54 protein-coding genes, 3 tRNA genes and 1 pseudogene (2 of these 58 cut by a window edge) are annotated in these 57,671 nt (G+C 33.3%); 35 read left to right on the plus strand and 23 right to left on the minus strand.

The window, feature by feature from the left end; translation table 11 throughout:
• Together ACFEL1_RS07015 and ligA are read left to right on the plus strand one after the other, a co-directional pair.
• A protein-coding gene (locus tag ACFEL1_RS07015; protein WP_375330901.1) for a polyprenyl synthetase family protein crosses the window boundary here: on the plus strand, positions 1-31 show its 3' end. Its footprint begins 953 nt before the window's first position; 31 of the gene's 984 nt are visible here — the last part of the coding sequence; its start codon lies off the left edge, out of view; the stop codon is at positions 29-31.
• A gap of 375 nt (positions 32-406) precedes the next feature.
• On the plus strand, positions 407-2,506 hold the full coding sequence (ligA, locus tag ACFEL1_RS07020) for an NAD-dependent DNA ligase LigA (protein WP_375330902.1): 2,100 nt from the start codon (positions 407-409) through the stop codon (positions 2,504-2,506).
• On the opposite strand, the gene fmt is transcribed toward ligA, so the two are convergent.
• Positions 2,495-3,415 (minus strand): methionyl-tRNA formyltransferase, encoded by a 921-nt coding sequence (gene fmt / locus ACFEL1_RS07025; protein ID WP_375330903.1) that lies wholly within the window; start codon positions 3,413-3,415, stop codon positions 2,495-2,497. The genes ligA and fmt overlap by 12 nt on opposite strands.
• Positions 3,412-3,939, minus strand: a complete 528-nt coding sequence (gene def / locus ACFEL1_RS07030; RefSeq protein ID WP_375330904.1) for a peptide deformylase — start codon at positions 3,937-3,939, stop codon at positions 3,412-3,414. Before def ends, fmt begins: the two co-directional genes overlap by 4 nt.
• 966 nt (positions 3,940-4,905) lie before the next feature.
• Between def and ACFEL1_RS07035 the strand changes: the two genes are divergently transcribed.
• Positions 4,906-5,265, plus strand: coding sequence for a hypothetical protein (locus ACFEL1_RS07035; RefSeq protein WP_375330905.1), 360 nt, complete (start codon positions 4,906-4,908; stop codon positions 5,263-5,265).
• A gap of 486 nt (positions 5,266-5,751) precedes the next feature.
• Positions 5,752-6,336 (plus strand): ribosome hibernation-promoting factor, HPF/YfiA family, encoded by a 585-nt coding sequence (hpf, locus tag ACFEL1_RS07040; RefSeq protein WP_342278817.1) that lies wholly within the window; start codon positions 5,752-5,754, stop codon positions 6,334-6,336.
• Between the two features lie 360 nt (positions 6,337-6,696).
• Here the strand turns inward: hpf and ACFEL1_RS07045 are convergent, their stop codons facing one another.
• Together ACFEL1_RS07045 and ACFEL1_RS07050 are read right to left on the minus strand one after the other, a co-directional pair.
• Positions 6,697-9,513, minus strand: a complete 2,817-nt coding sequence (locus tag ACFEL1_RS07045) for a glycoside hydrolase TIM-barrel-like domain-containing protein (RefSeq protein WP_375330906.1) — start codon at positions 9,511-9,513, stop codon at positions 6,697-6,699.
• A 132-nt stretch (positions 9,514-9,645) separates the two neighbouring features.
• The gene (locus ACFEL1_RS07050) at positions 9,646-9,867 is read right to left on the minus strand and encodes a hypothetical protein (RefSeq protein ID WP_375330907.1); all 222 of its coding nucleotides are present in this window, start codon (positions 9,865-9,867) and stop codon (positions 9,646-9,648) included.
• 319 nt (positions 9,868-10,186) lie between these two features.
• Here ACFEL1_RS07050 and ACFEL1_RS07055 point away from each other — a divergent pair, with 319 nt between their 5' ends.
• The 12 genes from ACFEL1_RS07055 (at position 10,187) to ACFEL1_RS07110 (ending at position 21,764) form a co-directional block, all read left to right on the plus strand.
• Positions 10,187-10,864: a hypothetical protein gene (locus ACFEL1_RS07055; RefSeq protein ID WP_375330908.1), complete on the plus strand. Its 678-nt coding sequence runs from the start codon at positions 10,187-10,189 to the stop codon at positions 10,862-10,864.
• 130 nt (positions 10,865-10,994) lie between these two features.
• A complete protein-coding gene (murC, locus tag ACFEL1_RS07060) occupies positions 10,995-12,461 on the plus strand; it encodes a UDP-N-acetylmuramate--L-alanine ligase (protein WP_342278813.1) in 1,467 nt (488 codons plus the stop codon).
• 297 nt (positions 12,462-12,758) lie between these two features.
• On the plus strand, positions 12,759-13,646 hold the full coding sequence (gene murB, locus ACFEL1_RS07065) for a UDP-N-acetylmuramate dehydrogenase (protein ID WP_375330909.1): 888 nt from the start codon (positions 12,759-12,761) through the stop codon (positions 13,644-13,646).
• Complete coding sequence (locus tag ACFEL1_RS07070; RefSeq protein WP_375330910.1) at positions 13,639-14,601, plus strand: D-alanine--D-alanine ligase; 963 nt, start codon at positions 13,639-13,641, stop codon at positions 14,599-14,601. The genes murB and ACFEL1_RS07070 overlap by 8 nt, the downstream gene beginning before the upstream one ends.
• Complete coding sequence (locus ACFEL1_RS07075) at positions 14,598-15,392, plus strand: cell division protein FtsQ/DivIB (RefSeq protein WP_342278811.1); 795 nt, start codon at positions 14,598-14,600, stop codon at positions 15,390-15,392. The genes ACFEL1_RS07070 and ACFEL1_RS07075 overlap by 4 nt, the downstream gene beginning before the upstream one ends.
• Before the next feature lie 5 nt (positions 15,393-15,397).
• Positions 15,398-16,636 carry a cell division protein FtsA gene (gene ftsA, locus ACFEL1_RS07080; RefSeq protein ID WP_375330911.1) on the plus strand — a complete coding sequence of 413 codons (1,239 nt, stop codon included), beginning with the start codon at positions 15,398-15,400 and terminating at the stop codon, positions 16,634-16,636.
• A gap of 251 nt (positions 16,637-16,887) precedes the next feature.
• A complete protein-coding gene (locus ACFEL1_RS07085) occupies positions 16,888-17,535 on the plus strand; it encodes a dienelactone hydrolase family protein (RefSeq protein ID WP_341762099.1) in 648 nt (215 codons plus the stop codon).
• A gap of 101 nt (positions 17,536-17,636) precedes the next feature.
• Positions 17,637-19,025: a 2-polyprenylphenol 6-hydroxylase gene (gene ubiB / locus ACFEL1_RS07090; RefSeq protein WP_375330912.1), complete on the plus strand. Its 1,389-nt coding sequence runs from the start codon at positions 17,637-17,639 to the stop codon at positions 19,023-19,025.
• Complete coding sequence (gene xth / locus ACFEL1_RS07095; protein ID WP_342278808.1) at positions 19,022-19,813, plus strand: exodeoxyribonuclease III; 792 nt, start codon at positions 19,022-19,024, stop codon at positions 19,811-19,813. The genes ubiB and xth overlap by 4 nt, the downstream gene beginning before the upstream one ends.
• Positions 19,814-19,988: 175 nt before the next feature.
• Entirely contained in the window at positions 19,989-20,705 is a 717-nt protein-coding gene (locus ACFEL1_RS07100) for a hypothetical protein (protein WP_375330913.1), read from the plus strand.
• Between the two features lie 371 nt (positions 20,706-21,076).
• On the plus strand, positions 21,077-21,370 hold the full coding sequence (locus ACFEL1_RS07105) for a nucleotidyltransferase domain-containing protein (protein ID WP_341747307.1): 294 nt from the start codon (positions 21,077-21,079) through the stop codon (positions 21,368-21,370).
• Complete coding sequence (locus ACFEL1_RS07110; RefSeq protein WP_342278805.1) at positions 21,357-21,764, plus strand: HI0074 family nucleotidyltransferase substrate-binding subunit; 408 nt, start codon at positions 21,357-21,359, stop codon at positions 21,762-21,764. Before ACFEL1_RS07105 ends, ACFEL1_RS07110 begins: the two co-directional genes overlap by 14 nt.
• A gap of 469 nt (positions 21,765-22,233) precedes the next feature.
• On the opposite strand, the gene ACFEL1_RS07115 is transcribed toward ACFEL1_RS07110, so the two are convergent.
• Positions 22,234-23,736, minus strand: a complete 1,503-nt coding sequence (locus ACFEL1_RS07115) for a peptide MFS transporter (protein WP_375330914.1) — start codon at positions 23,734-23,736, stop codon at positions 22,234-22,236.
• 544 nt (positions 23,737-24,280) lie between these two features.
• Here ACFEL1_RS07115 and ACFEL1_RS07120 point away from each other — a divergent pair.
• The 6 genes and pseudogenes from ACFEL1_RS07120 (at position 24,281) to mgtE (ending at position 31,000) form a co-directional block, all read left to right on the plus strand.
• Entirely contained in the window at positions 24,281-24,970 is a 690-nt protein-coding gene (locus ACFEL1_RS07120) for a DUF2278 family protein (protein WP_375330915.1), read from the plus strand.
• 39 nt (positions 24,971-25,009) lie between these two features.
• Positions 25,010-26,392, plus strand: a complete 1,383-nt coding sequence (gene fumC / locus ACFEL1_RS07125) for a class II fumarate hydratase (protein WP_375330916.1) — start codon at positions 25,010-25,012, stop codon at positions 26,390-26,392.
• A 93-nt stretch (positions 26,393-26,485) separates the two neighbouring features.
• A pseudogene (ftsZ, locus tag ACFEL1_RS07130) lies at positions 26,486-27,458 on the plus strand (cell division protein FtsZ); the annotation flags it as partial.
• Between the two features lie 536 nt (positions 27,459-27,994).
• On the plus strand, positions 27,995-28,864 hold the full coding sequence (locus ACFEL1_RS07135; RefSeq protein ID WP_375330917.1) for a TIGR01459 family HAD-type hydrolase: 870 nt from the start codon (positions 27,995-27,997) through the stop codon (positions 28,862-28,864).
• 389 nt (positions 28,865-29,253) lie between these two features.
• A tRNA-Leu gene (locus ACFEL1_RS07140) sits at positions 29,254-29,338 on the plus strand.
• A gap of 291 nt (positions 29,339-29,629) precedes the next feature.
• Positions 29,630-31,000: a magnesium transporter gene (gene mgtE, locus ACFEL1_RS07145; protein ID WP_375330918.1), complete on the plus strand. Its 1,371-nt coding sequence runs from the start codon at positions 29,630-29,632 to the stop codon at positions 30,998-31,000.
• Between the two features lie 93 nt (positions 31,001-31,093).
• Here mgtE and ACFEL1_RS07150 read toward each other — a convergent pair whose 3' ends face one another.
• Positions 31,094-31,309 carry a palindromic element RPE1 domain-containing protein gene (locus tag ACFEL1_RS07150; protein WP_342278801.1) on the minus strand — a complete coding sequence of 72 codons (216 nt, stop codon included), beginning with the start codon at positions 31,307-31,309 and terminating at the stop codon, positions 31,094-31,096.
• A gap of 277 nt (positions 31,310-31,586) precedes the next feature.
• Here ACFEL1_RS07150 and ACFEL1_RS07155 point away from each other — a divergent pair, with 277 nt between their 5' ends.
• Positions 31,587-31,892: an HU family DNA-binding protein gene (locus ACFEL1_RS07155; RefSeq protein ID WP_342278800.1), complete on the plus strand. Its 306-nt coding sequence runs from the start codon at positions 31,587-31,589 to the stop codon at positions 31,890-31,892.
• 129 nt (positions 31,893-32,021) lie between these two features.
• Entirely contained in the window at positions 32,022-32,261 is a 240-nt protein-coding gene (yidD, locus tag ACFEL1_RS07160; RefSeq protein ID WP_341762207.1) for a membrane protein insertion efficiency factor YidD, read from the plus strand.
• 69 nt (positions 32,262-32,330) lie between these two features.
• Here yidD and blaOXA read toward each other — a convergent pair whose 3' ends face one another.
• From blaOXA to ACFEL1_RS07205, 9 genes are all read right to left on the minus strand, one after another.
• Positions 32,331-33,119, minus strand: a complete 789-nt coding sequence (blaOXA, locus tag ACFEL1_RS07165) for a class D beta-lactamase (RefSeq protein WP_375330919.1) — start codon at positions 33,117-33,119, stop codon at positions 32,331-32,333.
• 7 nt (positions 33,120-33,126) lie between these two features.
• Positions 33,127-33,831: a cyclase family protein gene (locus ACFEL1_RS07170; protein WP_375330920.1), complete on the minus strand. Its 705-nt coding sequence runs from the start codon at positions 33,829-33,831 to the stop codon at positions 33,127-33,129.
• Positions 33,832-33,850: 19 nt separating this feature from the next.
• A complete protein-coding gene (nuoL, locus tag ACFEL1_RS07175) occupies positions 33,851-35,776 on the minus strand; it encodes an NADH-quinone oxidoreductase subunit L (protein WP_375330921.1) in 1,926 nt (641 codons plus the stop codon).
• A gap of 5 nt (positions 35,777-35,781) precedes the next feature.
• Positions 35,782-36,096, minus strand: a complete 315-nt coding sequence (gene nuoK, locus ACFEL1_RS07180; RefSeq protein ID WP_341757565.1) for an NADH-quinone oxidoreductase subunit NuoK — start codon at positions 36,094-36,096, stop codon at positions 35,782-35,784.
• Positions 36,089-36,703, minus strand: a complete 615-nt coding sequence (locus tag ACFEL1_RS07185) for an NADH-quinone oxidoreductase subunit J (protein WP_375330922.1) — start codon at positions 36,701-36,703, stop codon at positions 36,089-36,091. The genes nuoK and ACFEL1_RS07185 overlap by 8 nt, the downstream gene beginning before the upstream one ends.
• A 2-nt stretch (positions 36,704-36,705) precedes the next feature.
• Positions 36,706-37,185 carry an NADH-quinone oxidoreductase subunit NuoI gene (gene nuoI, locus ACFEL1_RS07190; protein WP_341754835.1) on the minus strand — a complete coding sequence of 160 codons (480 nt, stop codon included), beginning with the start codon at positions 37,183-37,185 and terminating at the stop codon, positions 36,706-36,708.
• A gap of 89 nt (positions 37,186-37,274) precedes the next feature.
• Positions 37,275-37,997 (minus strand): phosphoribosylaminoimidazolesuccinocarboxamide synthase, encoded by a 723-nt coding sequence (locus ACFEL1_RS07195; protein ID WP_341763145.1) that lies wholly within the window; start codon positions 37,995-37,997, stop codon positions 37,275-37,277.
• 59 nt (positions 37,998-38,056) lie between these two features.
• A complete protein-coding gene (locus tag ACFEL1_RS07200) occupies positions 38,057-38,698 on the minus strand; it encodes an exopolysaccharide biosynthesis protein (RefSeq protein WP_341762117.1) in 642 nt (213 codons plus the stop codon).
• A gap of 433 nt (positions 38,699-39,131) precedes the next feature.
• Positions 39,132-39,380 carry a palindromic element RPE1 domain-containing protein gene (locus ACFEL1_RS07205; RefSeq protein WP_375330923.1) on the minus strand — a complete coding sequence of 83 codons (249 nt, stop codon included), beginning with the start codon at positions 39,378-39,380 and terminating at the stop codon, positions 39,132-39,134.
• 78 nt (positions 39,381-39,458) lie between these two features.
• Here ACFEL1_RS07205 and ACFEL1_RS07210 point away from each other — a divergent pair, with 78 nt between their 5' ends.
• The gene (locus ACFEL1_RS07210) at positions 39,459-40,766 is read left to right on the plus strand and encodes a nitrate/sulfonate/bicarbonate ABC transporter ATP-binding protein (RefSeq protein WP_341763147.1); all 1,308 of its coding nucleotides are present in this window, start codon (positions 39,459-39,461) and stop codon (positions 40,764-40,766) included.
• 605 nt (positions 40,767-41,371) lie between these two features.
• Here ACFEL1_RS07210 and tolB read toward each other — a convergent pair.
• Together tolB and ACFEL1_RS07225 are read right to left on the minus strand one after the other, a co-directional pair.
• Positions 41,372-42,700, minus strand: coding sequence for a Tol-Pal system beta propeller repeat protein TolB (tolB, locus tag ACFEL1_RS07220; RefSeq protein ID WP_410521687.1), 1,329 nt, complete (start codon positions 42,698-42,700; stop codon positions 41,372-41,374).
• Between the two features lie 108 nt (positions 42,701-42,808).
• Positions 42,809-42,885, minus strand: a tRNA-Val gene (locus ACFEL1_RS07225).
• Positions 42,886-43,163: 278 nt separating this feature from the next.
• On the opposite strand from ACFEL1_RS07225, the gene cmk reads away from it, so the two are divergent.
• The 4 genes from cmk to murA all read left to right on the plus strand — a co-directional run bounded on the left by cmk (position 43,164) and on the right by murA (position 47,674).
• On the plus strand, positions 43,164-43,826 hold the full coding sequence (cmk, locus tag ACFEL1_RS07230) for a (d)CMP kinase (RefSeq protein ID WP_341763148.1): 663 nt from the start codon (positions 43,164-43,166) through the stop codon (positions 43,824-43,826).
• Between the two features lie 423 nt (positions 43,827-44,249).
• On the plus strand, positions 44,250-45,995 hold the full coding sequence (locus ACFEL1_RS07235) for a 30S ribosomal protein S1 (protein ID WP_375330924.1): 1,746 nt from the start codon (positions 44,250-44,252) through the stop codon (positions 45,993-45,995).
• A gap of 244 nt (positions 45,996-46,239) precedes the next feature.
• Positions 46,240-46,419 (plus strand): hypothetical protein, encoded by a 180-nt coding sequence (locus tag ACFEL1_RS07240; RefSeq protein WP_341762122.1) that lies wholly within the window; start codon positions 46,240-46,242, stop codon positions 46,417-46,419.
• The gene (gene murA, locus ACFEL1_RS07245; protein WP_375330925.1) at positions 46,400-47,674 is read left to right on the plus strand and encodes a UDP-N-acetylglucosamine 1-carboxyvinyltransferase; all 1,275 of its coding nucleotides are present in this window, start codon (positions 46,400-46,402) and stop codon (positions 47,672-47,674) included. Before ACFEL1_RS07240 ends, murA begins: the two co-directional genes overlap by 20 nt.
• A 192-nt stretch (positions 47,675-47,866) precedes the next feature.
• Here murA and ACFEL1_RS07250 read toward each other — a convergent pair whose 3' ends face one another.
• Positions 47,867-48,370: a CarD family transcriptional regulator gene (locus ACFEL1_RS07250; protein ID WP_341762124.1), complete on the minus strand. Its 504-nt coding sequence runs from the start codon at positions 48,368-48,370 to the stop codon at positions 47,867-47,869.
• A gap of 657 nt (positions 48,371-49,027) precedes the next feature.
• Between ACFEL1_RS07250 and ACFEL1_RS07255 the strand changes: the two genes are divergently transcribed.
• Together ACFEL1_RS07255 and ACFEL1_RS07260 are read left to right on the plus strand one after the other, a co-directional pair.
• Positions 49,028-49,102 (plus strand) — tRNA-Cys (locus tag ACFEL1_RS07255).
• Between the two features lie 21 nt (positions 49,103-49,123).
• Positions 49,124-50,053, plus strand: coding sequence for a site-specific tyrosine recombinase XerD (locus tag ACFEL1_RS07260; protein WP_375330926.1), 930 nt, complete (start codon positions 49,124-49,126; stop codon positions 50,051-50,053).
• A 449-nt stretch (positions 50,054-50,502) separates the two neighbouring features.
• On the opposite strand, the gene ACFEL1_RS07265 is transcribed toward ACFEL1_RS07260, so the two are convergent.
• A complete protein-coding gene (locus ACFEL1_RS07265) occupies positions 50,503-50,685 on the minus strand; it encodes a hypothetical protein (protein WP_375330927.1) in 183 nt (60 codons plus the stop codon).
• A 47-nt stretch (positions 50,686-50,732) separates the two neighbouring features.
• The gene (locus tag ACFEL1_RS07270; protein ID WP_375330928.1) at positions 50,733-51,713 is read right to left on the minus strand and encodes an ankyrin repeat domain-containing protein; all 981 of its coding nucleotides are present in this window, start codon (positions 51,711-51,713) and stop codon (positions 50,733-50,735) included.
• Positions 51,714-51,908: 195 nt separating this feature from the next.
• Here ACFEL1_RS07270 and ACFEL1_RS07275 point away from each other — a divergent pair, with 195 nt between their 5' ends.
• On the plus strand, positions 51,909-52,643 hold the full coding sequence (locus ACFEL1_RS07275; protein ID WP_375330929.1) for an HD domain-containing protein: 735 nt from the start codon (positions 51,909-51,911) through the stop codon (positions 52,641-52,643).
• Here ACFEL1_RS07275 and ACFEL1_RS07280 read toward each other — a convergent pair.
• Positions 52,564-53,889 (minus strand): MFS transporter, encoded by a 1,326-nt coding sequence (locus tag ACFEL1_RS07280; RefSeq protein ID WP_375330930.1) that lies wholly within the window; start codon positions 53,887-53,889, stop codon positions 52,564-52,566. The two genes, ACFEL1_RS07275 and ACFEL1_RS07280, sit on opposite strands and share 80 nt — an antisense overlap.
• Before the next feature lie 644 nt (positions 53,890-54,533).
• Between ACFEL1_RS07280 and ACFEL1_RS07285 the strand changes: the two genes are divergently transcribed.
• From ACFEL1_RS07285 to ACFEL1_RS07295, 3 genes are all read left to right on the plus strand, one after another.
• The gene (locus ACFEL1_RS07285) at positions 54,534-54,821 is read left to right on the plus strand and encodes a hypothetical protein (RefSeq protein ID WP_341763156.1); all 288 of its coding nucleotides are present in this window, start codon (positions 54,534-54,536) and stop codon (positions 54,819-54,821) included.
• A gap of 242 nt (positions 54,822-55,063) precedes the next feature.
• Positions 55,064-55,363, plus strand: coding sequence for an MFS transporter (locus tag ACFEL1_RS07290; protein WP_375330931.1), 300 nt, complete (start codon positions 55,064-55,066; stop codon positions 55,361-55,363).
• On the plus strand, positions 55,306-56,259 hold the full coding sequence (locus ACFEL1_RS07295) for an MFS transporter (RefSeq protein ID WP_375330932.1): 954 nt from the start codon (positions 55,306-55,308) through the stop codon (positions 56,257-56,259). Before ACFEL1_RS07290 ends, ACFEL1_RS07295 begins: the two co-directional genes overlap by 58 nt.
• Here ACFEL1_RS07295 and ACFEL1_RS07300 read toward each other — a convergent pair.
• Positions 56,186-56,905: an HD domain-containing protein gene (locus tag ACFEL1_RS07300; protein WP_375330933.1), complete on the minus strand. Its 720-nt coding sequence runs from the start codon at positions 56,903-56,905 to the stop codon at positions 56,186-56,188. The genes ACFEL1_RS07295 and ACFEL1_RS07300 overlap by 74 nt on opposite strands.
• 142 nt (positions 56,906-57,047) lie before the next feature.
• A protein-coding gene (locus ACFEL1_RS07305; protein WP_375330934.1) for an ABC transporter ATP-binding protein crosses the window boundary here: on the minus strand, positions 57,048-57,671 show its 3' portion. It continues 1,149 nt past the right edge of the window; 624 of the gene's 1,773 nt are visible here — the last part of the coding sequence; its start codon lies off the right edge, out of view; it ends in the stop codon at positions 57,048-57,050.

Genomic DNA, 57,671 nt, shown 5'->3' on the forward strand with positions numbered 1-57,671 from the left:
ACTTGAGTTTACGTTAAATAGGTCTTATTAACATCAGTTTTGGATTAAAATTAAAAATTTTAATCCAAAACTGGTTATAATATCAGAAAAATGCATTCTTGAAGCGGTTCTACGAATGCATTTTAATCTATTATCGCTAATAATCTTATTTTTATTGGTATAAAAATAAGATTATTAGCAAATGAAATATTTAACAATCAGGCGTCAAACCGCTTTAAGCCTGATTGTTTACATTCTCATTCCAATTTCGGATTAATGAAATTAATCCGAAATTGAGGTTATTAGGTTATGTTGCCAAGATTTATGCGATAATAATAATTTAACCTGAGTTCGATACAACATTACCGTACCTCATACGTCATACCTAGTTACAATTAAATCTGATCTTCAAACTTTTACGATTAATATGCAAAATATTCCAACCAATATTGAACATCTTTCTGAATCAGAGGTAGAAAACTTACTAAAACAACTGGCAAGTGAGATAGAAAAATATAATAAAGCATATCACCAAGAAGATACTCCTCTGATTTCTGATGCTGAATATGATCAATTATTTAATTTAAATCTTGAACTTGAAAAAAAATTTCCTCATCTTGTGCTGGCAAATAGTCCAACTAAACAAATCGGTAGCCTAGCTGCAGAGAAATTTTCTAAAGTAAAACATATAAATCCAATGTTTTCTCTTAGTAATGCATTTGATAATGAGGATGTATCAGAATTTATAAATAGAATAAAGAATTTCTTACGTCTTGATAGTTTTCAACCTATCTTTTGTGAACCTAAAATAGATGGTCTATCTTTTTCTGCTACCTATAAGAATGGCATACTCACCACTGCTGCGACAAGAGGTGATGGTTTTATTGGAGAAGATATAACTGAAAATATTAAGACTATCAAGCATTTCCCTCATTCAATAGTATCAAGACCCGAAATTTTGGAAGTACGAGGTGAGGTCTATATTAATAAAAATGATTTCCTATTATTAAACCAAGCACAGGAATTATCTGGGAAAGATAAGTTTGCAAATCCACGTAATGCTGCTGCCGGATCATTAAGGCAGTTAGATCCAAACATTACAGCAAGTAGACCACTACAATATTTTGTTTATGCTGTAGGAAGTAGTAGTAGCAAAATAGCTGATTCTCAAGATGCTTTATTACATAAACTGAAAGAGCTAGGATTTATTGTTAATAATATAGGAAAATTAGCGTATTCTGAAGATGATCTGAAATTTTTCTACGAATATTTGAGTTCATCTAGAGAACAATTGCCTTATGAAATTGATGGCGTTGTGTATAAGTTAAATGATTTTGCTCTGCAGCAAAGAATGGGGTTTATTGCAAGAAGTCCAAGATTTGCTATTGCTCATAAATTCCCTGCAATAGTTGGTCAAACTAAACTAATTAATATTACTCTACAAGTGGGTAGGACAGGTGTGTTAACGCCTGTTGCTGAGTTAGAGCCGCTTTCTATTGGGGGAGTTAGGGTATCAAGAGCTACATTACATAATTATCAGGAAATCATAAGGAAAGATATAAGGATTAATGATTATGTGTTTTTGCAGAGGGCAGGTGATGTCATACCTCAAATTACTGCCGTAGATTTTACTCGACGTTCTAGTGAATCACAAAAAATCGATATACCAAAACTTTGTCCATCTTGTGGTTCTAATTTACATTATAATCAAGAGACAATAATAATTCGTTGTGATAATGGGTTAAATTGCCCTGCTCAGAATTATGAACGAATTTGTCATTTTAGCTCTAAAAATGCTTTAGATATAGACGGTTTAGGAAAAAAGCAAATAGAATTTCTGCTGAAAGAGTCTTTAATAAAAAATCCAGTGGATATTTTTTATTTGCAAAATAATAATGAAAAAAGCTTAGTCAAACTTGAAAATATGATAGGATGGGGGCGAAGATCTGTAGAAAACTTATTCGCAAACATCGACAAAGCTAAAAATGTTTCCTTAAACAGATTCATTTATTCCTTAGGAATTAGGCATATTGGCGAACAAAATGCCAAATTACTTGCTCGAGAATTTCAGAATTATGGTAATTTTATAGAAGCTATGGAATCTTTATTAAAGGGTGATCAGCCTATGTACCAAAGGTTAAATGATCTAGAAGGAATAGGAGATAAAATTTTGGAGGATATTATCGACTTCTTTGATATTAAAGAAAATCTACAAATTATTCATCAGCTAAGTAAAATTTTAGAAATTCAAGACTATAGTGGTCAAACCCTTAAAACCGCATTAACTGGCAAAGTTGTGGTATTTACCGGTTCTCTACTCACTCTTTCAAGAGCAGAAGCAAAATCTCAGGCAGAGAAGTTAGGAGCTAAAGTAAGTAGTAGTGTTTCGTCTGCTACTGCTTTAGTGGTAGCGGGTAGCGATGCCGGTAGTAAACTCAGAAAAGCTAAGGAGCTTGGAATTAAAATTATTGATGAAGACGAGTGGTTGGAGTTAGTATATACTAATTCTCCCACATCAATCCAATAAAGTACCTAGGGGGATTTGTACTCCACGTATAAATTCTTCAACGTTTAAAGCTTTTCTTCCTTCTTGCTGTAATTTTTTGATAATCAAAGTACCCTTACCACAAGCTATCTCTAAGACACTATTATTAACCACAGTACCAAGCGGCAATTTAACATCCAAATCATTATAATACGCTTCTAGGATCTTTATAACTTTACCTCTATATTCAAAATATATTCCAGGCCATGGATTCATACCGCGAATTCTACAATCTATTTTGTAAGCAGTCTCATACCAATCGATCTTTCCTTCTTCTTTCTTGAGTTTATGAGCATAAGTTACTCCATCTTTATCTTGGACAATCCTTGGTAAGTTATCAATATTATCTAAAGTTTTAACCAATAAATCAGCCCCTATTTCTGCACATTGGTCATGCAAAATTGGTAAAGTTATTCTAGGAGAGAGTGAAAACGAATGCTGCAATATAATATCACCAGTATCTAGGTCCTCATCCATCTGCATTATGCATACAGAAGTTTCAGGGTCTCCCTCTATAATAGTACGCTGCAATGGGGCCGCTCCCCTATGACGTGGTAAACTTGAGGGATGGATATTAAGACATCCATATTTTTTGGCTTGTAGGATAGCTTGTGGTATCAAAAACCCATAAGCAACTACTACTATTATATCTGCATCAATTGAATTAATTAAATTGGTTATTTCTTCGGTTCTCAAGGTTTTAGGGGTATAAGTTGGAATATCATATTTTGATGCCAAACTATGGATAGGTGATGCTACCTCATTTAGTCCCCTTCCTTTAGATTTTGCAGCTTGAGTGAATACGGCAACCACTTGGTGATCTTTGCTGTTAATTAAACTTTTAAGAGTAGGTACAGCAAATTCTGGCGTACCCATAAAAATTACTTTCACAAAATATTATTTTTTAGCTTTTTTAATTTACGTAATGCTACGTCCTTTTTCATATCACTTAAATAATCAATTAGTAGCCTACCATCTAAATGATCCATTTCATGTTGAATAACCCTAGCAAGCCAACCATCAGCTTTTAATTCTTGCTGGATATTATTATAATCTAAGAATCTTATAGTTATAGACTCAGACCTTGCTACCTCGACCTGTTGCTCCGGTAAAGATAAACACCCTTCTACTGCCACAACTAATTCTTTAGATTTGTCTATTATCTTCGGGTCAGCGATAAATAATGGATAGAAACCAACGGGTCTTTCTGTATCATCATTATTCTGCAAATCAACTACCAATATACGTTTAGCTATTCCAATCTGAATGGCAGCTAACCCCACACCATGATCATGATACATAGTTTCAACCATGTCATCCATCAACTTTCTTATAGTATCATCGATTATACTTACTGGCAAAGATTTTTGTTTTAATCTTGAATCTGGAGCAGTAACAATAGGTAACACAGACATAGTACTTTAAAACCATAAATTATTTATAATTTTCTGCTTTGAAGAATTGTTTTTTGAAAATATCAGGAACTCGCGTGATAAATGTATACCTAGTTCCATAGTACCCTACATTTTTTATATAACCACTATTAAAATGGCTGCTGTTCGTCTATTAGCGAGGAGTCGCTGAAAGCGGCGACGCGGCAATCCAGGATACGCGAAGCGTACTAGAAAAAACAGCTTCGCTGTTTACCTAGATCGCCACGGCATCTAAAGATGCCTCGCGATGACGATTATAGAAAAATGTAGGGTACTATGACCTAGTTCGCTTGTCCCTCATTTTCAAATCCAATTCGTAGGATCATTCGAATATACCAAAACATTTATATTGTACCACAAAATAACCAATGAGTCTAGTGTGAGCTATTTGCTAGCGAACGAAAAAAAGATGTGGGTAATAGTAATAGCATTTCCCAAAACTAAATTGCTACTCGGAGTACGAGTGTCGGCTACCTTCGCGTACATACTAGTATGTGAGGAGCGGAGATCATGAAGTACGACGACGTGATGATTAGTTTTCGGAAATGGTATAAGCTATGCAGGGCTGATATCCACAACTGTTGAAAGTTAGTAAATACAGCTTCCTATACGTCATGAGCTACGGAGGCTGTAAGGCCGACGAAGCAATCCAGTAACATCATTTATCTATAGATTGTTTCCTAGATTGCTTCGCTTATGCTCACTAATAGACGCTGTGGTATAGGTATTTGTAAACTTTCAACAGTTGTGGGCTGATATCCGCCTAATGGGGATGATTACTTGAGCCTAGTATTAACTTGTTGCATCGAATACAGGTTAAATTATTAAGAAAGTTTAAAATATTTACACTTTTTTACCCTGAAACTATTAGTACACGCATAAAAATCATTATACTTCTTAGGTTCTGCACGCAGAACTTAATTAAAATCAATATATGGTAATAAATTTATGGTTAACAAAGTAAATATATATAATGTTATTAAATTCCAATCCCCATTTGAACGTCTTAAATCATACACTAATTCACCTGATGTTATCTTACGTAAAGCTATTATTACTCAGGCAATTATTGATGCAACCAATATATCAAAATTCCGCACAGCAAAAAAGCTAGAACAAGAAGCAAAATTATGGATTTTTGGTGGTAGTGAATCTTTTAAAGAAACTTGTCTAGAAGGTGGGATTGAGCCATCTTTTGTAGTAAGAGTAACCAAAGCAATTATAAAGCTACATAATAATAAATCTAGGCTTAGAAAGTCATCACAACAAAACTCAGTAGATAGTAAAAACAAAAAAAACATTATTTAGAACAAAATTATAACCTTATTTAAGTTAGCTATAAAATGTTACAATTTAGGTAAAATTACGGTCAAAGAATCGCTTTTTAACTGAAAAATACTTTAAAAGAACAATTTGAAGTAAGCGTTATAAGCTTATATTTTATCTAAAGCAATTATCAAGTCATTATAAAAATTTCAAAATAATGGCTTGAAATTCACATGATTATACATTAGTTGTATAGATAGGTAGTTATGCGAATTAGGGATAAGAATTTGTTAATTCTTATATACTCTTCTGCTCCTACGAATTGTTTTTTGAAAATATCATGGATTCGCATGCGTAACTATACTATATGTACGCTACGCCTGCTCACTATTCATTTTCAAATCCAATTCGTAGGATCATTTGAGTATCCCAAATTCGGTGAAATTATCGAAACAATCAGATTTGAGATGACTCTGCATCTGATTATTACATATAATATTTGACTTAACTAAATATAAAGGGGATTTTATGCAAATATCAGTATCAGGTCAACATATTTCTATCGGGAATTCTTTGCAAGACTACGTAAGAAACCGTACTATGCAGGTGTCAGAAAAGTATTTTTGTGATGTAATAATTAGTGCAAATGTGCATTTTTCTAAACAAGGATTCCAATTGGTTTGTGATATTGTCGTGAATGATGGTACAGGCAGACATATGATATTGAAAGGTAACGCTGCTTCAGATGACATATATTCAGCGTTTGATATTGCTCTTGCTAGACTTGAAAAGCAGCTTAGAAAGTATAAATCTAAGCTCAAGGATCGTCATGATAGAGTTAAAATATCCGAAGTAACATCTAAAGCAGTTAAATATACTATAACACCTCATCAATATGAACATGAAGACGAAGATAATGTGGCAGCATATGATAATCCTGTAATTATAGCAGAAAAATCTGTAGAAATATTAACTCTATCAGTAAGTGGAGCAGTGATGAAAATGGATATGGAGAACCTTCCTGCTTTAATGTTTCAAAATAGTCATACTAATCGCATGAATGTAGTTTATTATCGTCGGGATGGGAATATATCTTGGATAGATTCCAAATAAATTTTTGCTGTTTATATACTCGATGAAAATCAAAAATTGCCTTGTCGTCTTGGCACATATGTGTCAACTTAAGAGCGTAATGATTGAGCATGTATAAGTAAATCAAACCTAAACGTCATTGCAAGAAGCCGCTGCAAGCGGCGACGCGGCAATCTAAGATACGCGAAGCGTTACTCTAAAAAACAGCTTTGCTGTTTATCTAGATCGCCACGGCATCTAACGATGCCTCGCGATGACGGCTGAGTTTAATTTGTTTATACATGCTCAATCATTACGCTCTTAAGTTGACGCCTATGCACAATAACGAACAGCAGCCATTTTAATAGTGGTTATATAAAAAAGGGTACTATAAGCAGCTATTCACTTGAATATATAACTCTCAACTTCATCAATAATTCCATGAATTTCAGCTGTTAGGCGAAATAATCTCATGGAGATAATTCTAATCTGATATTGATAATTCCGATAATATAATATGATAAAATCCCCCGGTTGATATTTGATAAAATTTGCTGGCATGATAAATCTTAAAATTTTAGTTTCAGTAGCGGCATTTTTTAGGATTAACTGTCCTAATCTTTCGGCTTCAAGATAAGATAGTATAATAGGTAGTTTTAAGTTAGGAATAGCTCTATGTGAAAGATTCTCACTATTTATTTGGCAGAAGCTATTATTATAATCATCATACCGGTCGATAAAGTTTAGTGCTAGTTTACTAATAATGCTAGTTTTAGAAATTTCTATTTGTTCTAAATAACTATTGCTTGATAGTTTAACCAATATTTTGGGACTAATATTACTAGGGGTAGAATATCCACGTTTGGTGAACTTAATTTGTTCCTGATAAGCTATGATATCAAAGAAATATATAATCCGCAAAAGGTTAATAACATCAATACAAGACAAAGCTTTATTTAATACCAACCCTTCTACAGCTTCATCGAGAGTTGATATATCGATGTTCTTTAATGGAATACCGCATTTATAAGACAATTCGAGAATTATTGCCGCTAAACTACAAGCCCCAAACTTATTATTAACCCAATGCCCTTTTGCCCATAAGTTACCATCTCGCCAAATATTACTATGTGGCCAAGCTGGGTAAGGCCTGGCATCCCAAGTCCATAAAAACATTTGTTCGATATATTCTTGCGTTTGCCAATATTCAATAAAACTTCGGATAGCTTTACGCTGAATAGAAAAATCAACTTCGCCAGTAGAATATCTCGGTACTCCACCATCACTACATAAAGGATCAAAGAATATATTAGGTTGATTAGTTGCTTTATCAATGGAAGGAAAGCCAAATTCCGTAAACCAAATTTTTTTCATTCTTGGTTGCCATTCTGTTGTAACACCATCAGGATTACGATGATAATTCTCCCACCAATGTCTTAAATTCTTCCAAGCATAATCGGCAGCTAACTGATGCCTGCCACCATTTTCATCTATAAAGTAATCATATCCTTCACCTGATTGCCAGCCTTTCATGATTTCTTCTGGTAAAATTCCTGAATTTATGCTTCTCGTTACAGGAAAGTAAGCATCAATACCTACAAAATCTATATATTCTGAGGCAAATAATTTGTCTAAATTATACCATCCATCTTGTGTGTGATGATACTCTGACCAATCTGCTGCATAAGTAACAAGTACATTATTACCCACGATTTCTTTGACTAATTTTGCTAATTTTATCAATTGGGTAACAGCGGGAAAATTATTATGTTGATCCTTGACACTAGTTAAACCTATTAGTTCAGAACCGATTACGAAACCATCAATATGATCTTTAACCAATTTAGCATAATGTAGGATAAAATTATTATAACCCTCATCTTTATTGAAAAAATCTACTATTGAATTTACGCAGCCTGTTAAATGACCACGCCATGGCTTTTGCCAAACATCCAAAAAAAACATTGGATAAAACATAACTTTAAAGTTTCTACGTTTTAATTCCTGTAAGTAACGGATTAAGCTAGCATCATTGACGCTGCCGCCATATTTAGGGAAATCATCTGCATCTCGTGATACTAGCCTTGCCGTATCACGTAAATATTTCCCAACTTGCCATTGTTCTGAATATTCTGTATTTGGATCATTAAATTCCACAGCAGGTTTAATAGTACAACTTGCAATATCCAAACTATCGCCAAACCAACATACAACTGGTGCAACCCATTTGATGTTAGGGCATATAATTTTCATTTGATTTAGACTATAAAGACTATTAGCAATATTACGGTAATTATTTGAATTTATTGGTTTTTTACTAATGATACCGCCTAAAGAGTTTAGTATAGTTTTGTATTGTACTATAGTGTCGTAAACAAATTCTCCAGATCCTGGGATTATGTCAACAGCCTCAACTAAATCTTCTACACTCCGAAACTGTATCTGAGAGGTAATTTTGTTGTCAAAATCAAGCTCAAAATCCTCACATACGCTAAAGTATGCTCCGGTTTTTTGCTTGATTTTTCCTAAAAATTCCTCTCTCATATACAGTTTCGCAATAGAGCTATTATCGTCTTCAACGTCACCGGGAATATTAGCCTTCCTAGTTACTTCAAAGGAGAAATTAGGCACTGAATTATTAAAATCAGCTAAGGGTAGGTCTTCAAATACAGCATAACTTAATCCACGAAATGCTGGTGCTTGACCTTGAGCTTCAGTTGCAGCAATTAAAGGATCGGGTAATTGCTCTTCTGACCCTAAATAAAGCCTGAATTTATATTGTTCAAGATTGAGTAACTGATCATTAACCCATACTCTAGCAATCTCAGCTATTTCGCCTTCACATAAGCTAATTGCAAAGGATAAATAATATTCACATTCCGTTACATTATGGATAGAAGCAGTTTCGGCAGTAGCTGATAAACCTCGTTGTGTAACACTGGTAACTTGTACTTCCTTAATTTGACTTGCCCAAATTATTTTACCATTGACCCTTGCCGTACCAAAAACTAAGGTTATTGGATGTCCATATACAGCTTTTGATAAGGAAAAACTTTCTCTAATATTTTTAAAATGGTAATACTCCTCAGGTTCATAATTTAAATGTTCTAAGTAATCACCGAGTGTCCTACCGGCAAATCGCCCAATAGTGGATAATATACCGCCACCAAAAACACCACCAATGCTACCTCCTATGTTACCTAAAATCTGACCAAACATATTAATACCTTATATTTATAGTTAATATAAGATATTATATCATGTAATATAGTTGCACTAAGTGTGGGTGGATATTTTTTTTAGCAATAGTCATATTTGTTTTCATAATGGGTTTCTATAATTTTATATTCCCTAATTGTGGTCGTTATTGTGGTCGTTCGTGTGTCCCTGTAAATCGACAAGGGAAGTGTAAAACGTTGAGTTAGCAACACTATAAGGCAAGGAGAAGGGCGGGGGAGAAACTGAATCATCAGAAACTGTATCAAGATTAACAGCAGGATTAACAGCAAGATTATCATCCTCTACTTTTGATGATTTACTAAAGTAGCTATTAGATGGAAGACTATCAGTCATAAATTTATGCTCATTATTATTAATTAAAGATATAATCTAATAAATGTTAATTAATACAAACTAAATATTACAAAATTATTAAATTATAGTAATTAACTCTTACTAGACGAACATATATACGCATACTTGACCTTTTTGTAAAGCACCGGGTAATTGAATCATCATGTAGAGTTGTCAACTTTTATTGACTTCCATTACGGATGCTCAGGTTAATTAGAAAGATTATTACTTTATTAATTGTAAAAATTTATCTAAGGTACTTAGTGTTTAATTATTTTATGTTATTATAATAAAATAATATAAATAGGGAGGTATAACTATGAGTAAATACGTAATGTTTTGTGGTATGAGTTTTGCTGGAAAAAACGAATATAGACAAATGTCTGTAGATTATCTTATGCAAAAAAGAAACGTTAAAGAAGAACTTATCTCGATTGTAGATGATCCAAAAAGTACTGAGTTTGGAAAGAAAATTGTTCAATTTGATAGAGTAGAAGATAAAATTAACAATACAGTAAGTGGAGCATTATATATAACTGCAAGCTGTAATATCTATGATAATCTAATTAGTAGTGCTTTAGAAAATCATCAGTACATATTTTGTAAAGGAGGGTTTCCAGAAGTAATTGGATACCAAGGTGCTGTTTGTGGAGATCAAGGATTTAGTTGGGAGATGCTAAAAAGACATTATACAGATCAGGTACAAACTACTCATAAGACCGTACAATTTCCTGATATAATATTTATTTGTGTTAATTCTTTTACTAGATCACAAATAATAGCTAAATGTAGTAATAGTAAAAGTTGGGAGGCAAAAATGACTGTAGAGGAGTACGATCATTATTCTAATAAAATGAGAGCGACTTATGAAATTATGGCAGCAGATCACGAATTTACAGCAAAAACAAAAGTATTGTTTATTGATCCTACGGATTGCACACTTGCTAAAACTTGGGAATCACAAATAAAACCTGAAATAGATCAGCTAATGGGTTAGGTCACAGAGGTCTGTGATTATTGTTAGTGAGTATACTCAAATCAATCGAAATATTTTTTCTTAAAAGCTTGACCTTTGGTTAAAAACTGATTATGCAAGAGATAAACAACTATAACTATTATTATATAAAATGTTTTTATTAGAATTAAAAAAAATAAACGGAACTCTTGATACGATGCATTTTATAGGTATCGGAGGAATCGGTATGAGTGGCATTGCCGAAATACTCCATAATCTTGGATATAAAGTACAAGGTTCTGATATAGTAGAAAATTATAATACCAAAAGACTAGAAACTAATGGTATTAAGGTTTTCCTTGGTCATCAAGGACAAAATGTCACTAATGTTTCATATGTAGTAGTATCATCAGCTATAAATAAAGATAACCCTGAAATTCAGGAAGCCTTACATAGAAAGATACCAATAATTAGGCGGGCTGAAATGCTGGCTGAATTAATGAGGCTAAAATGCTCTGTAGCAATTTCTGGCTCACATGGCAAGACTACTACAACATCACTTGTTGCTTGTTTATTTGAAGCTGCCGGGCTTTGTCCGACTTTAATTAATGGTGGTATTGTTAATAGTAAATCTACTAATGCCTATCTTGGGTCTGGGAATTATCTGATAGCTGAAGCCGATGAGTCTGATGCAACTTTTATTCGTGTGCCATCAACGATTGCGGCAATAACTAATATTGATCCTGAGCATCTAGATTTTTACCATGATTTTGATAGTTTAATTCAAGCTTTTAGGAGCTTTATAACTAATTTACCATTTTATGGCTTTGCAGTTGCTTGTATTGATCATAAAGTTGTTAGAAATTTAGTAAGTAGCATCTTTGAGCGTAAAATTATAACTTATGGCATAGACTCAAATGATGCTCACATACAAGCCTTTAATTTGAATTTCGATATTACATCATCGACTTTTGATGTGCGAATTAACCTACCTAACGTAAATGGTGTAACAATTATAGAGCAAATTACCTTACCTACCCCAGGGAGACATAATATCCTTAATGCTCTTGCTGCTATAGCGATAGCTGTGGAACTTGATTTTGGTATTAAAATCATTAAAAATGGATTTAATAGTTTCAAAGGGATCAAACGCAGATTTACTAAGGTAGCCGAATATAACAGTGCTACCATAATTGATGATTATGCTCACCATCCAGAGGAAGTAAAAGCTACACTTGCTACAGCAAGAAACATTGCTAACAAGCAAAATAGTAAGATTATAGCAATCTTCCAACCACATAGGTACACAAGGGTTAAATATTTGTTTGATGATTTTTTGACTTGTTTTGTTGATGCTGACCAGGTGTATATCACGGATATATATGCTGGTGGTGAACAGCCAATAGATGGTATAACAGGAAAAAGTATAGTGGATGAAATCAACAATACTAAATCTCATCCAATGGCAGCCTTTATCGAGGATCACAAAGATATAGCTAAAATTATTATTAGTGAAGCTATGCCAAATGATATAATAGTAATGATGGGTGCTGGGAGCATTTCTGCTTGGGCCAATGATTTGCATCAGCAATTTACGCGAGAACGTCATTGCGAGGAGCCGCGAAGCTCGAACGCATAGGCGTCAACTTAAGAGCGTAATGATTGAACATGTATAAACAAATTAAACACAGCCGTCATCGCGAGGCATCGTTAGATGCCGTGGCGATCCAGATAAACAGCGAAGCTGTTTTTTAGAGTAACGCTTCGCGTATCTTAGATTGCCGCGTCGCCGCTTGCAGCGGCTTCTCGCAATGACGCTTAGGTTTGATTTACTTATACATGTTCAATCATTACGCTCTTAAGTTGACACCTATGTGCTATGATGATTATAGAAAAATGTAGAGTACTATGGTATTAAGGGAGATATTTTATAATTATGGAATTACCTAAGACTGTTGGTGAATATAGAAATAATTACAATTTAAGTCATCTAACTTGGTTTAAAGTTGGTGGACCAGCTGAAGTCTTGTTTAAACCATTAGATGTACAAGATTTAGCAAATTTTGTATCACAAAACCAACAACAGAGGCCAATAACTGTTTTAGGGGCTGGATCAAATATTATCATTAGAGATGTTGGTATAGATGGAGTTGTAGTAAAACTTGGTCAAAATTTTACTAATATAGGATTTCAAGGCGATAACAAATTGTCAGTGGGAGCTGGTTGCCTGAACTATAATTTGGCAAAATTCTGTCAAAGTCAAGCAATTACCGGGTTTGAGTTTTTGGTTGGTATACCGGGTACTATAGGTGGTGGAGTGGTTATGAACGCTGGGGCGTATGGTTCAGAGTTTAAAGATATCATCATAGCAATTGAAGCAATAGATTCTAGAGGAAATTTTATCCTAATCCCTAACGAAAAGATAGGTTTTAAGTATCGTGGTAATAATTTACCAAAAGATTTGATTATAACTAGGGCTATCTTTAAGGCAACTATTGGGGAGCGAGAGATGATCCTAGCAAAAATGGATGAAATAAATAAAAATAGGCTAGCAACCCAGCCGATTAAAGAACGGACGAGCGGCAGTACATTTGCTAATCTAGAAAATCATAAAGCATGGCAACTAATTGACAAGGCTGGTATGAGAGGATACAGAATTGGTGGGGCTTCTATGTCGCAACTACATTGTAATTTTATGATAAATCATGGTAATAGCTCTGCTCGTGATTTAGAAGATCTAGGTGATCTCGTTAAAAAGAATGTATTTGAAGATAGTGGAATTAGTCTAGAATGGGAGATTAAACGAATAGGAAAATATGCATAAATATCATACTAGCTTTATTGCGAATTCTAAGGTTACCATATTGAGTAATAAAGGGAAAAAGCACGTGGCACTAATAGGTGGCGGTATGTCGGCTGAACGAGAAATTTCTTTAGTATCATCTTCTGCAGTTAATAAAGCTTTGGTAGATAGTGGATATAAAGTTACTTTTATCGATATGGGAGTAGATATTGCATCAGTACTTTTGCAGGCAAAACCTGATGTAGTTTTTAATTGTTTACATGGCACTTATGGTGAAGATGGTTGTCTTCCTGGCTTACTAAATATCCTACGGATTCCTTATACTCACAGTGGCGTTCTTGCTTCTTCTTTAGCATTTAGTAAAACACATGCAAAAGTATGGTTTGTTACCAATGATATTAAGATAGCCAAGAATATTGTAGTTAATAAATCTGATAATATTACCAACGACCCTATGCCAAGACCGTATGTTATAAAACCTATTACACAGGGATCAAGTATTGGTGTTGAGGTGATATTTGTTGAGGATGATTTTAACTTTGCTGATTATGCTTTTCCTTATGGTGAGGTAATGATTGAGGAATATATTAAGGGGAGAGAAATGCAGGTTGCCGTTTTAGACGGCAAGGCCTTAGGGGTATTGGAAATAAAACTCCTAAAACGGCGGTTTTATGATTATGATACTAAGTACACAGAAGGGTTAGCACAGCATTTATGCCCAGCTCCATTACCACAGAATATGTATAATAAGTTACTAGAAGAGTCTGAAAGAATATATAAAATCATGCATTGCCGAGGTGCAATTAGAGCAGAGTTTATTTTGGATGAAAGCACAAATGAATTTTTTGCTCTAGAAATTAACACTCATCCTGGTATGACCCCTTTATCGATTATACCAGAAATAGCTGCCTTACAGGGGATGGATTTCCGCTCGCTAGTTGAAAGAATTTTAGAAACAGCAAGCATTGACCCATGAAAAAGAATAAGATGTTTAATAAGAAAAAAAAAGCTAATATACCGCTGCGACGAAAGATTGGAGTGGTGTATGTTAGGGTGGTATTGTTTATTAAAATTATCCTAGTAGTTTTTCTTTCTTTATTTTTCTTCACCAACTATTTTAGTTCTGTAAAACAAGAAATTGCCCAATATGTTTACGAATTCACTTCTGATATTGGTTTTAGACTTGAAAATGTTTTAATAGAAGGGCAATATAATACTCAGGAAGAAGATATATTGGCTACTTTAAATGCCGATAAGGGTACAGCTATTTTTTCTTTAGATTTGGATTCAATAAAAAGTAATTTAAGACGCAATCCTTGGATTAAAAATGTCTCAATTATTGAGAGAAGATTACCTAATACTCTTTACATAAGACTAATTGAGAGAATACCCATTGCTATTTGGCAGATTAACGGGCAAGTTTTTCTTATTGATCAAGAAGGATATAAAATTACCAATAATATAGGTAGTTTCTCTAATCTTTTGCATGTTGTGGGATCGGATGCTAATATTTATACTAGCAAATTAATTCAGGATTTAGCTAAACACCCTGAATTAGCTAAAAAAATTATCTCTTCTGTACGTTATGGAGGAAGACGTTGGGATTTAAATCTAGAACAAGGTATTACTGTTAAAATGCCGGACTTAAGGTTTGAACATGCTTTAGATTATCTTGCAGGATTGGATATGAAAAATATATTATTTAATCAGAACTATAAAATTATAGATTTACGAGATTCGACTAAAGTTTATATAGAAAAATATTAAAAATTATGAAAGCCAAATTGTCTAACTTTGTTACTCTTGACCTTGGCAGTAGTAAAATAGCTTGCATTGCGGCATATATTGACAAAAGAGAGGAAGCAAAAATAATAAGCCAAAATCTGTATTACTCAAAAGGCATTAAATCAGGAGTTATATTAGATTTAAAAGAGGCAGAAAATAGCATAGTCGGGGCGATTTATGCATTAGAAAAAGATTGCGGTAAAAACATAAAAAAAATAACTATATCACTAACAGGCTATGGCACTAAGTCTTATTACATAAATAATAAAATAAAACTTTCTAATCAGCCAATCTCACAGCAAGATATCAAAAAACTTATCAAAAAAGCCCTATTGGAGTTCAAGCTTAAAGACCAAGAAATTATTCATTATTTTCCTATAGAATTTATTCTTGACGATAATAATGCTATTGAAGATCCAGTTGGGATGTTTGGCAAAGAATTAGGGTGTGAATTACATATTATTACAGCAAATTCTAATATGCTAATGAATATTACCAATTGTTTTGCAAAATGTCATGTTGAAATAAATAATATTATATTAGCAATTTACGCTTCGGGAATTGCTTGTCTTTCAAAAGATGAAAAAACTCTTGGCTCTATTATAATTGATATGGGTGCTAGAACTACCTCATTTGGTGTATTCGTCTCAGGTAAATTACTATATACAAGCTACATAGATATAGGTAGCTTTCATATTACATCTGACATAGCAAAAGTCTTTTCAGTAAGCCTTGATATTGCAGAAAAACTTAAAATTCTTCATGGTAATGCTATGCCATCTTCTTTTGATAAAGATAGTGTTATTAGTTTAGAAGATTCTGAAATGGAGATTCCTGATAGCGGCAGACCAACAATTACTTCAAAATATCTTGCATCTGTCATTAATCCAAGAGTAGAAGAAATATTATTGATGGTTCAAGCAGAATATGACAAAGTTGTTGCAGGCAATATGATCGCTTATCGCATTGTTATTACCGGCGGTGGGGCAATGCTCCGAGGAGTAAAAGAACTGGCAAGCAAAATTTTTGAAAAACAAGTACGAATTGGTAAACCAGAGGTCTTACCAGGTTTTGCTGAAGATTATAATCCCCATATATACTCCACTTCTATAGGTATGGTAAAAAATCAATCTTTAAAAGTACAAAAAAATAATTTTAATATTAATGATAATAACGATACTAGTTGGTTTAAAAAATTTCTAATTTGGTTGAAGGAGAATATTTGAAAAGAAAATGCCTAATACTCGATAATCAAGCTTTTTAGAATTATTAAAAGATACGTCTATTAGCGAGGAGGCATGAGCCGACGAAGCAATCCACAAAAAATATAATAAGTAATTTGGATTGCAGTGTCGCCACTAAAGTGGCTTTTCGCAATGACGTTTAACTAAAAGTTGTATACATCTTACTAATTTTGTGTGCATCGTCTAGGTTAACGGGGTGTTACCCCTGTGGAAACTTTTTAAGAGCTTAAAAAATGATTAAAAATGAAATATTATCTTACCCAGAAGTAAAAAGTTTGAATGGTCAATGTAAAAAGCTTGTTGTATTGTTACATGGGCTTGGTTCAGATGGGCATGACTTAATAAGCTTAGTTCCCTTTATATCTAAGGAATTGCTAGATTGTCATTTTATTTCGCCGCATGGAGTTGAAAAATTTGATAATGCACCGTATGGTAGACAATGGTTTAGTCTAAATGATCGTACTCCTTATGTAATAGGGGAATTAGTTGCTAAAAATAGTAGTTTAGTTACAAAGATAATTCAAAAAAAACAAGCTGAACTAAATTTAACTAATAAAGATACTATCATAATTGGTTTTTCACAAGGCACTATGATGGGACTGTATTTAAATTTGGTACAAAAAGAGCCTTTTGCTTGTGTGGTAGGATTTTCTGGTAAATTAATCGCCCCATTAGAATGTATCAATAAAACTACGCCAGTTTGCGTAATACATGGCGAATTAGACGATGTGGTTGATGTAAGTAGCATGGACGAGATAATAGAATATTTACAGAAATATAATATTGATCATAGTAATTACAAGATACCAAATCTTATGCATTCTATTGATGATAGGGGACTACAATTTGCCGTCAAGTTTATAAATACTAAAGCACAGTAAATTGTAATACGACGTTTTTTTAAGTACTTAATCCCAAGGAATTTAGCAGATGTTTTACTGCTTAGGCAAGTAGCTTAAAACTTCAAATCATTTGAGTATATATGATTAGCTTATTATTGAATTTTTTATATATATTAAGAGTGGTAAGCAAGCAGCAAATACTGACTTATCCTGGTATAATAAGATTACCATCTAGGTTAAAAATTCTTGGCTGGGTGATAACCATAGTAGTTTATCCAATTGGTCTATTTAAAACACCAAAAGATGATTTTGCTATAAGGTTAACTGATTGTTTTAAAAAATTAGGTCCTGTTTATATAAAATTTGGCCAAACTCTTTCCACAAGACCGGATCTTATAGGAGTTAAGATTGCCAGTTATTTGCAGTCTCTTCAAGATAAGTTGCCACCTTTTAGTAGTAGTATAGCACGAAAGATTATTGATGAGTCTTTTGGTCAAAGTACCGATGAGTTATTCTCCGTCTTTGAGGATATACCAATTGCAGCAGCTTCTATTTCTCAAGTACACAGAGCTAAGTTGAAGTCTGGTGAATTCGTTGCAGTAAAAATATTACGTCCGAGAATTCATCATACATATAATAAGGATATTAAACTTTTATATATTCTTGCTAAACTAGTAGCAAGAATATTTATAAAATTTAAAAGACTGCAACCAGTAGCGGTAATAGATGTATTTAATACTACTATGAAATTTGAGCTTGACTTACGTTTAGAAGCGGCGGCAGCTTCAGAACTCTCTGATAATCTGCAAAATGATGTTGATATATATATTCCTAAAGTTTATTGGCAACTGACTCATGAATATATAATAACCACAGAATGGGTAGATGGAATATCAATTTATGCTCGAGATAAGCTTATAGAGCAGGGCTTAGATCTAACTAAAGTAGCCCAAAGATTTGCTACAATATTTTTTAACCAAGTATATAGAGATGGCTTCTTTCATGCAGATTTACACCCCGGCAATATTTTAGTTAGGTCGGATGGTAGCATAGTGTTACTAGATTTTGGTATTATGGGTAGGTTATCTGATAAAGATAGAATGGCAATTGCTGAAAGCCTATTTGGTTTTTTAAGTAGAAACTATAAGTTAGTAGCACTTGTCCATCTTAGGGCTGGTTATATTCCTCAGAATACCGATCTTGATCTTTTTGCTCAAGCGTGTAGAGCGGTGAGTGAACCGATTATGGGATATGTCGTCAAAGATATTTCTATAGGTAGGTTACTTGCACAATTATTTAAAATCACCGAAGATTTTGGCATGGAGGTACAACCACAATTGCTATTATTACAGAAAACTATAGTAGTAGTAGAAGGGGTAGGGCAGCAGCTTGATCCAGAAATTAACGTATGGCAGCTTATAGAACCATGGATCAAGAAATGGGCGGCTAAGAATCTTAGCCCAGAGGCAAAAATTCTTAGAATTTTAAAGCATGTTGTAGTGGAAATATTGGAGAGATTTAATAAATGAAAATAGTAACCTGGAATATTAATTCGGTACGTTTGCGACTTAGTTTGCTCAAAAAGCTAATTGATGAACATCAGCCTGATATTATATCACTGCAGGAGATTAAAACAATTAATGAACTATTCCCTTACCAAGCTATTAATTATATGGGCTACCAGCATATATATTGTTCAGGAGAGAAGTCTTATAATGGAGTAGCAATTTTATCAAAATTTCCTTTTACCAATAAATTCATTCTTGAATTGTATAATAGCAATAAAAGGCACGTAGCAGTAGAAGTTTTAGGTATTGAGATACATAATTTTTATGTACCGGCTGGTGGTGATATAGCTGATGTAAATGTTAATGAAAAATTTAAACATAAATTGGCATACGTAAAATTAATACAAGAATGGTTAACCAATAATCGGAGTAAAGATAGTAAGATTATTATAACGGGAGACCTAAATATTGCTCCTCATGAGCATGATGTATGGTCTAGCCGTCAATTACGTAATGTTGTTAGCCATACAGACATAGAGCGTTCAACTCTGTTGGAATTACAGGCTTCCTTAGGTTTTATCGATAGTAGCCGCTATTTCATACCGTATAATGAAAAATGTTATACTTGGTGGAGTTATAGAAATATAGACTGGCAAAAATCTAATAGGGGACGTAGATTAGATCATATTTGGACTAGTTCTAACTTACAAGATAAGATGCTATCTGTCAGCTCCTTATCAGAAGCTAGGAATTGGCTTATGCCCTCTGATCATGTACCTTATTTTTTAACATTGGGGAGTGTTGGGTAAAAGGTAAAACTGTTATGTTAAATTCGTGTTATTAATGATTAATAATTTAAAAATTGTTGACATGAGTCCATCTCTAATTATATTAGATATGTACAATTATTTTTGTTTAATATAAAAATTGCTTTTTACGTTTAAATTATAAAAAATATCTTAATTATGTAAATAAGAGGAAAATGTGCGTTTAAGTACACTAATAATGATATTATCTGTTTTTCTATTTTTAACAGGGTGTGTTGGAGATGGGGTTTTGATGCCGAAGGCTAATTTAGCCCAAGATATTACAGGTATCCAAGTAACATATATTTTACCACATGGGGTTGAACAAAATGCTGGGACAGTTAATGGACTAAGGTTCAAGCAATATAATTGTGGACCTGAGAGTAAAAGAGAAAGGTTACATATTAATTCTAAACATAATGGTTTGTTAATAGAAAGAAGGACTGACAATGGGGTGGCAGGTTCTGGTGTGATTTACAATGTTGACGTAAATACTATATCTAAGCCTGATAGCACATGGGTTATACTAACGCCTAAGACTCAAGAAACATACCAACAGGGTGTAGTTTTGCCATTTCCTGTGCCTGATTTTGATATAGAATCTTATTTATCAAGTGCTGTATTCGATTATGTATTTGAACTCAATTCAGAATATAATGGTGATTCAATAAAAGCAAACTTTGATCGCCTGTTAGGTAAAGATAGCACTAATTACAGATTAAACCTTAATGATGAGCAATTTGACATTTCTATAAAAATATATCCTTACAGAAATGGAACAAAAGTTGTTGCCGATATTACGATATATAATCAAAAAACAAAAAATGGAGTGATTAATATGATTCAAAAAATAGAAAGAGTCAAAGAAGAAATACGCAGAATAGTTAATTCTTAAGCAAGGTTAAGTAAATAATCTTAGGTATAGCTAACACGTTTAAGGCAGGTGATAGCCTTGGTGTCATTCCCGCGTAGGTAGCGGAATCTAAATATGATCTTACGATGTCATCCCTGCGTAGGTAGATATCTAAAATAACTTAACACACCTATCTTGGTCATTTTTTAGATTCCTGCATACGTAGGAGTGATATAAACCCTCGCAGGGATGACATCGCTTTCTAGCTAAGCAAGATTAACATATACCTAAAACCTTTTCGGGTTAGCTATAATATAATTTTAAAATTGTGAAGATAACTTTATTGCAATCTGATCTTACCTCTTTATTATTTTAAAAAGTTATTAAAATAATAGAAGGTATGGAATTAATAAATGAAAGTTCAGGATTATAAATTTTATAATGATTTAATATCACAGATTGTGGTTGAGGAAGTTTGGTTATTTGGTTCTAGGGCAAGGAACGATAATCAGGATAGAGCAGATATTGATTTAGCTATAGTATGTCATAATGCTACTACTAAGGATTGGTTGAAATTACAAGAAATTGTTGATAATGCTGATACACTCTTAAAAATAGATTGTATAAGGCTTGACGAATTAGAGGATTCATCAGACTTAAAATTATCTATAATACGAGAAGGGGTAAAATTATATGAAAGATCCTAAAATAGAGTTAGGTTTTTCAAAGCTAAGTAGAGCTTTAATATCTTTAGAAGATATTGTATTTAAGCCCGTGCTAGAAGATCGAAGTAATATAGATGCTACCATTCAAAGATTTGAGTTTACAATAGAACTATTTTGGAAATTATTAAGGGTAATTCTTGAAAGCAAAGGAGTAGAAGTGCAATATCCTAAAGATGTTTTAAGAGAAGCATTTAAAGGACATCTGATTGATCATGAACAAGAGTGGTTAAAAATGCTGCTAGATAGAAATATTACCTCTCATACTTATGATGAGCAGCTAGCGGATAAAATTTATAATAATATTAGAACTTACATTCCCACATTAAGAAGTACATTTGATAAGTTGAACTTTCTTAATCACTCACCTTACGCATAATCCCCATGGCAATTTAAAAGTTATAGGAAAAACAGCCTAGCGTCATTGCGAGGAGGCATAAGCCGATGAAACAATCCATTTTTGGTTACTTTTATGGATTATTTCGTCGACCTACGGTCTTTTCGCTAATAGACATTGACCGCATACAACTTTTAAACTGCCCTGCCTAAAACCGCTTCCTCTTCGAACTTTCGACAGTTGTGGATCGTAGGTAGCCACGTACTAAATGTACGCCTAGCACCTCGACCCTTCGACTCCTGCTATACTGCTCGTAAATGAAGAGTTGGTAGACGATAGTATAACTTCAAGAAGAGCTAGGAGTGTCAAAGTCGAGCTGCTAGGCGTACATTAGTACGTGAGCAGCGGATATCTTTGGTCGCGGGAACGCCAATTCTTGAAGTTCACCGAGTATACTATCATGATTTTGATTCTATCGTCTATCAACTCTTCATTTACAAGCAGTATACCATTACTTACGTTGGCGTTTTTGGTCTACTTTTTCTGTACTCGTCTGTGCTATAACTTTATTTACAAACAGATAGCAAGGTAAAAACAAGAGTGCTAACCCTAAGTTAAACGTTGCTATCTTTAAGAATCCTTCTTTATATATCTCTAAGGACTCTAGACAATCTACTTCCCCATTTATGGAAGGGATTGACATGAACTTCGATATTAGAATTCCTGCTAAATTAGCAAATGCTGCAAATAACATTATTATACCCATTACCAAACCTTTTAAGTGTTTAGGTGCAAGTAAAGTTGCTTGTTCTTGTATTAATGGTCCTATACATAGTTCTCCAAGCCCTATAAATGCTATACCACCTACTAAGTATAGGAATCCTATCTTTCCTTCTATATTTGCATTTAAACATCCTATATATAATATAAAAAAGCATATAGCCATGGTAGAAATACCAAAAGCAAATATAGGAGTGGCATATTTTTTATCAAATTTCATATATGCCCCTAATAGAGAACCAAATATTATAATTGAAAAAGGGTTTACTGCCTGAAAAGCAGCAGGTGGAATTGTTAAACCCAATATTTCATTTACAACATTTCTTTGAGTAAATAAGTTGACTAGCGAGCCAAGTTGCATTTCTAATGCAAAAAAACACATGAAAAATGTAATTAGTATTAATAATACTGTTAATCTTTTTCTTTGTAGTGGCGATGATTTTACTATTATGTAAATAAATATACCTAAAATTAGAATACCACACAAAGCAAGTATATTAGCAAAGAATTCACTTGATATAAGCATTCTAGCAACTACAAGAGCAAAAAGAAGGCTAGCTATCATTAATATAGTAAAAATATTTAACCCTAGTATTTTCTTATTCATCAGTTTTGGTCGTGGGGAAATACCATTATCTCCTAACAAATGTTGAAATTTGATAAAAATAGTAAGTCCTAAGATCATACCACCCCCAGCTATACCAAAACCATAGTGCCAACCATATAAATAAGCTATATAACTACATAATATGGATGCCATGAATGATCCTAGATTTATACCTACATAAAATAAAGTAAATCCTCTACTTCGTTCGGGGTCATCTTCCTTGTAACATGAACCTAACAAATTAGTTATATTTCCTTTAAACATACCAGTACCTACAGCAATTAACGCAAGACCTATATATATCAGCTCAGACTCCAATTCAACTAAAGTTAAGGACAGGTGACCAATACTGATAATAATACCGCCAAGTAGTACCATATTACGAAATCCTGTTAATTTGTCAGCGAGGAAGCCGCCAAGCACAGGACCTGCATAACCAATCGCTGCAAATAATGAATAGATGGCATAAGCTTTTGCATCTTCATATCCCAAACGGGAAGTCAAAAAAAGCACTAAAAGAGATCTCATTCCATAGTAGCTAAATCTCTCCCACATTTCAACAAAAAATAGCATTGTTAAAAATTTGGGAAACCTCGTTGAATTTGGTACATTTGAAATTGCACTCATAAAACACCTAAATATAATGTTAAAATTTGAATGTTATATGGAAGTAGGTCATTCTAAGGCTAAGCCAAAGAACTTACTAAAACTTAATAAGATTCTTTAGCAGGCACGTCAAAAGACAGCACTTTTCAATAACATTTTTTAAAATTTCACATAAATTAAGCGAAAAAACAAAAAATCGCGGTTAAATTATGTGTTGTTCAATTAAGAATTAAAGATTTTTGGAAAAACATAAATAAGGTGATTAGCACCAAAACATGTAAAAATGATGGGGATATGCGGAAAAAGGAGAGAAGATGGAATTTGCGTTAGTATTTTTAACGCTTATTGATAATCGTGGATTTTTCAAATCATCTGATTCTTTTAACATAAAAATAACCTATAATTAGATAAAAAATGTTATGCCATATATTAGACATGTTATAAGTATAATATGGTAGGAAAAAGAGTCAAGTAATTTAAATATAAAGAATTTAAAATACGGTAGCACTTCACAAGCTTCTATAGTAGAATGAGCAAATCTACTCTGTATAAAAAGGTTATTAGTATGTTAAAAAATTATTCGTGTTTAAAGGGAATCGTATCACAGGATTTAGAAGATCATATAAAACACACAATGACTCACCATAATCTTATAGTACAAGCTAATGGATTAGACTATCAAGTAAATATAGACACTCAGTCCGATTCGATACCTAATGTTAAGGTGTACTATACTGATCAGTTTAGTAATGAACTATTAACTAATTTAAATAAACTAGGAAATGAAGGATTGTTTAGTTTGGATAAGTTACCTCGCGCTTCTAGGCTTGATTATCTTCGTAGTGGAATTTTAAAAGTAGCTGATTTAAAGAATATGCTACCGAAATCATGGCAAGAAATATCAGTTTTGTTAGACCAATATCTTATATGTGGTGCAAAAGTGTGTATTTTAGGTGAATCGTATTATAATAGTGAAACAATGCAAGAGATTCCTTATGGCTTACATCTAAGACAAACATATAATCATCTACCTCCTAGGGGTATACATGATATACATATGAACCAAGGTACTTCTTTAATGATGCCGCAAAGTGAAAGTAATGGTATTTATCAAGATGGGGCTATATTTGTAGAAACGCCTGATAACACAACTATGGCTTTTTTCTTTAAGTTTGCTGAGCAATCTTTAGTTACTGATGATGCAGGCAATCCTTTGAATGAAGAAGGTAAGTCAAAAACTTGGACAGATGAATAGGCTCTTAATACAGATAGGTAGGAAAAGGAAAAGATTGTTATGAAAAATTATAGAATTGAAACTGATTCATTTGGAGAAATTAAAGTAGATGATCAATTTTACTGGGGTGCGGGAACTCAAAGGTCTCTTGAAAATTTTAAGATAGGTAATCAAAAAATGCCTATCCAATTGATTAAGGCATTGGCAATTTTAAAAAAATGTGCAGCAAAGGTCAATAGGGAATTAGGTGATCTTAAGCCTGAAATAGCAGAATCAATAGATCAAGCTACCACTAGAATATTAGATGGGGAATTTGATGTTCAATTTCCTTTAGTAGTATGGCAGACCGGGTCTGGTACACAGACTAATATGAATATGAATGAAGTAATCGCCTCTATTGGTAATGAACAGCTAGTAGGTAAAAAGGGTGGTAAATCACCAATTCACCCCAATGATCACGTGAATATGGCACAATCATCCAACGACTCCTTCCCAACTGCTATGCATATAGCAACCGTACTTGCTAGTAAGCAACAATTGATTCCAGCCTTAACAAGTCTGCATTCGGCGTTAAATACCAAAGCTCAAGCTTGGAATAAAATAGTTAAGATAGGGCGTACTCATCTGCAGGATGCTACACCTATAACTCTTGGACAAGAATTTTCTGGATATGTAGCACAAGTGGCATATGCTATAGAACGGGTTGAAGAATCACTAAAAAGAGTATATTTCTTGGCACAAGGTGGCACTGCAGTAGGTACTGGTATTAATTGCCGTAAAGAATTTGCGATAAAATTTTCTGATAAAGTTGCCTCATATACTAACTATCCGTTCAAAAGTGCTGCTAATAAATTTGAAGCACTAGCTACTCATGACACATTAGTAGAATTCTCTAGTACCCTAAATACTATAGCGGTAAGTTTAATGAAAATTGCTAATGATATTAGACTGCTCGGATCAGGGCCAAGATGTGGTTTTGGTGAATTACATCTACCAGAAAATGAACCTGGTTCGTCAATTATGCCAGGTAAGGTCAACCCAACACAAATTGAAGCATTAACTATGGTTTGTGTTCAGGTCATGGGAAATAATCTTGCAGTAACTGTAGCCGGGTCAAACGGTTGTCTCGAGCTAAATACTTTTAAGCCTGTTATAATATATAATATTTTGCAGTCAATAGACTTAATGTCTTCTAGCATCAATAGTTTTGTTACGCACTGTATTGATGGGCTAGTACCCAACATAGAACGTATTAATAAGCTCAGAGAACAATCGCTAATGTTAATAACAGCATTAAATCCACATATAGGCTATGATAATGCAGCAAAGATTGCAAAAAAAGCCTATCAAGAAGGCATAACTTTAAGAGAAGCGGCTATAAAATTAAATTTTTTATCAGGTGAAGATTTTGATAGCTTAGTGCTAGCAGAAAATATGGTATAATTAGGGTGATACCTATAAGTATATTTTTTGGTGGAAATTTTTGTATTCTTTACTATACTAACAACAATTTAATTTAACAGGTAGAGTATTATTATGGCTTTACATTTCAAAGCACCAGAGAATATAGTTCTTAAACCAGTTATTACAGTATTTGGTGTTGGGGGAGCTGGTGGTAATGCGGTAAATAATATGGTACTTGCAAAATTACAAGGAGCAAATTTTGTCGTTGCTAATACTGATGCACAATCACTAGAACATTCTTTATGTGATAATAAAATACAGTTAGGAGTTGCTATTACTAAGGGTCTTGGAGCTGGTGCATCTCCAGAGATTGGTGCTTTAGCCGCTGAAGAATCAGCTGACGAGATTAAAGGATACTTAGAGGGTAGCAATATGGTGTTTATCACTGCCGGGATGGGTGGAGGCACTGGTACAGGTGCTTCTCCGGTCGTTGCAAAGATAGCCAAGGAACTAGGAATTCTTACTGTCGGAGTGGTAACTAAGCCTTTTCATTTTGAAGGAAAGCATAGGATTAGAACTGCCGAGCAAGGTTTACTAGATTTACAGAAATTTGTTGATACTTTGATAGTAATACCGAATCAAAATTTATTTCGTATAGCAAATGAGAGTACTACATTTGCAGATGCCTTTAAAATGGCAGATGATGTATTACATGCTGGAGTTAGAGGGGTTACTGATTTGATGATCATGCCAGGGCTTATCAATCTAGATTTTGCCGACATTAGAACGGTGATGAGCGAAATGGGTAAAGCTATGATGGGTACTGGGGAATCCTCTGGCGAGGATAGGGCAGTTAAAGCTGCTGAAGCAGCTATCTCTAACCCATTATTAGATCATAACTCAATGCGTGGTGCTAGGGGGGTTTTAATTAACATTACTGGTGGTACGGATATGACATTATTTGAAGTTGATAGTGCTGCTAATAGAATTAGAGAAGAAGTGGGTGATAGCGATGCTAATATTATTTTCGGCTCTACGTTTAATCCAGAATTAAATGGTGTTATTAGAGTATCGGTAGTTGCTACTGGTATTGATGCTGATCACTCAATAAGTAGCAAATCCCAACCTATTGAATTAATAGCAAGTACTACTACGAGTTCTGAACAGATGGATAGTCAGTCCAATTCGATAGAAACAACAATATTAGAAGAAATTCCAGATTTTGCTCAATATACTGGCGAAAAGGCTAGTTTAGTGGATTCTGAAACACAACATTTAAATTTAAGTGTTCAAGCAACATCAATTGATATGCTAAATCAGCAAACTATAAGCAGTAATGATGCAAAATCATCTTTACTAAGTAGAATGTGGAATTCACTCAGATCTAATACTACTCAAACTCAGGAGCAAATAAAAAAGCCTACACCGCCTATTCCTCAGAAGGATAATATAGAAGTTGATATCCATGATATTCCAACCTTTCTAAGGAAACCAAAATAATTTGTTAACATAATTTATTTTTTTATGAGAGATTTTTTAGGGTGGGCTTTTAAATTACCCTACAATTTTTAACAAATATATTTTACTAAAAATATTTATTGTCTATTATCATCAGATTATCCTATAAGTATAGTGTGTAAAATGACAAAACTAGATTTTAGACATATTTCATCTGTAATAGATGATTATGATGTTTTTTTATTTGATCTTTGGGGAGTGGTAGTAGAAGGTAACCAAATTTATCTCGGAGTAGTTGACAATATTAACAAGATACTTAAACAACAAAAGAAAGTTTTTTTTGTTACTAATGCCCCACGCAACACATTTTCCTTATTTACCAAAATTAACAGCTGGGGCATTAACGCAACGAAAGAAATGATTATTAGTTCTGGTGAAGTAGCAATTGATATGATACTAGAAAGTGATAAAAGATTTGGTATAAAAAATCCTATAGTTTATCATCTTGGTCAAGAAAGTAATGATCTTATGGAGGGATTACAGACACCTACCACCACAAACATAAATGAAGCTAATATTTTGCTGTTAACGCTTTATCGTGATGAAGAAAAAAATTTAAATTTAGATGAGTTTGACGATTTATTAAAAACTGCAGTTAAAAGAAACATGATTAGCATATGTGCAAACCCAGATCTTGGAATTAGGCAACAAGGAATACAGAGATATTGTGCTGGATACTTTGCTGCAAAAATAAAACAATTTGGTGGTGAAGTAATTTTTACCGGCAAACCCTATATAGAAATATATCATAAAGTATTAAACCAATTACCAAATATTGCATTGAAACGTATTCTTATGATAGGCGATACTTTCTATACTGATATTTTAGGGGCAAATAAAGTAGGAATTAATTCAGCTTTAGTATTAACAGGTAATGCTACAAAGTTTCATAACCAGTATCATACTATTGAAGAAAAAATGTACCATTTGAAAATTGCAGCAACTGAGCAGGAAGTAATGCCAAATTTTGTTATTCAATTGACTGCAAATTGACTCGGATACTTGAATACTTTGAAGAATTGGCTCTTGCAAATACTTGCGGGGTATTCGCCCACAACTGTTGAAAGTTAAAAAACCGTCTATTAGCGAGGAGACCGTAGGTCGACGAAGCAATATATGACAAGCTTCATGGATTGCCACGCTCACGTACGTTCGCTCGCTAATAGACGGTTTTTTAACTTTCAACAGTTATGCATTTTACCCAATTCGGGATAAGAATTGACAAATTCTTATCCCGAATTCGCGTATTTTCAAATCCAATTCGTAGGATCATTCGAGTATATATATTGATATTAGTAGAATAATTTGTTATATACACTATTTGGATTAACCAAAATTATTTAGGCTACAGGAATAATTTTATTAAAAACTTATTATTAATTGCGGTCGTGGCGAAATTGGTAGACGCACAGCTTTGAGGGGGCTGTTCTTAACAGAGTGGAAGTTCAAGTCTTCTCGACCGCACCAGTTTTCTATATACTCTCAACTTAGTTGTCTTATAAAACCTAACATGTTAGAATACAAGTGACTCATCCTTCTTGGCTATTGAGGGTACTTTTAGAAAATTCAGTATATATACTCAAATCATTTGAGTATACTCGGTGAACTTCAAGAATTAAGGTCGTCGTATCTAAAAATCGAAGCTGCTCCGTTACTCATGTATGCTCTGCTGCTCGACTTTGCTACTGCCTAGCTCTTCTTGAAGTTGACCTTCGTACTAACTCTTGAAATCATAGCAGTATACTCAAACGAGGAGTTATGCAAAATCAATCAAAAAATATGTTGTCGGTTCATCAAAACCAATTTGACGAAACATTTGAGCATATTAATAATCTTCTGAATAATGATGAATTTGGCAAAGCAATAGAGATTATGAGTAATCTACACTATGCAGATCTTGCAGATGTTTTAGATAATATAAATCAGAAAACATATAAAACAATTCTTCCTTTGTTACAGGATACACTAAAGCCTGAAACTTTAGTACAACTTAGCGTGAACAGTAAACCACTTATAATGCAAATTTTAGGTGTACAGAAAAGTGTACAGCTAATTAATCAACTTGCTATAGAAGATGCTGTTGAAGTTATCGAGGATTTTGATGATCTAACAAAAGAAATGATCTTAAATAATCTCAAAGCAGAAAAAAGACAGCAAATTATAGAAGGCTGTACTTACCCAGAAGATACTGTTGGTAGGGTAATCGAAAGAAATTTTGTGTCATTCCAAGAAGATTGGACAGTAGCCACGGCTATAGATTTTATTAGACACAAACATATAGCACAAGATTTTCATGCTGCTATTGTACTCGACAGTAAATACCGACCTATAGGTAGTATACTTCTAAGCACTTTACTGAAGCATAAAGGGGATAAGTTAGTAAAAGATCTTATGAATCCTGAATTTAAAATTACCGATGTATTTACTAATTTAAGTGAGTTAAGTTTTATTTTTAAACAATATGCTCTAACAATTGTACCAGTGGTGAATAAAAGTGGCAAGTTGATAGGTACTGTTTCAATAGATAGTATGCTTTACATCATTGAACAACAAACAGAAAAAGATATAATGTCACTCGGTGGCGTTTATACTCAAGATACATTTTACAATCTATTTTATACTGTGAGACACAGATTCCCTTGGTTATTTGTCAATTTAATTACTGCTTGTATGACATCGATAATTATTAACCAGTTTAGTATTACAATCTCAAAACTTATAACACTGGCAGCTATTATGCCTATTGTTGCTTCTATGGGAGGGAATGCCGGCACACAAGCCATGACAGTGACAGTGAGAGCACTTGCCAACAAAGATATTCACCATAATAACGTGCTGAGAGTGATTCTTAAAGAAATAGCTGTATGCGGATTTAACGGCTCTATACTGGCCTTAGTTGGGGCGCTATTAAGCTTAGCCATGCTTTCTGATCCAAATCTTAGCTTGATTTTCTCCATAGCCGTTATCCTAACTTTTCTAATTGCTGGTCTTTTTGGCTCAGTAATACCAATTACTCTACATTATTTAAATATTGATCCCGCCACTGGCTCAGGTGTATTCTTAACCACCATAACTGATTCATTTGCATTTTTTACCTTTCTTACTTTAGCTTATACCTTTTTGGTGTAAACTTGCCTTGTGATTATCGAGTTTAATTTAAAGTGCTACAAGAAGTATTGAAGTATTAGTTACTCACACCTTACGCATAACCCCCATGGCAATTTAAAAATTAGACTTCTTTCGAAACTCTACTTCTGCTGGTGATTTGTACGTCGATGCGGCACTCGAATCCTCACGTACATTAGAGTACGCTGCGGTTCTGCGTTCCGCGTCTCCTTCAAATCCCTCAGCATAAGCGAGTTTCGAAAGAAGTCTATTGTAGAAAAGTACAAGACGTCTATTAGCGTCACCGCTTTGCGGCTCTTCGCTAATAGACATTTATGCATTTTAAAAACAAACTTTTCTATCATTAGTTGTGGCTTTTAAACTGCCCTGCTTGAATGCTTATATGATGATGCTTGACAACCAGTAACAACAAATAGATATCTGTGTTAATAATATCAAAAAGAAACGTAAAGTGAAAATATTTTATAATATAGATAACTTTAATAGCTAATAATTATTGATTTACAACATCTATATCTATATCTTTACCTGATAGGCAAGCTATCATTAGCTGAATTAAATTAAACTAACTCACTTAAAGGAAAAATTTATGCACAAAGGTGAATTCATTGATTATATAGCAAACCAACAAAATTGTACTAAAGTTGAAGCTGAAAAGATTATAAATACATTTACCAATGCAGTTACTTCTATTCTTGCTGAAGGTAAAGACGTAATACTGATTGGCTTTGGTAAGTTTTACTCTAGTAAAGTAGCAGCTAGAGCTGGCAAAAATCCTAGAACTGGTCAGCCTCTTAAAATTGAAGCTTACGTTCAACCTAAGTTCTCTGCTGGTGAAAAACTAAAATCTGCCTGCAATGGACGTAAAGACTCAAAACTAAAAACTGCAAAGTAAGTAATATACTCAAATGATTTGAAGAATTGTTTTTTGAAAATATCATGGGTTCGCATGCTCACCATTCATTTTCAAATCCAATTCGTAGGATCATTTGAGTATACTCTTTTTGAGGTAACCATGATCAAAATGAAACATCGCTTTAATTTGTTACTCATACTTATTAGATTTTATCAATTCTTTATTTCCCCCCTACTTGGTGATAATTGTCGTTTTGATCCATCATGTTCAGAATATGCTAGATCAGCAATAAGAATGCATGGTAATATTAAAGGATTATGGTTATTTATTAAGAGAATAATTAGGTGTAATCCTTTCTGTCAAGGAGGATATGATCCTGTGCCTAATACTACCCAACCTGAAAATTAATTAGAAAAGTATAGAGCTACTCATAAAAACAAAATCTTCACGAAGCCTAATTTTTCAAATCATTTTTGCTCAGTCTTTAATCAAATGTAGTAATTTTTCTTTTGCCTCTGCTTTAGCACGTAGGCTTGCATAAGTGTCTTGCTTACTATCATATGTAATATGGTTTACAAATACAATAGTCCTATTATCTCTTTGAATCCAGCCAATAAACCATCCTTGCTGGAGGTCTAACTTCTTCGTTCTATTTTTATTAAGCTGAGAACCGTTGCCTGTTTTCCCATAAAGTTTCCAGCCGTTTGGTAGTTCCTCTATAAAGAGTATATTTTTTGTCATTTCATGAGATTTAAGACTTATTGGTAATTTGTTATCAATAAGATTCTGTAAGAACACGACTTGCTCTTCAGGTGAAATTTCCAACGAACTGGATAGCCATGAATTCGTTAATCCATTGTTTTTACCTTTATCACCTGAAACATTTTGATTCCCATAGTTAAATTTTATAACATAGTCTTTGAATTTACTCATCCCAAGCTTTTGCGTCAAAACTTGAGAATACCAAACACAACTATTTTGCATCCATGTTGTTGGATTGTGGGGCTGTTTCCACCTGTCAAGCCAATCTACATAACCTTCTTTAAATGGTAACTCAGGATGAGTCTCATCAACTAGCAATCCTTCTTCATATCCCATTAAACTAATGGCGATTTTGAACGTTGAGCAAGGTGCATAGCGTGATGCACAATCACCTTCTTGTTTGATAATTTTATCATTTTCTTTAACCAAAAAGCATTTGGTATCTGCCAGTGAGGATGTATTAAACAATAACTCTATGCTTAAATAGAAAATAAGTTTTTTCATTATACCCTCAAAAATTTAAATTTGTTTCTTCTTTTATTAAGCCAATAAGCCTTATCGGAGCTTCTGTTGCCCCTCTTACCTTAATTGGTAGAGCTAAGATACAGCTTCCTGTTATAGGTAGATTTGCCAAATTAGCAACATTTTCAACAATATATTTGCCATTGCCCAAAAACAATTTATGAACGGGAAATCCATCTGCTGGCCTGTCTAGTGACAAAGTGTCAATACCAAGTCCGCACACACCTCGTTTTGTCAGTATCTCCGCTGCTTCAACTGATATAGAAGGAAAAACGTGATTATTGCTATACTTTCCCGGATCACTCCAAAACTTTTCCCATCCTGTTTTGATCATCACAAAACTTCCCTCATTGATCATTCCGTATTGTTCTTCAAAATGTTCAATGTCCGTTAGGCTTAGACTATAACGCTCATGACAAGAGCTTGATACATCAATAACAACACAAGGAGCAAGCAGCTGCGATAATGGTATTTGGTCAATGGTAGTACTACTTGGAATACAGTGTGCTGGTGCATCCATATGTGTACCAATCCCGGCATGCATTTTGAACTGCTGCACGCGAAATTCTTCATTCTGTCGGCAGTCAGAATAATCCAATTTAACTTCAATATTAAACCCACAACCTCCACTCCACGAAGGAGTCTGCTCATCAAGAGTGTGTGTAAGATCAATAATTTTGTATGGAAAAATCATGACTATCCCTACTTCAAACTTACCAAAAAGAATCAGTTCGCAATATTCCTATTATAAAGAAAGTAATATAAACAACTATACATAAAACTATATATAAAGTGTAATTAAATACATAACCTGTCTGCGATCTACTCACCAAAAAACCAAAGTAATTTACCGTTTTGGCAAAGCTATTTGGACCAAATCTATCTATCACTCTTTGATCCATCAAATTGCATAACTTACTTAAGTTAGTTACTAATCTTACTATCACAAAGTCATAAACCTCATCAAAATAATATTTATGTACCAACAGCTTTTCTATAAATCCTATTTTTATTTTTTCTTTGATTCTTCTATAAAAATAAATCCCCAAAACAATACCTATTAGTCCCAAAACCATTGGTAATAATTTTATATAAAGAGGAGGATGAATTGTTAGTATTTGGTAAATATGAATATTAAATATACTATCAAGGAAATAACCATTTGGTTTGTCAAAAGACAATATATAATAACCTATCATTCCTACAAAAAAACTACCTGCCACTAAAAGACTAAGTGGTCCATTCATGATATTGGGTGATTCATGGACATGATTGATGTCAATAGTTAATCTAGTTTTTCCATGAAATACTAATAAGATAATTTTCATAGAATAAATGGCAGTCAGAACTGCAGCAAAAATTCCAAGAATAAACACGATAGTACCGATACCACCGCTACTATATGCTAGCTCTAAAATAGCATCTTTTGAATAAAATCCTGCTAAAGGATAAATACCTATGAGAGCTAGTGATCCAATTAAAAAATTACAATAAGTAATTGGCATCTTATCTTTCAAACCACCAATCTTAAAAATATTTTGTTCGTGACAAGCGTGAATTACACTACCAGCTGATAAAAATAATAAAGCTTTAAAAAATGCATGGGTGACTAAATGAAAAATACCAGCATTATAAGCTGACACACCACAAGCAAGAAACATATAACCAAGTTGGCTACAAGTAGAATAGGCAATAATTTTTTTTATATCATCTTGAACTATGGCAATAGTTGCGGCAAATATACATGTAATACCACCAATAATGGCAATAAAGTGCAATACCCCTATACTATATTCAAATAAATAAGAACATCTAGCTACTAAAAAGACCCCGGCTGCTACCATAGTTGCAGCGTGAATAAGTGCTGAAACTGGAGTTGGACCTTCCATAGCATCTGGTAGCCATATATGCAAGCCAATTTGAGCCGATTTGCCCATGCATCCCAAGAATAATAGCAAACATACCACGTCAATTACTGTTGCTTTAAAACCTAATATACTTAATTGTATATTAGATAATGACTTTGCTTTAGCAAATACACTAGTAAAATCAACTACACCAAAATAAACAATAATGGTAATAATCCCAAGTATAAAAGCAAAATCTCCTACCCTATTTACTATAAAGGCTTTAATTGCTGCTTTATTCGCCGCTTCTTTCTGATACCAAAAACCAATTAACAAATATGAACAGAGACCAACACCTTCCCAACCAAAAAATAATTGTAAAAAATTATCTGCTGATACCAAAGCTAGCATAAAGAAAGTGAATAATGATAGAAATGCTAGAAATTTAGGTAATCCATCATCATCTGCCATATAGCCAAGAGAATAAATATGTACAACAGCTGAAATCCAAGTAACCACTATAAACATAATAGCGGTTAGCTGATCGACGTAAATCGCCCAACTTACTTTCATGTTACCAACTTCTAGCCATTTTGCTAAAATTATATGAATAATGGCTTTGTTTACACCCACATTGTAAAATATAAACATAGATAATAAGGCCGATAAACTTATAGCAATAGTAGAAATGAAAGCTGCTTGTTTTTTGCTAAAACACTGACAAAACAAACCATTGATGATACCAGAGATTAAAGGTAACATTACTGTAAGTGTTGCTGCCGAAGCTATCATATCAATTAGCCCTTCATCTGATTTATATCACCCACTTCTATTGAGCCTTTATTTCTAAAATAAACTAGTAATATTGCAAGTCCTATTGTGGTCTCGGCAGCTGCTATTGTTAAAATTATTATACTAAAAATTTGCCCAGATATCTCATGTGCATAAGTAGAGAATGCCACAAAATTGATGTTTACAGCCAGCAGCATCAATTCAATCGACATAAGAATTGTTATAACATTCTTACGATGCATAAACAAACCAACCATCCCTATACTAAAAATGAGGGCCGACAAAGTTAAATAATGTTCCAAAGTAATAGTACTAATCATATTTGAGTCCTTCTATTCCCTCATTTAAATGTGGTTTGACCATTAATATGGAATTATCTTTATTTTTAGCATGCTGCTTAGCAATATCCTGCCTTTTAACTCCGCTGCGATGTCGAATAGTTAAGGTAATACAAGATATCATTGCCACAAATAGAATAATACCCAAAATTTGGAAAGGTAAGATATAATCGGTATATAATACTCGTCCAATGGCATGAGTATTAGTGATACCTGATTTTATCTCAAATTGGCTATTATCTAAAATTATATTTTTAGTACCTAACCAAATTATCAGGACAAGATCAGCAAACATAATAAGTGCAACAGCAATACTTATAAATAAGTTTCTTTTAAATTGTACAATAACATCGGTAAAACGAATATTCAACATCATTATAACAAACAAAAATAATACTGCTACTGCCCCAACATATATAACAATCAATATCATTGCTAAAAATTCTGCTCCTAGCAAAACCATTAGCCCCGAACCGTTACAGAAAGTAAAGATCAACCATAAGACAGAATAAACAGGGTTTTTACTGATGACTACCAAACAACTACTTATAACCATTAACCCTGCAAATAAATAAAAAAATATCTCCATAATTATCTATATTTATAATCATCATGTAGCTTAATTGCTAATTCTTGTTCCCACATATCACCATTTTTCAGCAATTTTTCTTTGTCATAAAGCAATTCTTCATGGGTAATAGTAGCAAATTCAAAATTAGGGCCTTCCACTATAGCATCAACTGGACACGCCTCCTGACATAAACCACAATAAATGCATTTAGTCATATCAATATCGTACCTAGTGGTACGCCTACTACCATCTTCTCTTTCTTCTGCTTCAATAATAATAGCTTGAGCCGGACAAATTGCTTCACAAAGCTTACAAGCAATACAACGTTCCTCACCATTAGCGTAACGTCTTAATGCATGCTCACCTTTAAATCTTGGGCTTATCCTTCCCTTCTCATAGGGATAATTTATAGTTACTTTAGGTTTGAAGAAATACTTCAAAGTTAGACTAAGCCCTGAGATTATTTCAAATAAAAAAAAAGACTTTAGATAACTAATTATTCTCATTTTATTATACACCAAAAATTTGTAGCACTAAGCATGTTTACAATTTATTTTTTTCTTCCTAGAGAAGGTTTTAGGTATACTACTTAACTTATATAAGTTCTATCTTTTAATAAATCAGCTATTGCCTGATAAGATTTCAGAGCTTTTTCTGGATCACTGGCAATCATTTCTGCTCCAAGTTTCTCATTATTATTCATATTCCATAAACGACAATTATCAGGGCTAATTTCATCAGCCAACATTACCATAAATTCCTCACCATTAAACACTCTGCCAAATTCTAGTTTGCATTCAACAAGCCTTATACCAATACCTGTAAATAATCCACTTAAAAAATCGTATGTTCTTATGGCTTTATGTTTTACTTCATCAATTTCTTGTTTACTTAACCAACCAAAATTTAGTATTTGGTGTTCATTAATTATAGGATGTTTTAACTCACTACTTCTAACTCTAAAATCGATAATTGGATGATCAAACACGTATCCTTCTTCCATAGAGAATTCTTTTACAAACCTACCGCAAGCTACTGTAGAAACCAATATTTGAATGGGGAAAATATCTACAGATTGTATTAATTGCTCACGCATGTTAATTTTTTCAATTAGGTGGTTATCTATTCCTACCATATCAAGTCTGCTCATTATGAAGGACGAAATATTATTATTCAGCACCCCTTTACCCGAAATATCAAAAATCTCTCCGTTTTCTAAAGTAATTTTGTCAGTAAACGCCATAATAAAAGCAAAATCTTCTTGTGACTGATAAAGAGCTTTACTTGATCCTTGATATAACTTTTGTTTCATTTGAAAAAGATTCTATAGTAGCGGCTTTCACCTTTTGTACAAATTTAATATTTATTATATCAGAAGAATAGATTAAATAAATATTTAATACTAATCCAGCTAGCAGAGATTGCTATAAAAGCTATAATAAGTCCAACTATAGAGGTAATAAATCCAAGAACTATAGTTAATCCATCTCGGTTTAAAAGACCTAATGCCATTATTGTAATGCCCAGTGCAGGTATGGCGTTAGTTAGAGGTAAAGGTATTGATATAGCAATAGAGCAAATCAGTGATATTAAACCAATAAATTGTTCACAATATATAGAGGCTGCGAAACTAAATCTTGGTCGTATATATTTTTCTACAAATTTAATCTTTGGTACAATCTTGTCACTTATATTAATAAGTATATCATTGCTAATTTGATAATTATTAATTTTGGATGGTAAAGAAACTTGTCTAAAGCCAAGCAACATCTGCATAGATAGAATCATCAAAGGAATACCTACTATAGTAGTAAAACCTGGAGGATACGGCAGCGGAATTGCAACTGGTATTGCAAAAAAAAGTATCGTTAATAGAAGACCATTTTCATGAAAATCAACTAATAACTCACTAATTCTAGTCTTTTCTTTTTTTTCTTTTTGTCCTAATTTATAAAAAACACTAGATACTGTAGTTCTATCTAGTTGTTTATCTTTTGATGCAATGTTAAACATTTTTACTTAATTTTCTTGTAAATTATACTATATTTTAGATTATTAGAAAATAATTAATAATCAAAGAAATTAATTCCATCAATAATTTTCTTACGTTAGGTTATCTCAAAACTATGATTTTATAGTAATTGAGAAATGCACTACACCCCAATTCGGGATAAGAATTAGTTAATTCTTATCCCGAATTGGCTTTAATACAAGGAAAAATGCATTCTTAAAGTGGTTTTGCGAATGCATTTTAAACCTTTCTAAAGCTAAAAACACGATTTTAATCTTTTAAAATCATGTTTTTAGCAAAATATTAATTTAACAATCAGATGCAGAGCCGTCTCAAATCTGATTGTTTCGATAATTTTACCGAATTTGGGATAAGAATTGACAAATTCTTATCCCAAATTCGCACACTACGGAATGTAGCACAATTGTAATGGATTTAGCAAAGAATATTTACTTTATTATCATTAGACTTCCTGCATAATTCTACTTTTGCTGGTAATTTGTGCGTGATACCGGTACTCTGCTCCTCACGTACATTTGAGTACGCTGCGGGTCGAGGTTCCGTGTCTCCTGCAAATTCCTCAGCAAAAGCGAATTCTGCAGGAAGTCTATTAGTTAACTTCAGTTTTGAATTAAAATTTTTAATTTTAATCCAAAACTGGCTAGAATATTCAGAAAAATGCATTCTTGAAGAGGCTGACGCGGGTGCATTTTAACTTTTTTTATCATTCAAGTTGATCATTTTACAAAAAGAGTAAGACCTATGAATAATAATTTACTTGAATTAATATCAATTACACAAAGTTTTACAAAAGATGATCATAGTACGCAAAAAATACTAGATAATGTTACTCTAAAACTAAAACCTAATGAGATAGTTGCGATACTAGGAAAATCTGGATCTGGAAAATCAACATTACTAAGAATTATCGCAGGTTTTACAAAACCAGTTAAAGGTAAAGTAATACTAAATAAAAAACCTGCTTTTCGTGATCGTTGTGATATTAGTATGATTTTCCAAACATTTGCACTTTTTCCATGGTTGACTGTTTTTGAGAATGTTGAGCTAGGTTTAAAAAGTTTCAATATTTCTGAGTATGAACGTCGTAAACGTGCATTAGAGGCCATAGATATGATAGGACTTGATGGTTTTGAGTCAGCATATCCAAAAGAATTATCAGGTGGTATGAAGCAACGAGTAGGTTTTGCTAGAGCATTAGTTCTCAGACCAGAAATTCTACTTATGGATGAAGCTTTTTCTGCTCTTGATGTTCTAACTGCTAATACCTTAAAGAATGATTTTCTTGATCTGTGGAGTAGTGGAAAAACTCAAATGCAGTCGGTGGTATTGGTAACTCATTCGATTGAAGAAGCAGTAACTATGGCTGACAAAGTGTTAATACTTTCATCTAATCCTGGGCGTATTGTATCAGAATTAGCAATTACCCTCCCTCGTTTACGTGATGTTCAAAGTATGGAATTTCGTACTATGGTAGATAAAATTTATGCTCTCATGGTATCAGCCTATGAAAAACCACCTTTGCCTGTTAGTAATAAACAGAAAGCTATTGTTGGCAACATCGATCAAAAAATTCATTTGTCGGTAAATGAACTGATCGGTAGCATTGAGGCACTTTCTGCATCGCCATATAAAGGTTCTGCAAATTTATCAGAATTATCTAAGATTTTTCACATTAACAATATGGGGGAAATTTTACATATTGTTGGAGCTTTACAAATATTAAATTTTGCTAATGTTACTTCTGAGAGTATAAAATTAAATAAACATGGCAAGCTTTTTTTCACAAGTAGTTTAGAAGATAGAAAAAAAATGCTTGCTCAGCATTTACTTGACAATATTCCTCTTGCATCCTACATTTGTGAAATTTTACATCAACGTTTAGATCATAAAGCACCTCTTTCACGTTTTAAGACACAGCTTGAGGATACATTATCTAGTGAAGATGCCACTATAACTTTAAAGTCTATAATAGGTTTAGGAAGATATGCAGAAATCTTCTCCTATGATGATAATAAAAAGGTTTTTAGCTTAGATAATCCAACAGCTTGAAAGTTGAATTGTATATATCGTATTATTTAACCTCAATTTCGGATTAATAGACTTCTTTCGAAACTCTACTTCTGCTGGTGATTTGTACGTCGATGCGGTACTCGAATCCTCACGTACATTAGAGTACGCTGCGGGTCGAGGTTCCGAGTCTCCTTCAAATCCCTCAGCATAAGCGAGTTTCGAAAGAAGTCTAATACCATTTCTGAAAACTAATCATCACGTTGTCGTACTTCATGATCTCCGCTCCTCACGTACTAGTTGTACGCGAAGGTAGCCGACACTCGTACTCCGAGTAGCAATTTAGTTTTGGGAAATGGTATAATAACCTGAATTCGATGTAACAAGTTACATCGAATTCGGTATTATATATAGAAACAATCAGGTTTGAAGCGGTTCTACACCTGATTGTTAAAATATAATACTCCATTCAATATGTGATTTTAATAATTAAAATCACATATTGAATGATGAAAAAAGTTAAAATGCACCCGCAGAACCGCTTCAAGAGTGCATTTTTCCTTATAATAAAGCCAGTTCGATATAAGAATTATTAATTCTTATATCGAACTGAGGTTATAATATGTTTTTAAGATATAAGAACCTAGTCAATTTAACATTCTTGACCACTCAGGATCAGAAGCATCTTGAGGAGTAAGAATCTCTCTTTCGTTATAACCGGTTAAGTCAATGGAATATATACGATTTCTACCAGCTGTTTTGTTTCTAGAAGGCCAACCTTTAGCAAACATAATTATCCTACCATTGGGTGACCAACACGGACCTTCAACTAGATAGCCACTAGTTATAATTCTTTCACTATTCTCATCACCATAGGAAAGTGCTTTCATCACTCCAATGGTAAAACCCTCTCCTTTAGAAAGTTTAGTAAAGGCTATATAATCTCCTCTAGGTGACCAACTTGGTGCAGTATACATTCCCCCGCCAAAACTGATACGTTCCACATTTGAACCATCAGAATTCATAATATATAATTGTCTTGATCCACTTCGATCAGAATTAAAAACTATTTTACTGCCATCCGGTGAATAGCTAGGAGAGGTATTAATACCAACACCATGGGTCAACTGCTTAGTCGCCATATTATTCAGATCAATTTCAAAAATATGAGTAGCTCCATTTCTTGCTATTGACATTATAGCCTTGTCCCCTTGAGGTGAGAATCTTGGGGCAAAGGACATGCCAGGAAAATTACCAACTAGTTTTTCTTTACCTGTTTTAAGATCACGAATGTAAACATGTGGTTTTTGCTTTCGTACATACGATAAATACATAATCTTATCTGCTTGCGGAGAAAATCTTGGGGTAAGAACTAGATTTTTACCGTCTGACAGATATTTATGATTAGCACCATCATGATCCATCATAGCTATTTTCTTTACCCGTTTTAGATAAGGTCCACTTTCTGACACATATACTATTTTTGTATCAAAATAACCCGAATCTCCAGTAATTTTCTCATAAATTTTATCAGCTATTTTATGTGCTACTCTACGCCATAAATGTGGTGCTATTTCAAAAATCTCACCTATAAGATCTTTTTCTAAGCTTACATCCCATAATATAAAACTAACCTTTAGCTTGCCAGAAGATAGCTTAGTAACCTCACCATTAATTAGCAGATTAGCATTAATTTGTCGCCAAGCAGCAAAAAGAGGCTTATGTTTTACCCCTAAAATTTGTTCTATAAAAGAAGCCGTAGAAATTGGGCGAAACATGCCAGAACTCTTTAGGTCATTAGATACTACACTAATTATATCAGCACCAATTACACTATTCGCACTATCATCTGCATCAAATTTATTAATAGCTATCGGCATTGGATCAACATGTCCTCGCTCTATAACTATAGTTTCTATGGCATAACTATTGAAGTTAGCAACTAACAACAGTATAACACAAAAATACCTGACCACTAATACCACCTAGATCTTTTTTTAACAATATTTAACATCAATTTGTATTTAGGTTCTGTCGCCAAAAACAACCTAAATACAAATTGATATTAATATATAATAAAAATTTGGTGGGCGATAGTGGATTCGAACCACCGACCTTTACGATGTCAACGTAATGCTCTAACCAACTGAGCTAACCGCCCTTGCTTTTCTGATTTAATTTTATACTTAAAACAACAAAGTATACTCTTCTGCTTTAAAGAATTGCTTTTTCAAATACTTGCAGAGTCTATCTCGTACTCACGTAGCAGATGTACACCTAGTCCGGTTACCCCTTGTTTATTGTCCCAATTCTTCAAATCATTTGAAATATATATCAAGTTTTCATGGTAACATGTCTAATCTATAATAGCTTCAATTTCAAGTTTTATTTGCATTATTTTAAATATTCAGCTAGAATTCGGCATAAAATTATAAGTAAATGACCTTAAAATCTCAAGCTTTTAATATTAGCAATAATTTTGTAGTGGCACTGGATGGTCCAGCAGCATCGGGTAAGAGTACAATTGGGCAAATGTTAGCACAAAAACTTAAGCTTACTTACTTTCAATCAAGTATTGTATATAGAAGCCTTGCTATTTCTTGTATAAACCAAAAAATTGATCTTACTGACATAAATGGAATAATTGAATTATCCAAATCTACGGAATATGTACAAAATTCAGAACTTGATAGTGAGATTGTAGGTAATGTAGCATCAAAAATTGCTATTATACCGGAAGTAAGAAATAACCTAGGGAAATATCTAGGAAAATTAATAAAAACAACTCCTAGAATTATAATGGAAGGTAGAGATATTGGAACAGTAGTGGCTCCAAATGCTGACTTAAAGATTTTTATCAGAGCAGATATTGTTATTAGAGCAAAGAGAAGATATAAAGAGTTGCAAGAAAAAGGAGGAGAATATATATTTGATACAGTTTTGGAACAACTAAAAATAAGAGACAAACGAGATATAGAGCGTGATATTGCTCCAACTCTTCCTCCACAAGGAGCTTTAGAAATTGATACTTCTTATCTATCACCAAAAGAAGTGATTGATAAGATCATGGAGTTTATTTCAGTTAACGCGAATTCGGGATAAGAATTTGCCAATTCTTATCCCAAATTCGGTAAAATTATAGAAACAATCAGATTTGAGACGGCTCTGCATCTGATTGTTAAATTAATATTTTGCTAAAAACATGATTTTAAAAGATTAAAATCATGTTTTTAGCTTTAGAAAGGTTTAAAATGCATTCGCAAAACTGCTTTAAGAATGCATTTTTCCTTATATTAAAGCCAATTCGGGATAAGAATTGACAAATTCTTATCCCGAATGGGGGTAGTTAGGTAACATCAACATATTTTATGTGCCATAGGTTGTTTTATCTACATTTTATTAACCATTCATAGTTAATTTAGTTGAATTTGATTACTTAAGGCGAAGAACAACTTGCTTATGTAAATTCAGGTCAATTAACTATAATTTTTATACTAGACGGCACAACTAGTATTAGAGAATAATATGCAAAAATTTAAGAAAAAATTTGTTTCTCAACTTGCTGAAATTAGCATTCAATCTCACGAAGATTTTGCACAAATGCTTGAAGCCGTAAGTACTAGTCACGTAAAAGAAGGTACTGTTGTCAAAGGTCAAGTAGTAGGGATTGCTAAAGGCATTATCATAGTTGATGTTGGATTAAAGAATGAAGGCAGAGTTCCTATAGAAGAATTTGCTCTAGCTAGTAATCAACCTTTACCAGAAGTTGGCGAGATAGTTGATGTATATATTGAGAAAATTGAAGGACGTAACGGTAGAACTATATTAAGTCGTGAAAAGGCCATTAGAGAAGAATCATGGGGACATTTAGAAATTGCATGTGCCAATAAACAGTTTGTTGATGGTATAATATTCGGACGTGTTAAAGGTGGATTTACTGTTGACGTATCAGGGGTTGTTGCCTTCTTACCTGGAAGTCAGGTAGATGTTAGACCAATAAAAGATATTGCTTCGTTAATGGGTATCAAGCAGCCATTCCAAATTTTAAAGATGGATAAGAAACTTGGTAATATCGTAGTTTCTAGAAGAGCCATACTTGAAGAATCAAGATCTGAGGCTAGAGACGAAATGTTATCGAAAATTAAGGAAGGAATAATATTAGATGGTACAGTAAAAAATATCACTGATTACGGTGCGTTTATTGCTTTAGGTAATTCAGGTAATGTAGACGGTCTATTGCACGTTACTGATATTTCATGGAGCAGAATAAATCACCCTTCTGAAGTTTTATCTCTAGATCAAAAGGTTAGGGTTATAGTTATAAAATTTAATGAAGAAACTAAGAGAATTTCACTTGGTATGAAGCAACTTGATCATAATCCATGGCAAAGTATAAAAGAAGAATTCCCAGTTGGCAAAGTAATGACTGGCAAAGTAACAAATATTGCTGATTATGGGGTATTTATTGAATTAAAAGATGGTATTGAAGGACTCGTTCATTCAAGTGAAATTAGCTGGGTAAAATCAAATCAACATCCTAAGAAAATGCTTACTATTGGTCAAGAAGTTCAATTCACAATTCTAGAAGTTGATACCGATAAACATAGAATATCTTTAAGTATTAAACAGTGTCAAGATAACCCAATTATTGGGTTTGCACATAGTCATCCAATAGGTAGTATAATTAAAGCACCAATACGAAATATCACTGACTTTGGTATGTTTGTAGCACTTAATGACAACATTGATGGTATGATTCATGAAACAGATATAAGTTGGGAAGGCAATGGTACTGAGCTGTTAAAAACATATAAAAAGAATGATCAAATAGAGTGTAAAGTATTATCAATTGATATTGAAAAGGAACGTATAAGCTTAGGTATTAAACAACTAAGTTTTGACCCCCAGCAAGATGAATTTGACATGTACAAAAAAAATACGGTCGTTACTTGCTCAGTTACTGAAGTTAAAGATGATGGGATAGAAGTTATTTTAGACGACAAAATACCGGGCTTCATCAAAAAAGCTGATCTTTCTAGTGAAAAAGCTGATCAAAAAACTGAAAGATTTGTCCCTAATGACAGAATTGATGCAAAAATCATTACCATTGATAAGGCATCTCGTAAAGTTACTTTGTCAATAAAAGCACTTGAAATAGAAAAGAGAGAAAAAGCTATCAAAGAATATGGTTTTGCTGATAGTGCTGCTAGTCTAGGGGACATACTTGGAACAGCTCTTGACAATAAAGGAGACAAGAACGGTAAAACTTGATATTTATTAGATATCTTTGGCAAACTCGCTTATGCTGAGGAATTTAAAGAAGCCACGGAATATCGACCCGCAGCGGACGATGATGTACGTGAGGAGCAGCAGTAGCCGGTAGCACGAATAAGTTATACCATTTCCGAAAACTAATCATCACGTCGTCGTACTTCATGATCTCCGCTCCTCACGTACTAGTTGTACGCGAAGGTAGCCGACACTCGTACTCCGAGTAGCAATTTAGTTTTGGGAAATGGTATTACCAGCAGAAGTAGAGTTTGCCAAAGATATCTATTATTGTTTTGTAGCAAAATCGAAGGTCTTTACTTCAATTTTGCTACTCAATTTTTACCTAAAAATTTGCAAATTGGTTACCACTTTTCAAGTTTTTGTAAGTAATATAGGATTTTCCCATGGACAGTTTGATAATTAAAGGCGGTATCCCTCTTGAAGGTAGTATTAGCATTAGTGGGGCTAAAAATTCGGCCCTACCAATTATGACTGCAGCACTACTTACAGATAAGCTTAGTATTAACAATGTTCCAAAGCTTACTGATATTCTCACAATGAAAAAATTACTTGAGAATTTAGGTAGTGTTGTTACTTTAACTGATCATCAAGATCGATTGAGTATGGATATCGACAGCAGCAATATTAATAATTTTACTGCACCATATGATATAGTACGTAAAATGCGTGCTTCTATTTGGGTTCTAGGACCTCTACTTTCTAGATTTTCTAAAGCTAAGGTTTCCTTACCTGGAGGATGTGCTATAGGTGCTCGACAAGTTGATCTACATGTAGCAGTTCTACAAGCTATGGGAGCAAATGTTGACGTCGATCATGGTTATATTAATGCTGCAATTAAAGGTAGATTAAAAGCTGTACATTTTGTTTTTAATAAAATATCTGTTGGAGCAACAATTAATGCCATAATGGCTGCTACTTTGGCTGAAGGAGAAACAATATTATTTAACTGTGCTAGAGAACCAGAAATCATTGATCTGTGCCATTGTCTTAGCAAAATGGGTGCAGAAATAGATGGAATTGCTACAAATGAAATAAGAATAATTGGTAGATCTCATTTAAAAAATGTCAATTATTCAATTATGCCGGATCGTATTGAAGCTGGTACTTACATGATTGCTGCTGCTATTACTAAAGGCAATTTAAACATTTATGGAATCAGCAATAATATCGTTGAAAATATAGTATTAAAGCTTATTGAAGCTGGTATAGAAATTTTACCTATTGATAATGGTTTAAGAGTTTCTTACGTAGGTAAATTAAACCCTGTGGACATCCATACAAACCCATATCCAGGGTTTGCAACAGACTTACAAGCTCAGTTTATGAGCCTTATGACTCTTTGCAAAGGTTCTTCTATAATTACAGAAAACATTTTTGAGAATCGCTTTATGCATGTTCCTGAATTATGCAGAATGGGTGCAAATATAACAGTTAACGGAAAGAGTGCTATAATACGGGGTGTACCTTTTTTGACAGGAGCAGAAGTAATGGCAAGCGACCTCAGAGCATCAGTATCCTTAGTATTAGCTGGACTTGCCGCCAACGATACAACAAGAATACACCGAATCTACCACTTAGACCGTGGATACCAAACATTGGAGAAAAAACTAACCAGTTGCGGGGCAAATATAGTACGAATTACTGGAGGTAATGTTTAAATAAATTCGTTATATTTAGGTAGAACTTCAAGAATTAAGATTCCCGCGACCTGAAGATCGAAACTACTCCGTTACTCATGTACGTTACGCTGCTCGACTTTGCTACTGCCTAGCTCTTCTTGAAGTTATATTATCGTCTATCAACTCTTGAAATTATAGCAGTGTATCACCTTGGGAAAATGAGTTTCCAATTTACGCAGCGAGCTTATCTCTCAATACTTCAATTAATTTATTAATTGCTTCGTCAGGATTTATATTCTCAAGAATTGCAAGCTCCCCAGCTAGCCTATTTAAGGCTGATTCATAAATAGTCCTTTCACTATAAGATCGATCACTATCAACATTCTTATAGAGATCTCGTACCACTTCTGCTACAGATACTACATTACCAGAATTTATTTTACCCTCATATTCTTGTGCTCTTCTACTCCACATCCTATTACCTTGCTTAGCTTTACCCTGAAGTGTTGAATATATTAAAGCTAAATCAGTTTTACTAACAAGTTTTCTAAGACCCGAAATAGCAGCTCTGTTTACCGGTACTTTCAAAGTCATTTTGTCTTGAGGGAACGATATTACATAAACCTTAATATCAGCACCAGCTATGATTTGGTGTTCTACATTTACTATCTCTCCAACTCCATGAGATGGATATACAATTCTTTCTCCTACTTTAAATTCAGACGATGTTGACATGCTTACTCCTTTCCATTATAAAAACTTAGACCATGGTCAATTGATTTGAATTTGTGTCAGTGAGTTGCAAATAATTAAATCCTAACTATAGATATTTTGCAAATCACAATACTAAAGATAACACTCCCTAAATATACTTGAATGTGACTCCGAATTAAATTTGAAAATGAGGAAAGAACACACTAGACGTACATTATGGTACGGGAGTCCTTGATATTTTCAAATAATAATTCTTCGAAACAGAATTAGTATACAATACAGACTAATTTTACTCTGTGGTAGTATAGCATATTTTAGAAGGATAACAAAGTATAAGTTATAAAAAAATATTACCCTAACCTGAATTCGATGTAACAAGTTACATCGAATTCAGTATTATATATAGAAACAATCAGGTTTGAAGCGGTTCTACACCTGATTGTTAAAATATAACACTCCATTCAACATGTGATTTTAATAATTAAAATCACATGTTGAATGATGAAAAAAGTTAAAATGCACTCGCAGAACCGCTTTAAGAGTGCATTTTTCCTTATAACAAAGCCAGTTCGATATAAGAATTAATAATTCTTATATCGAACTGAGGTTACCCTGCCTAAAACAAAAGAAAAATAAGTTGCCTTTTGCTCTAATATTGGTTAGTATTCAAAGCCTTTAGGCTAGGTAGCAAAGTGGTAATGCCGTGGACTGCAAATCCTCAATGCGCCGGTTCGATTCCGGCCCTGGCCTCCATTAAAACAAACTGTACATAATATGGTAGAGTTTATCGAACAATTCCTAGAAATGATGATAGCGGAGCGTGGTGTAGCTAATAATTCCGTACTTGGCTACAAAGGTGATCTGTTAGATTTTCAGAAATTTTTATCACAGAATAACTTGTTAGAGCTGAATATTAAAGCTGAAAATATTAGAGACTGGATAGAATATTTATCAGGAAATGGCTTGCAGGCAAGATCAATCAACCGGAAAATATCCACTATAAAAAACTATTATGAATTTTTAATTAGCGAAAAGCATACCAATTATAATCCTGCTTTGATGGTAGATTTACCAAGATATCAAACTAAACTTCCTTCTACATTATCAATTGATAAAATCAAAGATTTACTTTTCTATTGCAATCAAGACAAAAATCCTGATTCCATACGCCTAAAAGCAATGATTCATTTATTATATGCAAGTGGGTTACGTGTTTCTGAGCTTGTCAGTATAAGGTTAACTGATATTTTAGTAAATCAAATGTCCCAAAATATTAGAAAAATATTTTCAATAATCGGTAAAGGTAATAAAGAAAGAATGGTGATAATCAACGAACAGGCTACCATGAGTTTGTCTGATTATTTAACTATTCGTAGTAAATTTATAAGCAAAAAACACCCTAAAAGTCAAATTTATTTATTTTGTTCTTCTTCAGCTAGTGGTCATATGACTAGGCAGAATTTTGCAATTCTGTTAAAACAAGCATCTATTAAGGCTGGGCTAGACCCAAGTAATATCTCCCCACATACTTTACGTCACAGTTTTGCAAGCCATTTGCTAGAAGGCGGTGCAGATCTTAGGGTAATTCAAGAACTACTTGGACATGCTGATATTAGTACTACCCAAATTTACACACATATACAAACAAAGCATCTAAAACAGGCTTTAGATCATCATCCGCTTAAATCATCTATACTCAAATGATGTAAAGAATTAATGGTATACTCAGGTAGAACTTCAAGAATTGGCGTTCCCACGACCAAAGATCGAAGCTGCTCACGTACTAATGTACGCCTAGCAGCTCGACTTTGCTACTGCCTAGCTCTTCTTGAAGTTATACTATCGTCTACCAACTCTTCATTTACGAACCTCAATTTCGGATTAATTTCATTAATCCGAAATTGGAATGAGAATGTAAACAATCAGGCTTAAAGCGGTTTGACGCCTGATTGTTAAATATTTCATTTGCTAATAATCTTATTTTTATACCAATAAAAATAAGATTATTAGCGATAATAGATTAAAATGCATTCGTAGAACCGCTTCAAGAATGCATTTTTCTGAATATTCTAGCCAGTTTTGGATTAAAATTTTTAATTTTAATCCAAAACTGAGGTTACGAGTAGTATATTATATAATACATATGAGTAATTTCATTGGTCATGATGATCAGAATCACCTAATGGTTTCATTATATGATCTTGGTGAATTATTTCATCTGTCAAACCAGTTCTTGGATTAGAAATAGGTGTTTCAAATGATAAATTGTTAACAAAACTTCTTACAGAAATTTTCATTTTTTTTGTCAGTTGTTCCGAGGCATCTAGTCCATCCATGAATGGAAAGTGGTCTTCGTCCCAGTTAAAGAGTATAGAAGGGTTATCTAATATATGGAAAATACGAAAAATTCATCTTTATCCCAATCATTAGGTAATTCTTTGTGTTCAGAAACATAACGAAATGCTTCTACAAATTTTTTTATTTCTTCTTCAAGATGTCTAGCTTCTTTTAATATTTCTTCACCAAATTTTGCTAATTTCTCCATGACGTTTTCTATCTCACAAACATTAGCATAATTTTTAAGTAGTACCATTACTGTTTCAGGGTGTTCATGTTCTATTGCTATTTCTAAGGGATATTGCTTATCATGAGGCCACCTTTCATCTAAATACTCTTGTACATTAGCTAAAGAAGGATCATTTTTTATCATCTTTTCTACAACAGTAGAAAATCCTGCCCGTATTGCAGTATGTATAGCGTGATAATAATAGTGACCATTGTTAAAAAAAACATTTACTGATGCATGATGATCTATTAGTGTATGGGCTGTATTAATATAGTCCTCCTTTTGTTCTGAATTCTTTGTAATATCACTATTATCTTCTGTATCAGAATCTACTTTAGGGTCTGTATCAGGTATGTCGTCAGGGTTTGCATCACATAGAGCTTGATATTTGGCAACCCATAGATCCAACACATTAAATAATGGTGTATTATATAATGCTCCTTTGTCCTTAAGCCAAAATCTTGTAATGTCTTTACCCCAACCCTTACTATCCACTTGAGCTCCGTGATCAAGTAATATCTCTACTGCCTGATATTTAGTGTTCAATGCTGCTTCATGTAAAGCTGTCCTTTCTTCATAACCTAACACATTTACCGTAGCACCAGACTCAATTAATAACTCTATTATATCAGTAAACCCTTCTTTTGCCGCTATATGTAATGGAGTTCTGCCATTTTTATCTTTGGCATTAATATCAAGGTTAGGCAATTCTAATATTTTTCTTACTTCCTCAATATTTCCACTCTTAACTGCCACATGTAGTTGCATAGTGCTAGCTACATCTTTATCTTTACTCATCTGATCCTCTTTTATATAATCATTATAGTTGAATTATATCATATTTTTCCTACCCACTAAGCATATTTATGAAAAAATTTATACAACATAGGTTAGAAAATATTGCATATTTTTAAAGATAAAAAGTAGTAAATGCTTTAAATAGTCAAAATTTTAGTTTATTATAACTTTATAATTAAAATATCATGGTTTCTTATGGAAGATGTTAATAACTATTGGGATAATTCAAAATACCAGTATTGTGCATATGCTGAGAGGTTGCTTAAGGAGTTAATTTTGCTAAATAAAAAAGTAAAGCAACCAATAGACATGTATGAAGTCAAAAAAGGCATCTACTATGCTAAAAAATATTATGGCAGTCAAATGAGACAATCTGGTGAGCCTTATTATTCTCATCCGATTGAAGTGGCGTATATGCTTGCCCAGTACACAGCCCTAGAAATTCCAAAATATTTCAGAACTGACATGATTGTGACTGCATTACTACACGACACCATCGAGGATACAAAACTTACCGAAAAGATGATTGCTTACATCTTTGGCAGTCAAGTGGCTAGTCAAGTAGAAGACCTGACTAGGGTCAAGTCTCATGGCAAGATTAGCTCGGCGGAAATGGTCGAAATGTTATATAAAGAAAAGAAACATGATGTGCTTTTAGTTAAGTTATTTGACAGATTACATAATATACAAACGGTTAGTGCTAAATCACCGGAAAAAGCTAAAAAGATTATAGAAGAGACCTTACGTTATTTCGTAGTTTTAGCAGAATATTTAGGGTTACCTAGCGTATCAAAATTAATACACATATATACTACTATTAATGTATTGACAGACATTGATTTAAATGCAACTAATTTTTCTTATCAAAATAATTACCAGTCGCTTTCTCTAATCTACCAAAATGCATTACACCAAAACTATAACTTATAACCACAGGTATCATTATAATTAATAATCCTATATAGCCAAAAAACTCAACTAAATACACCAGTCCGAATGAAGTTATTATATACATTATAACACGTGATAAAGCATAAGAAAAAGATGAATAAGTAAAACGTCGGAAAATTGATATATGCGTATATGTTATTGGTCTTGCTGGCACATAGTCACAGGCAAATAGCATTATACAACATTGAATAAAAAATATAGTATAATGACTAGATGTTTTTGTTATTAACATTGGGGTAAGTAACATAACAATTATAAACAAGCATAGTTTAGCTTTGATGATTTTTGGTGGATAAACTTTATAACTTAAAAAAGTCAATACTAACATTCCTATTAATTGAATTATTGAAACAATAAAATTTTGATGAATGATTTGTTCTGAGCTGAATCCAAAATCTTGCTTAAGAATATTACCACAATAAACATAAGCAAAGTAAAAACATACTGGCCAAGCACAATCCATAAAAAACAAAGCTATTATGTTTTTCCTATCACTATTTTTTTCTACAATTCCTTTCCATATAGGATTAGATTTTAAGTCTTTTTTTGAGTCACCTAAAATATTTTTTACCCGTCTTTTTGCGTCAGCAAAATCAGTAGTTTCCTTTAAAGTTGTTCGTGCTATAACACCTATTATAGCTACCCCTGCTCCAAACCAAAATGCTATACGCCAATTTAAATTATGTAAGGTTGTAAAAGATGCAATAGCTAATGCAAATGTACCACCTAATATAGAAAAAACAGAGGTTAATGCTACTACTGGGTATTGGATAGGTGGTTTTGTTATTTCAGTTAAGTATAATTGTGCACCTATAAATTCTCCCATAGATGATAAGCCTTGAAGAATTCGACATATTGTAACTAATATAGTAGCAATGAGTCCAACTTCAGCATAAGTTGGAAGATTAGCCATCACAAAACAGGATAAAGCCATCATAAAAGTTGTAATAATAACAGTTGCCTTACGTCCAATATTATCTCCTATCCAGCCAAATAGCAAAGCCCCAAATGGTCTTAATAAATAAGTAGAACAAAAAGCAAAAGCAGCATAAATTGCTGCAGTATGAGGGTCAGATTTTGGAAAAAACAACTCATTCAACAATACCGCCATATGAACATAAAGCATCAGATCAAAATACTCTAGGAAAGTCCCTATTGAAAGCAATCCAACAGCTTCTTTTTGTTCTTTCGTTAGGCTTCTTTGTTCCTGCTGATATCCTATCATTTATTCACCTTAAATATATTTATTAGTATTTATAAATACTGAAGATTTGGTTAATTAATAGCAAGAAAATTATAGTATCGAAAATTGAAATAATAAATCTTGGTTGTAACAATATCACGGTTCTATAAACAAATTACTCACCTTACGCATAACCCCCATGGCAATTTAAAAGTCATAGGAAAAACAGCCTAGCGTCTATTAGCGAGGAGCTGCAAGGCAGCGACGAAGCAATGAATGTGGATTGCCACGACCACTACGTGGTTTCGCAATGACATCTTGTACTTTCCTACAATTTTTAAATGCCATACATAAGGTGAACAAATTAGAAGGGGGAAAAAAGATATTTGGTAAAAATATAGGCTGAGATCAACGAGATGTTGATTATCAAAATCGTATCGCATACGAGTAGAATATTGGATATTGTTTATATATGAAAAACTACTTAATTTTTTTATTAAAAATTAAGTTGACTATTATTTTAGAATTGATTCTAATTAAAATATTGCAACATAAATCAACCTAATAGCATGGCAAAATATAAAATGGCTGATGATTTTGATGATAGGGATAAAGGTAACGGGAAGGAAGAAGACAAGGTAAGTCTTGATCTGTTTAAGAGTGCAGTTTAGGAATATTTAAGAAGGATGCTACACGAGTCTATACTGATGTTTTTTCAGAGGTGGGGCAATGGGTTAATGCTATTAAGACAATCACTACAATATCCTAACAAGAATGCAGAAATTTCTGTGTCTGCTGCAGTTTGGGCTGATAAACAATTAGAATCGCATTGTCAACAATTTCACTCATATCAGGGGGCATCTTCTTCCCAGCATAATGCTTCGTACGAAACTTGCCCTAGTACATCTGACTCGGAAGACGATACAGCACTAGCTGAAACTGTTAAACTCCATATGTGTTGTGAAATTATGTAGTATCAATTCTATAAATCGTCATCCCCTATGCCAATTGGTATAGGGAGTTTTTAACACAATTATATATAACTCTAGATAACATATAACTTAAGGGTTTAAACACTAATATGAGCAAATTTGTACAAGCAGATGGCAGGGTTATCTATCCCCAAACCAGCCTAACGAGAGAACAAAAAGAAGCCGTCGGATTACTTTCAATTGGGACGTTCTTAGAATACTTTGACTTAATGCTTTACGTTCATATGGCAGTACTTCTTAATGAGATTTTTTTTGAGACCACTGATTCTCACACAGCCTCTTTAATGGCGGCTTTTGCCTTTTGTTCAACCTACGTTTTTCGACCTATTGGGGCATTAGTATTTGGTTGGTTGGGCGATAATATAGGACGTAAATCTACCGTTATCATCACAACTTTTATGATGGCTGTATCATGTCTTGTCATGGCTAATCTTCCTACCTATACCCAGATAGGGGTTGCAGCGGCTTGGATAGTAACAATCTGCCGCATTGTGCAAGGTATATCTTCTATGGGAGAGAAGTAGGTGCTGAACTTTATATAACGGAAACGATTAACCCACCAGCCCAATATGCAATTGTCGGATCATTAGGAGTTTCTGCTTCCCTAGGAGCATTAGGTGCTTTAGCTATTGCCTCACTTGTTACTTCTTATGGCTTTAACTGGCGTACAGCATTTTGGATAGGTGCAGTAATTGCATTGATTGGTTTTATTGCAAGAACGAAGCTACGAGAAACGCCTGAATTTGCTGATGCCAAACGTCAACTAAAAGAAGTTTTTGCACAAACTAATACAGATACCAGTACTTTAGTAAAAAATCCTATTTGGACAGAAAAAGTTAATAAAAAAACAATATTAGCTCTTTTTTTCTTACAATGTGCTTTACCTGTAGGTTTTTATTTTATTTATATATATTGTAGTAATATTTTACAAACTAACTTTGGTTATACAATTGCTGAGGTTATTCATCATAATTTTATTCTATGTCTAATACAGCTCTTGGTCGTATCAATATTATCTTATTTAAGTTACAAAATATATCCACTATTAACCATGAAAATTATACTCATAATATGTTCTATTTTTATCATATTTTGTCCATATTTTTTGAATAATCTTCATTCTCCGTTTGAGTTATTTTTAATTCAACTCTTTATCATTTTATTTAACGAATGTTTAGGTCCTGCTATGCCAATTATTTATAAACATTTTCCTGTATTTAAACGTTTCACCTGTGCTAGCATTATATTCGCTATATCACGTGCTTTCGTGTCTGTTATTACTGCTTTTGGTTTCACTTATCTTGTTAACCATTTTGGCTATTGGGGATTATGGGTTATTATGATCCCTACAATTGTGGGGTTCGCATACGGGCTATTACATTTTGAAAAGTTGGAGAAAGTGGCGGGGAATTATCCATAGAATTTTGATGATTATGTTGATCAAACTGCTGTATGGATAAATTTTTATAACATAATGCAGTTAAGTCTTGTGTTATTGTTGGTATTTTTAAATGCATAGCAATGATTATAAAATTTTTTACGGTTTCTTCAATAATCTTCCTAGCTTTTTCAGGTGATTTAACTCCTAGAGTTTGTAAGTTGTGAACTCGGTCAAATAATTTAATCAATGCCACATCATATTTTTCTTGTTGAAGTAATATATCTAATGTTTCTGCCGAGCTAATCTTGCCGTGAGGCTTGTTCCTGCTTAAGTCTTCTACTTGACTAGCAACCTGCTCCCCAAAAATATAAGCAATCATTTTTGCGGTAAGTGTTGTATCCTCAATGGTGTCATGTAGTATGCTGGTAACAATAATGTCAGTACGAAAAAGATAATCAGAGATCATATACGCCACCTCTAGTGGATGAGAGTAATAAGGCTCGCCTGACTGCCTCATTTGGCTACCATGATATTTCTTGGCGTAATAAATAGCCTTTCTAACCTCATCAATATCTATTGACCGGTTTATTTCCTCATTCATCTTATGTAATTTGTCCAGTAATCTAGTAGCATATTGACAAGGTGCATACTTTGAGTTGTCAAAATAATTAATATCTTCTTCCATAAAAACCATAAATATTTTTATATTCAGTTTATAGATTAAACTAAAATATAAATTATTACCAAGGATTTTTTATCTATTTTTAAAAAAGATGAATATTTTTGTATTTTGTTGTTGTGTGAATAGACAGCTACTCCCTTTATGTTCACTTATCCCCCTCCTCTAATTCCTTATTATATAATTTATAATATTCCGCTTTATTGTCCATAAGTTGTGAGTGAGTTCCTTGTTCAAATATCATACCAGATTTCATAACAACTATATGATCAACATCCTTAATGCTCGATAAACGATGTGTTATAATTAGGGTGGTTTTATTCTCACGAATATTTACTAAAGAATTTAGAATTAATCGCTCAGAATTTTGGTCTAATGAACTTGTTGCTTCATCCCAAACTAAAATTGCTGCTGATTTCAAAAAAGCTCTAGCTATCGCTAAACGCTGACGTTGTCCACCTGAAAGTGTTGAACCTTGATTACCAATGATCGTATCATACCCTGCAGGCAGATTTGAGATAAATTGATGAGCATCAGCATATTTTGCTGCTATAATAATCTGATCACGAGTTGCATTTGGATTACCATAAGCAATATTTTCTGCAACACTAGTGTCAAATAATGTAGTATCTTGAGTTACTAAAGAAATTTGCTGCCTTAAAGAGTCAATCCTTATATCTTTAATATCATAATTATCAATTAAAATCTGTCCGCTAGTTGGGTTATAAAATCTTACTAATAAATTAGATAACGAAGTTTTTCCACTGCCAGA

The sequence above is a fragment of the Candidatus Tisiphia endosymbiont of Oplodontha viridula genome (assembly GCF_964264865.1).
Lineage (GTDB): Bacteria > Pseudomonadota > Alphaproteobacteria > Rickettsiales > Rickettsiaceae > Tisiphia.

Bases quoted from the DNA above. Each gene is read 5' to 3' on its own strand.
- ligA (WP_375330902.1), top strand. From the start codon at position 407: ATGCAAAATATTCCAACCAATATTGAACATCTTTCTGAATCAGAGGTA.
- def (WP_375330904.1), bottom strand. From the start codon at position 3,939: ATGTCTGTGTTACCTATTGTTACTGCTCCAGATTCAAGATTAAAACAA.
- ACFEL1_RS07035 (WP_375330905.1), top strand. From the start codon at position 4,906: ATGGTTAACAAAGTAAATATATATAATGTTATTAAATTCCAATCCCCA.
- hpf (WP_342278817.1), top strand. From the start codon at position 5,752: ATGCAAATATCAGTATCAGGTCAACATATTTCTATCGGGAATTCTTTG.
- ACFEL1_RS07045 (WP_375330906.1), bottom strand. From the start codon at position 9,513: ATGTTTGGTCAGATTTTAGGTAACATAGGAGGTAGCATTGGTGGTGTT.
- ACFEL1_RS07050 (WP_375330907.1), bottom strand. From the start codon at position 9,867: ATGACTGATAGTCTTCCATCTAATAGCTACTTTAGTAAATCATCAAAA.
- ACFEL1_RS07055 (WP_375330908.1), top strand. From the start codon at position 10,187: ATGAGTAAATACGTAATGTTTTGTGGTATGAGTTTTGCTGGAAAAAAC.
- murC (WP_342278813.1), top strand. From the start codon at position 10,995: ATGTTTTTATTAGAATTAAAAAAAATAAACGGAACTCTTGATACGATG.
- murB (WP_375330909.1), top strand. From the start codon at position 12,759: ATGGAATTACCTAAGACTGTTGGTGAATATAGAAATAATTACAATTTA.
- ACFEL1_RS07070 (WP_375330910.1), top strand. From the start codon at position 13,639: ATGCATAAATATCATACTAGCTTTATTGCGAATTCTAAGGTTACCATA.
- ACFEL1_RS07075 (WP_342278811.1), top strand. From the start codon at position 14,598: ATGAAAAAGAATAAGATGTTTAATAAGAAAAAAAAAGCTAATATACCG.
- ftsA (WP_375330911.1), top strand. From the start codon at position 15,398: ATGAAAGCCAAATTGTCTAACTTTGTTACTCTTGACCTTGGCAGTAGT.
- ACFEL1_RS07085 (WP_341762099.1), top strand. From the start codon at position 16,888: ATGATTAAAAATGAAATATTATCTTACCCAGAAGTAAAAAGTTTGAAT.
- ubiB (WP_375330912.1), top strand. From the start codon at position 17,637: ATGATTAGCTTATTATTGAATTTTTTATATATATTAAGAGTGGTAAGC.
- xth (WP_342278808.1), top strand. From the start codon at position 19,022: ATGAAAATAGTAACCTGGAATATTAATTCGGTACGTTTGCGACTTAGT.
- ACFEL1_RS07105 (WP_341747307.1), top strand. From the start codon at position 21,077: ATGAAAGTTCAGGATTATAAATTTTATAATGATTTAATATCACAGATT.
- ACFEL1_RS07110 (WP_342278805.1), top strand. From the start codon at position 21,357: ATGAAAGATCCTAAAATAGAGTTAGGTTTTTCAAAGCTAAGTAGAGCT.
- ACFEL1_RS07115 (WP_375330914.1), bottom strand. From the start codon at position 23,736: ATGAGTGCAATTTCAAATGTACCAAATTCAACGAGGTTTCCCAAATTT.
- ACFEL1_RS07120 (WP_375330915.1), top strand. From the start codon at position 24,281: ATGTTAAAAAATTATTCGTGTTTAAAGGGAATCGTATCACAGGATTTA.
- fumC (WP_375330916.1), top strand. From the start codon at position 25,010: ATGAAAAATTATAGAATTGAAACTGATTCATTTGGAGAAATTAAAGTA.
- ACFEL1_RS07135 (WP_375330917.1), top strand. From the start codon at position 27,995: ATGACAAAACTAGATTTTAGACATATTTCATCTGTAATAGATGATTAT.
- mgtE (WP_375330918.1), top strand. From the start codon at position 29,630: ATGCAAAATCAATCAAAAAATATGTTGTCGGTTCATCAAAACCAATTT.
- ACFEL1_RS07150 (WP_342278801.1), bottom strand. From the start codon at position 31,309: ATGTCTATTAGCGAAGAGCCGCAAAGCGGTGACGCTAATAGACGTCTT.
- ACFEL1_RS07155 (WP_342278800.1), top strand. From the start codon at position 31,587: ATGCACAAAGGTGAATTCATTGATTATATAGCAAACCAACAAAATTGT.
- yidD (WP_341762207.1), top strand. From the start codon at position 32,022: ATGAAACATCGCTTTAATTTGTTACTCATACTTATTAGATTTTATCAA.
- blaOXA (WP_375330919.1), bottom strand. From the start codon at position 33,119: ATGAAAAAACTTATTTTCTATTTAAGCATAGAGTTATTGTTTAATACA.
- ACFEL1_RS07170 (WP_375330920.1), bottom strand. From the start codon at position 33,831: ATGATTTTTCCATACAAAATTATTGATCTTACACACACTCTTGATGAG.
- nuoL (WP_375330921.1), bottom strand. From the start codon at position 35,776: ATGATAGCTTCGGCAGCAACACTTACAGTAATGTTACCTTTAATCTCT.
- nuoK (WP_341757565.1), bottom strand. From the start codon at position 36,096: ATGATTAGTACTATTACTTTGGAACATTATTTAACTTTGTCGGCCCTC.
- ACFEL1_RS07185 (WP_375330922.1), bottom strand. From the start codon at position 36,703: ATGGAGATATTTTTTTATTTATTTGCAGGGTTAATGGTTATAAGTAGT.
- ACFEL1_RS07195 (WP_341763145.1), bottom strand. From the start codon at position 37,997: ATGAAACAAAAGTTATATCAAGGATCAAGTAAAGCTCTTTATCAGTCA.
- ACFEL1_RS07200 (WP_341762117.1), bottom strand. From the start codon at position 38,698: ATGTTTAACATTGCATCAAAAGATAAACAACTAGATAGAACTACAGTA.
- ACFEL1_RS07205 (WP_375330923.1), bottom strand. From the start codon at position 39,380: ATGCATTTTTCTGAATATTCTAGCCAGTTTTGGATTAAAATTAAAAAT.
- ACFEL1_RS07210 (WP_341763147.1), top strand. From the start codon at position 39,459: ATGAATAATAATTTACTTGAATTAATATCAATTACACAAAGTTTTACA.
- cmk (WP_341763148.1), top strand. From the start codon at position 43,164: ATGACCTTAAAATCTCAAGCTTTTAATATTAGCAATAATTTTGTAGTG.
- ACFEL1_RS07235 (WP_375330924.1), top strand. From the start codon at position 44,250: ATGCAAAAATTTAAGAAAAAATTTGTTTCTCAACTTGCTGAAATTAGC.
- ACFEL1_RS07240 (WP_341762122.1), top strand. From the start codon at position 46,240: ATGGTATTACCAGCAGAAGTAGAGTTTGCCAAAGATATCTATTATTGT.
- murA (WP_375330925.1), top strand. From the start codon at position 46,400: ATGGACAGTTTGATAATTAAAGGCGGTATCCCTCTTGAAGGTAGTATT.
- ACFEL1_RS07250 (WP_341762124.1), bottom strand. From the start codon at position 48,370: ATGTCAACATCGTCTGAATTTAAAGTAGGAGAAAGAATTGTATATCCA.
- ACFEL1_RS07260 (WP_375330926.1), top strand. From the start codon at position 49,124: ATGGTAGAGTTTATCGAACAATTCCTAGAAATGATGATAGCGGAGCGT.
- ACFEL1_RS07265 (WP_375330927.1), bottom strand. From the start codon at position 50,685: ATGGATGGACTAGATGCCTCGGAACAACTGACAAAAAAAATGAAAATT.
- ACFEL1_RS07270 (WP_375330928.1), bottom strand. From the start codon at position 51,713: ATGAGTAAAGATAAAGATGTAGCTAGCACTATGCAACTACATGTGGCA.
- ACFEL1_RS07275 (WP_375330929.1), top strand. From the start codon at position 51,909: ATGGAAGATGTTAATAACTATTGGGATAATTCAAAATACCAGTATTGT.
- ACFEL1_RS07280 (WP_375330930.1), bottom strand. From the start codon at position 53,889: ATGATAGGATATCAGCAGGAACAAAGAAGCCTAACGAAAGAACAAAAA.
- ACFEL1_RS07285 (WP_341763156.1), top strand. From the start codon at position 54,534: ATGCTACACGAGTCTATACTGATGTTTTTTCAGAGGTGGGGCAATGGG.
- ACFEL1_RS07290 (WP_375330931.1), top strand. From the start codon at position 55,064: ATGGCAGTACTTCTTAATGAGATTTTTTTTGAGACCACTGATTCTCAC.
- ACFEL1_RS07300 (WP_375330933.1), bottom strand. From the start codon at position 56,905: ATGGAAGAAGATATTAATTATTTTGACAACTCAAAGTATGCACCTTGT.